Annotated in this window: 42 protein-coding genes and 2 tRNA genes (1 of these 44 cut by a window edge); 33 read left to right on the top strand and 11 right to left on the bottom strand. The window is 68.7% G+C overall.

Annotated features, from left to right (window positions below; all coding sequences use genetic code 11):
* Positions 1 to 142: 142 nt before the first annotated feature.
* Positions 143 to 592 (bottom strand): GtrA family protein, encoded by a 450-nt coding sequence (locus LSF15_RS02550; RefSeq protein WP_232496943.1) that lies wholly within the window; start codon positions 590 to 592, stop codon positions 143 to 145.
* 61 nt (positions 593 to 653) lie between these two features.
* Between LSF15_RS02550 and LSF15_RS02545 the strand changes: the two genes are divergently transcribed.
* Both LSF15_RS02545 and LSF15_RS02540 read left to right on the top strand, forming a co-directional pair.
* Positions 654 to 1,433: a glycosyltransferase family 2 protein gene (locus LSF15_RS02545; RefSeq protein ID WP_232496942.1), complete on the top strand. Its 780-nt coding sequence runs from the start codon at positions 654 to 656 to the stop codon at positions 1,431 to 1,433.
* Positions 1,430 to 3,016 (top strand): glycosyltransferase family 39 protein, encoded by a 1,587-nt coding sequence (locus LSF15_RS02540; protein WP_232496941.1) that lies wholly within the window; start codon positions 1,430 to 1,432, stop codon positions 3,014 to 3,016. Before LSF15_RS02545 ends, LSF15_RS02540 begins: the two co-directional genes overlap by 4 nt.
* Positions 3,017 to 3,032: 16 nt before the next feature.
* Here the strand turns inward: LSF15_RS02540 and LSF15_RS02535 are convergent, their stop codons facing one another.
* Positions 3,033 to 6,218 carry a hypothetical protein gene (locus tag LSF15_RS02535; protein WP_232496940.1) on the bottom strand — a complete coding sequence of 1,062 codons (3,186 nt, stop codon included), beginning with the start codon at positions 6,216 to 6,218 and terminating at the stop codon, positions 3,033 to 3,035.
* A gap of 190 nt (positions 6,219 to 6,408) precedes the next feature.
* Between LSF15_RS02535 and LSF15_RS02530 the strand changes: the two genes are divergently transcribed.
* The 3 genes from LSF15_RS02530 (at position 6,409) to LSF15_RS02520 (ending at position 9,849) form a co-directional block, all read left to right on the top strand.
* A complete protein-coding gene (locus LSF15_RS02530; protein WP_232496939.1) occupies positions 6,409 to 7,260 on the top strand; it encodes a universal stress protein in 852 nt (283 codons plus the stop codon).
* A gap of 65 nt (positions 7,261 to 7,325) precedes the next feature.
* A complete protein-coding gene (locus tag LSF15_RS02525) occupies positions 7,326 to 8,441 on the top strand; it encodes a heparan-alpha-glucosaminide N-acetyltransferase domain-containing protein (RefSeq protein ID WP_232496938.1) in 1,116 nt (371 codons plus the stop codon).
* 106 nt (positions 8,442 to 8,547) lie between these two features.
* Positions 8,548 to 9,849 carry a UDP-glucose dehydrogenase family protein gene (locus LSF15_RS02520; protein WP_232496937.1) on the top strand — a complete coding sequence of 434 codons (1,302 nt, stop codon included), beginning with the start codon at positions 8,548 to 8,550 and terminating at the stop codon, positions 9,847 to 9,849.
* An 18-nt stretch (positions 9,850 to 9,867) separates the two neighbouring features.
* Here the strand turns inward: LSF15_RS02520 and LSF15_RS02515 are convergent, their stop codons facing one another.
* From LSF15_RS02515 to LSF15_RS02500, 4 genes are all read right to left on the bottom strand, one after another.
* The gene (locus LSF15_RS02515) at positions 9,868 to 10,341 is read right to left on the bottom strand and encodes a VanZ family protein (protein ID WP_232496936.1); all 474 of its coding nucleotides are present in this window, start codon (positions 10,339 to 10,341) and stop codon (positions 9,868 to 9,870) included.
* Positions 10,342 to 10,540: 199 nt separating this feature from the next.
* Positions 10,541 to 10,614 (bottom strand) — tRNA-Pro (locus LSF15_RS02510).
* 58 nt (positions 10,615 to 10,672) lie between these two features.
* Positions 10,673 to 11,647 carry a metallophosphoesterase gene (locus LSF15_RS02505; protein ID WP_232496935.1) on the bottom strand — a complete coding sequence of 325 codons (975 nt, stop codon included), beginning with the start codon at positions 11,645 to 11,647 and terminating at the stop codon, positions 10,673 to 10,675.
* 8 nt (positions 11,648 to 11,655) lie between these two features.
* Positions 11,656 to 14,289 carry a transglycosylase domain-containing protein gene (locus tag LSF15_RS02500; protein WP_232496934.1) on the bottom strand — a complete coding sequence of 878 codons (2,634 nt, stop codon included), beginning with the start codon at positions 14,287 to 14,289 and terminating at the stop codon, positions 11,656 to 11,658.
* A 189-nt stretch (positions 14,290 to 14,478) separates the two neighbouring features.
* Here LSF15_RS02500 and sp36 point away from each other — a divergent pair, with 189 nt between their 5' ends.
* The 3 genes from sp36 to LSF15_RS02485 all read left to right on the top strand — a co-directional run bounded on the left by sp36 (position 14,479) and on the right by LSF15_RS02485 (position 16,300).
* Entirely contained in the window at positions 14,479 to 14,712 is a 234-nt protein-coding gene (sp36, locus tag LSF15_RS02495; protein WP_232496933.1) for a Sp36 family protein, read from the top strand.
* Complete coding sequence (locus tag LSF15_RS02490; protein ID WP_232496932.1) at positions 14,712 to 15,182, top strand: RidA family protein; 471 nt, start codon at positions 14,712 to 14,714, stop codon at positions 15,180 to 15,182. The genes sp36 and LSF15_RS02490 overlap by 1 nt, the downstream gene beginning before the upstream one ends.
* A gap of 251 nt (positions 15,183 to 15,433) precedes the next feature.
* Positions 15,434 to 16,300, top strand: coding sequence for a DUF559 domain-containing protein (locus LSF15_RS02485; protein WP_232496931.1), 867 nt, complete (start codon positions 15,434 to 15,436; stop codon positions 16,298 to 16,300).
* Between the two features lie 461 nt (positions 16,301 to 16,761).
* Here the strand turns inward: LSF15_RS02485 and acs are convergent, their stop codons facing one another.
* Entirely contained in the window at positions 16,762 to 18,714 is a 1,953-nt protein-coding gene (gene acs / locus LSF15_RS02480; protein WP_232496930.1) for an acetate--CoA ligase, read from the bottom strand.
* Positions 18,715 to 19,168: 454 nt separating this feature from the next.
* Here acs and LSF15_RS02475 point away from each other — a divergent pair, with 454 nt between their 5' ends.
* The 6 genes from LSF15_RS02475 to LSF15_RS02450 all read left to right on the top strand — a co-directional run bounded on the left by LSF15_RS02475 (position 19,169) and on the right by LSF15_RS02450 (position 23,442).
* On the top strand, positions 19,169 to 20,212 hold the full coding sequence (locus tag LSF15_RS02475; RefSeq protein ID WP_232496929.1) for a TadA family conjugal transfer-associated ATPase: 1,044 nt from the start codon (positions 19,169 to 19,171) through the stop codon (positions 20,210 to 20,212).
* Positions 20,209 to 21,315: a type II secretion system F family protein gene (locus LSF15_RS02470; protein ID WP_232496928.1), complete on the top strand. Its 1,107-nt coding sequence runs from the start codon at positions 20,209 to 20,211 to the stop codon at positions 21,313 to 21,315. The genes LSF15_RS02475 and LSF15_RS02470 overlap by 4 nt, the downstream gene beginning before the upstream one ends.
* 61 nt (positions 21,316 to 21,376) lie before the next feature.
* Positions 21,377 to 21,607, top strand: coding sequence for a DUF4244 domain-containing protein (locus tag LSF15_RS02465; protein ID WP_232496927.1), 231 nt, complete (start codon positions 21,377 to 21,379; stop codon positions 21,605 to 21,607).
* A 16-nt stretch (positions 21,608 to 21,623) separates the two neighbouring features.
* Positions 21,624 to 21,932, top strand: a complete 309-nt coding sequence (locus LSF15_RS02460; RefSeq protein ID WP_232496926.1) for a TadE family type IV pilus minor pilin — start codon at positions 21,624 to 21,626, stop codon at positions 21,930 to 21,932.
* A complete protein-coding gene (locus tag LSF15_RS02455; RefSeq protein ID WP_232496925.1) occupies positions 21,932 to 22,342 on the top strand; it encodes an Rv3654c family TadE-like protein in 411 nt (136 codons plus the stop codon). Before LSF15_RS02460 ends, LSF15_RS02455 begins: the two co-directional genes overlap by 1 nt.
* A 62-nt stretch (positions 22,343 to 22,404) precedes the next feature.
* Positions 22,405 to 23,442 (top strand): LacI family DNA-binding transcriptional regulator, encoded by a 1,038-nt coding sequence (locus LSF15_RS02450; protein WP_232496924.1) that lies wholly within the window; start codon positions 22,405 to 22,407, stop codon positions 23,440 to 23,442.
* A 206-nt stretch (positions 23,443 to 23,648) separates the two neighbouring features.
* Here the strand turns inward: LSF15_RS02450 and LSF15_RS02445 are convergent, their stop codons facing one another.
* Positions 23,649 to 23,885, bottom strand: coding sequence for a hypothetical protein (locus LSF15_RS02445; RefSeq protein WP_232496923.1), 237 nt, complete (start codon positions 23,883 to 23,885; stop codon positions 23,649 to 23,651).
* 206 nt (positions 23,886 to 24,091) lie between these two features.
* On the opposite strand from LSF15_RS02445, the gene topA reads away from it, so the two are divergent.
* From topA to LSF15_RS18970, 7 genes are all read left to right on the top strand, one after another.
* Positions 24,092 to 26,887: a type I DNA topoisomerase gene (topA, locus tag LSF15_RS02440; protein ID WP_232496922.1), complete on the top strand. Its 2,796-nt coding sequence runs from the start codon at positions 24,092 to 24,094 to the stop codon at positions 26,885 to 26,887.
* On the top strand, positions 26,884 to 27,507 hold the full coding sequence (gene tmk / locus LSF15_RS02435; RefSeq protein ID WP_232496921.1) for a dTMP kinase: 624 nt from the start codon (positions 26,884 to 26,886) through the stop codon (positions 27,505 to 27,507). Before topA ends, tmk begins: the two co-directional genes overlap by 4 nt.
* 86 nt (positions 27,508 to 27,593) lie before the next feature.
* A complete protein-coding gene (locus tag LSF15_RS02430) occupies positions 27,594 to 28,790 on the top strand; it encodes a DNA polymerase III subunit delta' (protein WP_232496920.1) in 1,197 nt (398 codons plus the stop codon).
* On the top strand, positions 28,787 to 30,355 hold the full coding sequence (locus LSF15_RS02425; RefSeq protein ID WP_232496919.1) for an alpha/beta hydrolase: 1,569 nt from the start codon (positions 28,787 to 28,789) through the stop codon (positions 30,353 to 30,355). The genes LSF15_RS02430 and LSF15_RS02425 overlap by 4 nt, the downstream gene beginning before the upstream one ends.
* 76 nt (positions 30,356 to 30,431) lie before the next feature.
* Positions 30,432 to 30,507, top strand: a tRNA-Thr gene (locus tag LSF15_RS02420).
* 179 nt (positions 30,508 to 30,686) lie between these two features.
* Entirely contained in the window at positions 30,687 to 30,944 is a 258-nt protein-coding gene (locus LSF15_RS02415) for a helix-turn-helix transcriptional regulator (protein WP_232496918.1), read from the top strand.
* Positions 30,944 to 32,152: a tyrosine-type recombinase/integrase gene (locus LSF15_RS18970; protein WP_232496917.1), complete on the top strand. Its 1,209-nt coding sequence runs from the start codon at positions 30,944 to 30,946 to the stop codon at positions 32,150 to 32,152. Before LSF15_RS02415 ends, LSF15_RS18970 begins: the two co-directional genes overlap by 1 nt.
* Before the next feature lie 49 nt (positions 32,153 to 32,201).
* On the opposite strand, the gene LSF15_RS19145 is transcribed toward LSF15_RS18970, so the two are convergent.
* On the bottom strand, positions 32,202 to 33,425 hold the full coding sequence (locus LSF15_RS19145; protein WP_372459882.1) for a Fic family protein: 1,224 nt from the start codon (positions 33,423 to 33,425) through the stop codon (positions 32,202 to 32,204).
* A gap of 92 nt (positions 33,426 to 33,517) precedes the next feature.
* On the opposite strand from LSF15_RS19145, the gene LSF15_RS02400 reads away from it, so the two are divergent.
* The 5 genes from LSF15_RS02400 to LSF15_RS02380 all read left to right on the top strand — a co-directional run bounded on the left by LSF15_RS02400 (position 33,518) and on the right by LSF15_RS02380 (position 49,376).
* Entirely contained in the window at positions 33,518 to 34,159 is a 642-nt protein-coding gene (locus LSF15_RS02400; protein ID WP_232496916.1) for a type IV toxin-antitoxin system AbiEi family antitoxin domain-containing protein, read from the top strand.
* Positions 34,156 to 35,061, top strand: coding sequence for a nucleotidyl transferase AbiEii/AbiGii toxin family protein (locus LSF15_RS02395; RefSeq protein WP_232496915.1), 906 nt, complete (start codon positions 34,156 to 34,158; stop codon positions 35,059 to 35,061). Before LSF15_RS02400 ends, LSF15_RS02395 begins: the two co-directional genes overlap by 4 nt.
* Before the next feature lie 105 nt (positions 35,062 to 35,166).
* Positions 35,167 to 38,625, top strand: a complete 3,459-nt coding sequence (gene mobF, locus LSF15_RS02390) for a MobF family relaxase (protein ID WP_232496975.1) — start codon at positions 35,167 to 35,169, stop codon at positions 38,623 to 38,625.
* 792 nt (positions 38,626 to 39,417) lie between these two features.
* Positions 39,418 to 42,411, top strand: coding sequence for a LamG-like jellyroll fold domain-containing protein (locus LSF15_RS18965; protein WP_232496914.1), 2,994 nt, complete (start codon positions 39,418 to 39,420; stop codon positions 42,409 to 42,411).
* Positions 42,330 to 49,376, top strand: coding sequence for a polymorphic toxin-type HINT domain-containing protein (locus LSF15_RS02380; protein ID WP_232496913.1), 7,047 nt, complete (start codon positions 42,330 to 42,332; stop codon positions 49,374 to 49,376). The genes LSF15_RS18965 and LSF15_RS02380 overlap by 82 nt, the downstream gene beginning before the upstream one ends.
* Positions 49,377 to 49,467: 91 nt before the next feature.
* Here the strand turns inward: LSF15_RS02380 and LSF15_RS02375 are convergent, their stop codons facing one another.
* Complete coding sequence (locus tag LSF15_RS02375; protein ID WP_232496912.1) at positions 49,468 to 49,788, bottom strand: hypothetical protein; 321 nt, start codon at positions 49,786 to 49,788, stop codon at positions 49,468 to 49,470.
* Positions 49,789 to 49,938: 150 nt separating this feature from the next.
* Between LSF15_RS02375 and LSF15_RS02370 the strand changes: the two genes are divergently transcribed.
* The 3 genes from LSF15_RS02370 (at position 49,939) to LSF15_RS02360 (ending at position 52,069) form a co-directional block, all read left to right on the top strand.
* Complete coding sequence (locus LSF15_RS02370; RefSeq protein WP_232496911.1) at positions 49,939 to 50,250, top strand: hypothetical protein; 312 nt, start codon at positions 49,939 to 49,941, stop codon at positions 50,248 to 50,250.
* A gap of 130 nt (positions 50,251 to 50,380) precedes the next feature.
* A complete protein-coding gene (locus LSF15_RS02365; RefSeq protein ID WP_232496910.1) occupies positions 50,381 to 51,451 on the top strand; it encodes a polymorphic toxin-type HINT domain-containing protein in 1,071 nt (356 codons plus the stop codon).
* Positions 51,452 to 52,069, top strand: coding sequence for a hypothetical protein (locus LSF15_RS02360; protein WP_232496909.1), 618 nt, complete (start codon positions 51,452 to 51,454; stop codon positions 52,067 to 52,069).
* Positions 52,070 to 52,649: 580 nt separating this feature from the next.
* Here LSF15_RS02360 and LSF15_RS02355 read toward each other — a convergent pair.
* Positions 52,650 to 53,444 (bottom strand): SGNH/GDSL hydrolase family protein, encoded by a 795-nt coding sequence (locus tag LSF15_RS02355; RefSeq protein ID WP_232496908.1) that lies wholly within the window; start codon positions 53,442 to 53,444, stop codon positions 52,650 to 52,652.
* Between the two features lie 80 nt (positions 53,445 to 53,524).
* Between LSF15_RS02355 and LSF15_RS02350 the strand changes: the two genes are divergently transcribed.
* From LSF15_RS02350 to LSF15_RS02335, 4 genes are all read left to right on the top strand, one after another.
* The gene (locus LSF15_RS02350; protein ID WP_232496907.1) at positions 53,525 to 54,511 is read left to right on the top strand and encodes a Gfo/Idh/MocA family protein; all 987 of its coding nucleotides are present in this window, start codon (positions 53,525 to 53,527) and stop codon (positions 54,509 to 54,511) included.
* Between the two features lie 165 nt (positions 54,512 to 54,676).
* The gene (locus LSF15_RS02345) at positions 54,677 to 55,651 is read left to right on the top strand and encodes a hypothetical protein (protein ID WP_232496906.1); all 975 of its coding nucleotides are present in this window, start codon (positions 54,677 to 54,679) and stop codon (positions 55,649 to 55,651) included.
* A 2-nt stretch (positions 55,652 to 55,653) separates the two neighbouring features.
* Complete coding sequence (locus LSF15_RS02340) at positions 55,654 to 57,180, top strand: RND family efflux transporter (RefSeq protein ID WP_232496905.1); 1,527 nt, start codon at positions 55,654 to 55,656, stop codon at positions 57,178 to 57,180.
* Positions 57,177 to 57,671: the 5' portion of an ABC transporter ATP-binding protein gene (locus LSF15_RS02335; protein WP_232496904.1), read on the top strand. 186 nt of this gene lie beyond the right edge of the window; only the first 495 of its 681 coding nucleotides appear in the window; the start codon lies at positions 57,177 to 57,179; its stop codon lies beyond the right edge, outside the window. Before LSF15_RS02340 ends, LSF15_RS02335 begins: the two co-directional genes overlap by 4 nt.

Here is a 57,671-nt window from a genome sequence, read left to right as displayed (position 1 = left end):
TGACGCGGTGGTGCGGTGACGCCGTGACTCGGTGACGCGGTGGTGCGGTGGTGCGGTGGTGCAGTGGGGCGGTGGTGCGGTGGTGCGGTGGTGCGGTGGGGCCGGGGGCGACAGCGCGTCGGACGGTCAGGTGGTCAGGTGGTCAGGGAGTCTTCGGGGGTGCAGTGCGGAACACGACGCTGTGGTACAGCCAGAAGCGCACGAGCACCACGATGACGATGCTCACCAGGTTGATGCCGTTCACGATGAAGGGACCGACCTCGCGACCGAGCACGGCACTCGCGGCTTCGACACCGGCCCACACGAGCAGCGCGCCCAGCGCGGTGCACGCGGCGTTCACGAGCACGAAGAGCACGATCTCCTGCGTGCGGCCACGGCGGTCGCGGTGGCGGAACGTCCACTCGCGGTTGCCGAAGTACGCGTTCACCAGAGCAACGAGCGACGCGACGACCTTCGCCGACACCGGATCCCACCCGAACACGAGGTACAGCAGGTTGAACACGCCGATCTCGATGAGCGTACTGATCGCGCCCACGGTGAGGAACCGGGCACCGAGCCCGGCAATTCGGCGCCATCGGGCTCGTTGCGACATCTCGACTACGCTACTACCCAGACTCGTGCAACCCCTGCACGTCAGCTGCTTGGGAGACGGCGTGCGCCTGAATCACCTCGCCGTGGTCATGCCGGCGTACAACGAAGCCGACGGCATCCCCGGCTTCGTGCGCGAACTGCACGCCGACCTCGCTCCGCTCGCCGAACGGCTCGACATCGTCGTCGTGAACGATCGATCGACGGATGCCACTGCCGAGGTGCTCACCGACGTCACGGCCGAGCTGCCCGGCCTGCACGTCATCACCGCCGAGCAGAACCGCGGCCACGGACCCACCGCGCTCGCCGCCTACCGTGCCGGCCTCGAGCTCGACCCCGACCTGCTCGTGCACGTCGACGGCGACGGCCAGTTCCACGGCGCCGATCTCGCACGACTCGTGACCGCCGCCGTCGACACCGGCGCCGACGTCGTGCACGGCGTGCGCACTGGCCGCACCGACCCGTGGTTCCGCCGAGTGCTGACGGCCTCGGTCGGCATGCTCGTCACGGTCGCGGCGGGTCGGCGCATCCCCGACGTGAACACGCCGCTGCGGGCCTACCGTCCGGCCACCCTGCGCGGGCTCCTGGCCGCGGTGCCCGAAGGCGCCCACGTGCCGCACGTGCACTTCTCGATCGCTGAAGCCCGCAGCGGCGCCACGGTGCGCTACCTGCGGGTGGCGAGCCTGCCGCGCCGCGGCGGAGACGCCCAGGGCACGATGTGGAGTGAGGGCGATGCCGTGATCCAGGCGCAACCGATGCTGCCGCCGAAGCGACTGCGCGAGTTCGTGCGCGCGGCCGCGGTCGAGTTGTGGCATGTCTCCCTGAAGCCCGGAAAGCGCTCGTGACGGTCGAGGCCCCGCGCCGGGGCATCCGCTCAGTCGATCTGTCGTTCCGGCCGATCGACCTGGTCTTCTGGATCGCCGTCATCGGCGTCGTGATCGCGAACCTCGCGGTGCTCGGGCCCGCACTGACGAGCGTGCGCCTCTGGGAGGACGAGGCCTTCAACCTCACGGTGCCGCTCAACCTGCTGCGGGGGCTCGGCTACTCGAGTGACGGCACGCTCTCGGGCAGCACGATCACGCCGTTCGACGTGCGCATCTCGACGGGGCCGGTGGTGATGCTGCCGATCGCCGCGCTCATGGCGCTCGGCATCGAGCCGGTGCTCGCCGGCAGGCTCGTCGGGCTGCTGGGCTGGAGCCTGCTGCTCGGCAGCCTGTGGTTCATCGGCCGACGCCTCGGTGGCCGCTGGGTCGGGCTCGTGGCCGCCGCGGTGCCGCTCGCGTACGCGGCCGATCCGCTGCCGTCGCCGATCCAGACGCCCGTCGACGTGCTCGGCGAGGTGACCGCGGCGGGGCTGCTCGCTGCGGCGCTCGTGGTGCTGCACCGGCGGCCGTGGCTCGCGGGGCTGCTCGTGGGCCTCGCCATCCAGACGAAATTCATCGCCCTGCTCGCGGTGCCCGCGTTCGCCATCGCCGCGCTGCTCGACGCGCCCGGCTCGAGCATCTGGCAGCGCGTGCGCGCGACCCTGCCGCGGGTGCTCGCCGCCGCCGGCCTCGCGGCCGCGCCGACATTCGTCTACGAGGTCGTGAAGTTCTTCTCGCTCGGGCCCGAGGCGGGCATCGAGAACCTGCGCAACTTCGGATGGTTCCTGCTCGGCGGCGGGCAGTTCGGCTACAAGGTGCCGCCGATCGACAAGCTGACCGTGTTCATCGGTGCGTGGCACCTGCCCGCGTCGGTCGTCTTCGGGCTCGTCGCGCTCGGCGTCGTGCTCGCCGTGATCGGGGCGATCGCCGTGGTGAAGCGGCCGAAGCTGCTCGCCGACGCGGCAGCGTCGCGCGCCGGACTCCGTGAGTTCGCCGTGGTCGCCGGGGTAGCCGTCCTGGGGCTGGTGACGTACCTCGTGTGGTGGCTGATGTCGTCGCACACGCCGCCGTGGTTGCGGCATCCGGCGCCCGGGGTGCTGGCGTTCCTGCCGGTCGCGATCGCGGCGGTGGTGGTGCTCGCGCGGGTGGCGCTGAGCTCGAAGACGTGGGGGCTGACGAAGCCCGAAGGCGGTGCGCGCACCACGGCGCGCGTGGTGGCGTTGCGGGTCGTCGCCGGGGTGCTCGCGGTCGCGGGTGTCGCGGTGATCTCGGTGTCGCTCGTCGGACGCATCGTCGGCCACTCCTACGGCATCTGGGAGACCCTCGACGACCAGCGCGCCGCCGCCGCCGACATCGCCGAGTTCGGCTACGACAGCCTCGCCAGCCCGTGGGGCGGCGGCGTCAGCGTGATCGTCATGTCGGGCGCCCACGCCGGACTCATCGACGCCGGACGCGCCGTCGCCGGCGACCCGCGCGTGTGGCCCGGAGAGCCGGCCGAGGCGTGCGAGCTGATGCTGCAGAGTGGCGACTACCGGCTCTGCGAGCCGCCGGTGCCGGCCGGCTGAAGCCACCCGCCGTCGGCTAGGCAGACGGCACGTCGACCGATTCGGTCGGGTCGACCGGGTCGACCGGGTCGACCGGGTCGACCGGAGGCGGAGTCGTGGGTCGGGGCGGTGGTGCGCCGCCGCTGTAGCCCAGCGCTTCCAGCAGTCTGTTGCGGGCCTCGACGTACTGCAACGAGCCCTGATAGCCGTTGTGACGCGCGACGGTCCACAGGTACGGGCGGGGCGCTCGCTCGCTTGCTCCGCGGTCGACGAGGTTCCCGTCACTGCGGTAACCGCTGACCGGGAATCCGAGGTAGTCAGTGCGACGCCAGAGATTGATCCACCGGGGAGGCGTACGCTTCGCGACATTCCCGCCGAGCAGCGTGAACAGGGTCGTGCCGGTCGGCTCGGGGGTACTGCTCGCCTTCCGCGACGGTCGGGTCGGGTCACCACGCTTCGGCAGAACCGCCCACTCCCGCCTGACCTCTTGGCCCCAGGGATCGCGAGCGAAGAGCAATGGAGCGCCGATTCCCTGGGTGCCGAGCACCTCCGGCCCGAACACGGCGGGGAAGAACCGGCCGAAGTAGGCGCGCAGTTGCACCCCATACGTGAGCAGCGCGATGCGCTCGATCGGAACCGCGTTGGTTTCGGTGGGCGCGTATGGGGCCTCGATGTCGTCGAAGTCGTCGAGCGGCGTGCCGCCGGCGCCGACCGCGAACGCCACGGCGACGACGATCGGGGCACCCATCGAGTGGGCCGACAGGATTGCGCCGCGTTCGCTCTCGGACGGGCGACGGAACCAGTCCTCGAGACGCTCCACGAGTTCGGGCACCGTGCGCTCGGCGTAGCAGGGCGGCGTGAACGGATGTCCGGCCCGGGGGAAGAAGCAGATGATGTCCCAGACCAGTCCGAGCGGGCGCTCCGTCGAGGTGATGGCGTTCGTCACGACCCACGCCACAGCGGCGAGGGCGAACAGCCCGAGTGCCCAGCCGGCGATGGTGGTCAGTTGGGCCCAGACAACGTTCCAAATGGCGATCGCCTCTGGTTGGGCCCACCCATTCAGCCAAGCGCCGATCGACCCTGGGGTGAGCAGCGGCACCGTCAGCGGTACGAGCGCGACCGCGGTGAGGATGGCGAGCACGGTCAGCATCTTCTCGCCGCGATGGGCGACCGCAGAGAGCCGGCGGGCCGACGCCACGATTCGATCCTTGTCGCGAAGGTGCTTCTCGACGATGGGGTAGTCCCGATTGAGGGGTTCGGTTGCGCCGCCTCGGTTGCGGTCGGCGATCAGGCGGCGGGTATCAGACCCGGTGGGGTATTGCAGTTTCGGCACGGTCAGACGCGGCACCCGCGAGAAGGCGGTGACGCAGACGATGGCGGCCAGCACGAACATGATCACGAGGATGAAGAGCAGCGAAACTGCGAACTGTTCGTAGAAGATGGGCGGAACGAGTTCCGGCCCTCCGCCGTCGGTCAGGCGCCTCCAGATGCGATCTTGGGTTTTCGCGGGCTCGCTCGATGTCGAGAGCCACGCGTGGGCACCGATCACCATCAGGCTCGTGATCACGAGCGACGAGAACAGCGCGACGAGCATGGCCACCGCCGCCCCGTTGCCGTGCCAACCGAGCAATCTGCGCAGATTCCGCTCGTCTCGGGAGTGACCGAGGTAGCCGAGCGCGAGCGCCACCAGTGCGAGACCGAAGGCCGCGATGGAGAGCCACGTGCGGGCAACAACGACCTCTGACGTGATCGGGGATTCAGCGACCAGCACGCAGTACTCAGCGACCAGTACGCAGAGGAAGGCCACGATGAGCGCGGCACCGCTCAGTCTCCTCCTCCAGCGGTAGGCCCAGGTGAGGCTCCACAGCGCGATCAGTGCGCAGATGATCGAGATCGCCACCGGTGCGACGCTGAGCCCCAGGAACGTCTCGTCGCCAGAACCGTCGCCGAAGCGGGGGAGTCCGAAGATCGACCAAATCGTCCACGCGACGTACGACAGCGCCGATGCCGACAGAACCAGTGTCGCGAAGCCACGGGTGGCGCGCACCGAGAGCCCGCCGACGTCGTTGACGGCGAGGCTGGCGACGACGATCGTCGCCAGCATCAGCACCGCGGCCACGACGAACCCGGTGAATGTGACCGGCGCTGTCTGTGCGGCGGAGACCACCCAGGCCCACGGGTCTGCAGCGGTGAACTCGTCGGCCATCTCGAACAGCGCGTCGATGGTCAGCAGGAGGAGCACGAAGCTCATGACGCCGGCGAAGTGCGCTCGCTCCGAGGTCTGCGACACGCGCGCGCGACGCCAGAATCCCGGCGTTGCGAGCAGCGGCTTTCCGGCCGACGCGCTCGTATCTTCGCGTTCTGCGGCGTCGATCGCGGTCGAGCTCCCCGCAGAATCGGCACTCGATGGGGAACTCGCCGCAGCCTTCGAAGCGAGCTTCGCGGCGGCTTTCGCGCTTCGCTTGTCTTCTCGACTGCTGGTGGTGGCGAGTTCGTCGGTTTCGAGGCTCTCGAAGTCGCGGTTCGGCTCGAACGCCCCACGTACCCGCAGCCCGATCAGATAGATCAGGAGCATCGCGAGCACCGGGACCACAGCGAACAGCGCGGACCGCGACACGCGGCTCCAGTCCTCGAAGATGTCGAACCATCCGGGCAGTGCGGCGCAGACCAACTCGACCTCGCCGGACGGCTCTCCGTTGGGATTCTCTCTGGGGCGATAACACTGCACGGCGATGAGGTCGACCATCACCGACATGAACCCCGTCGTGTAGAAGAGGGTCTGAAGCAGTGCGAACCACCTGATCGCCATTGCACCCGTGCCGCCGTGCCAGCGGTGGCGATCGCGTCGCACGACCGGGAGTGCGCCGGCGGGAGGTTCTCCTTGCGCGCTCGGTGGCAGCTTGTCGCCCGGGATGTCGCGGCGAGCCCAGTACGCGAGATTGCAGAGACCGAACGGCAGCACGAACAGCCAACTGAGGTGCACGATCGCACGACCGATCAGCGCGAGTGCGTTTCCGCCGGCGCGCGCCTGATTGCCCCACGAGTATGCTTCGACGCGCACGTTCGGGTCGGCATCGGGGTCGGGGCTGACCCGCTGCCAGAACGAACCCAGCTCGTCGCCCTCGACCTTGAAGACGTCGTCGGGCGTGGTGCTCAGCATGTCGTGGGGTGGCGAGTTGGCGATGCCATGCACGCGAAGCTCGAGCACCCGTTCATCACTCATCATCGAGTCCCCCCGCAGACTCCACTGGCGACGATGGGCTGAGTCTAGGGCAGATGAGCAATGCTCGGTTACCCCAGGTCGGGGGGAATCCTCACGGAGCGCGGCAGGCGCGAACCGCGAGCGGATGCCCCGCCGCACGGCTCTGGCTTCGCCGCGACATCCGCGGGATCATGGGTACGAGGGGGTCATCATGAGCGAGACCATCGTTGGTGTGAGCACTGCCGTGGAGGCCGGCCTGCAGGCCGTACGGTGGGCGGCCCGTCGAGCTTCGAAGCGGGGCGCGCGGCTGCACATCGTGCACGTCATCGACCTGGCCGTCGAGGTCACACGCGACGCCGACCTGATGGCCGCAGCCAAGGCCGAGGCACAGGGAGCCATCGACGCGGCCGTCGCCGCGGCCATCGAGATCGACCCGAACCTCGAAGTCGTGACGACGTTCGAGCACGGCCCCGCCACTGAGGTGTTCGACGAACTGTCGCGCAACGCCGAACTGCTCGTGGTCGGCAGCGACTGGCACGGCGGCAAGCGCCCCAGCCGGCGCGGGGTGCACAGTCTGCGCATCGCCGCCGGAAGCCACGTGCCCGTCGCCGTGATCCCCGACATCGACGTCACCGGGCGGCGCGGGGTCGTCGTCGGGGTCGACGGATCCGAGTCATCCGCCTCCACGCTCGAATTCGCGGCATCCGAAGCCGAACGCCTCGGCGAGCCGCTCATCGCCGTGCACGCGTGGGACATCGGCGTGATCGTCGGCGCCGAGTACGGCTACGGAGTGTCGATGGTCGACGACGGCGACCTCAGCACGGCCGCACGCGAACTGCTCGACACCGCCCTGCAACCCGTCGTGGCCGCGCACCCGCGGCTCGAGATCGACCGGCGCGTGGTCGTGGGCGATCCGGTCGTCGCCCTGTCGGATGCGGCCGACGAGGCCTCGCTGCTCGTCGTCGGCAGCCACGGACGCGGAGCGCTCGCGCGGTTCCTGCTCGGATCGGTCAGCCACGGCATGCTCGCGCATCTCGAGGGGCCCACCGTCGTCGTGCGCTGACGGTCGTCGGGCGCTGACGGGCGTCGGGCGCAACTCGACCGACGCGGTGTGCGAGGCTGTGACTCATGGCCGACCGCGCACCCGCAGCGACGCCTGCCGCGCGCGTCGACGGTGTCGATGCCGCCCGTGGCCTCGCGCTGATCGGCATGTTCATCGCGCACGTGTCGCCGGCTGCGGCATCCGCTGATCTCACGTCGCTCATCGCGCTGGCCGACGAACGCCCGCGCCTGCTGTTCGCGCTCACGGCGGGCATGGGCCTCGGGTTCATCACCGGCGCCACCCGGCCGCTCGTCGAAGGCCGCGGCCGGCTGCGCAGTCAGATCGCGATCCGCGCGGTCATCCTGATCATCCTCGGACTCGGCATCGCGCTCACGCTGCACCCGCTCGTGTTCATCATCCTCGACGTCTACGGCGTCGCGTTCCTGCTGCTGCTGCCGCTGCTGTTCCTTCCGCGGGGCGTGGTGCTCGGGGCGGGCATCGTGGCGCTCGCCGTCGCGCCGGCGCTCGCCGAGCTCGCCAAGCGAACCGCGTTCGTCGCCGAGCTCGACGCGTCATCGCTCGGGTTCGTCGCCGACTGGTTCGTGAGCGGCGCGTACCCGGTGCTCGTGTGGGTCGCCGTGATGCTCATCGGCCTGGCACTCGTGCGCTACGACCTGGGATCGCCGCGAGTCGTCGCGGTCGCGGCGCTCATCGGCACCTACGCCGCCGCGACCCTGCTGCCGGTCGCGGCGCTCATGCCGGGCGGCAACGCCGCGGCGGCCATCGACGCGCTCGGCGCCGACGCGCCCGTGTCGGCGACCACCACCGAGGCCGTGAGGCTCTCGATCGAGGCCGTCGGCAACGTCGGATTCGGCGTGCTCGTCGTCGCGGCCATGCTGTTGCTGCTGCAGTTCGCGGTGCCCCCCGTGCGGCGCGTGGCGCGGCTGCTGCTGTCGCCGATCACCGCCATGGGCGCGATGCCGCTCAGCGTCTACACCGTGCACCTCCTCGTCATCACCGCGGCGGTGCGCACCGAGAACGGCGTGCGCACCGACGATTCGTGGGAGCTGCTCATCGCCCTCATCGTCGGCTCGATGCTCTTCGCCTGGCTCTGGCGGCGGTACATCGGTCGCGGACCGCTCGAGCAGCTGCTGCGGTGGGCGAGCGGGCGAAGGCGAGCGGATGTCACGTCACGCACGTAGCCGCAATCGTCGAGGATGTCCCCTCACTCGCGTCGTCGCAACAGCCGCGGATGCCGCGTCACCCGCGTAGGGCAGAATAGTCAGGGTTTGTGACGAAGGAGAAGCTGTGCGTATTTCGGTGATCGGTTGCGGGTATCTCGGTGCCGTGCACGCTTCGGCCATGGCCGAGCTCGGGCACGAGGTCGTCGGCATCGACGTCGACGCGGCGAAGATCGCCGAACTCGCGGCAGGGCGTCCGCCGTTCTTCGAGCCAGGATTGCCCGAGATCCTCGCCTCGGCGACCGCGACCGGCCGGCTGCGCTTCAGCACCGACATCGCCGACGCGGCCGGCGCCGAGGTGCACTTCGTCGCCGTGGGCACACCCCAGGCCGCCGGAACGCACGCTGCAGACCTGACCTACGTCGACGCCGCGGTCGAGTCGCTGTTGCCGCACCTCGCCGAAGGGGCGCTCGTCGTCGGCAAGAGCACCGTGCCCGTCGGCACGGCCGCGCGCCTCGCCGCACGCATCGCCGAGGCTGCGCCGCACGCGACGCTGGCGTGGAACCCCGAATTCCTGCGCGAGGGATTCGCCGTGAAAGACACGCTCGAGCCCGACCGGCTCGTGTACGGCGTGGCCGACGACCACGCAGCATCCGTGCTCGACCAGATCTATCGCGCCGCGATCGAGGCCGGAACGCCGCGCGTCGTCACCGACTACGCCACCGCCGAGCTCGTGAAGGTCGCCGCCAACGCGTTCCTCGCCACCAAGATCAGCTTCATCAACGCCATGAGCGAGATCGCCGACGCGACCGGCGCCGACGTCACCGCGCTGGCCGATGCCATCGGGCACGACGCGCGCATCGGCCGACGGTTCCTCAACGCGGGCGTCGGGTTCGGTGGCGGCTGCCTGCCGAAAGACATCCGCGCGTTCACCGCTCGGGCTGAAGAGCTCGGCCGCGCCGACTCGCTCGCGTTCCTGCGCGAGGTCGACGAGATCAACCTCAGGCAGCGTCAGCGGGTCGTCGACCTCGCCGTCGAGGCGCTCGACGGCAGCGTGCACCAGAAGCGCATCGCGGTGCTCGGGGTGACGTTCAAGCCCGAGTCCGATGACGTGCGCGACTCGCCCGCGCTCGACGTGGCCGTGCAGCTCAAGGGCCTCGGTGCCGAGGTCATCGCCACCGACCCCGAGGGCATCGAGAACGCCCGGCTTCGACACCCCCAGCTCGACTACACGACCTCGACCCGCGAGGCGCTGCGCGGCGCCGACCTCGTCGTGCTCGTCACCGAGTGGCGCGAGTACCGCGGCCTCGACCCCGTCGAGACGGGGCAGCTCGTGGGTGCCCAGCACGTCATCGACGGGCGCAACGTGCTCGACGCCGCCGCGTGGCGCGCCGCCGGGTGGACGTACCGCGGGCTCGGGCGGCCGTAAGGGCGGTCCGCGCCGCGACTACCGCGTCGGCGCTGCGCCGCTGCGAACGCGCGCGACGCGCCGAGCTCGGGTGACGAGCACGGGCACGAGCGCCCCGATCGCCGCACCTGCGGTGTTGGCGACCACGTCGCGCGGATCCACCGTGCGGTCGGGAAGGAACAGTCCCTGCGCCGTCTCGGCGGCGATGCTGAACCCCAGCGCGAGCCCTGCGGCCGTGGCGACACGCAGCACCGGATGCCAACGCTCGGCGGCGAGGGCGACGAGCAGGCCGAACGGGAGGAACAGCACCCCGTTGGCGACCGACTCGACGAGCGGATACCCCGCCTCTGGGCTCACGCCGAGACCGCCCAGCCAGCCGAGCACGCCGTCGAAGCGGATCAGCCCGCCATCGCCGTCGACGTGCACCGGCCAGAACAGCACGATCGACAGTGCGAACGCGTACAGCACGGCAGCTGCAGCGAGCAGGCCGTGGCTTCGTGCGGTCGAGGTCACCGGCACAGGCTACCGGCCGGGCCTGAGCGTGCCGTCTGTGCGTGCCGTCTGTGCGTGCCGTCTGTGCGTGCCGTCCGAGCGTGACGTCTGAGCGTGCCGTCTGAGCGTCTCGTCGGCGCCGGCGGCCGACGCGTGACGTGCGAGTCGGGTGCGGGAACGACGAAGGCCCCCTTCGCCAGAAGAGGGCCTTCACCAAGTGTCGGGGTGACAGGATTTGAACCTGCGACCTCGTCGTCCCGAACGACGCGCGCTACCAAGCTGCGCCACACCCCGGTGCCCTTGCGGGCCTCAACAAGGATAGCCGATAAATCGAGGCCGCCCGACCAGCTCGCTACTCGGTCGGAACCAGTGTGAGCAGCGTCGCCTCGGGCGGGCACGCGAAGCGCACCGGCGCGTAGATCGACGTGCCGAGGCCCGCCGACACGTTGAGGAACGCCGAGCGCAGACCGTGCCGCCAGACGCTGAGGCCCTTCACCTGCGAGCGCGGGATGTCGCAGTTGGTGACGAGCGCGCCGAAGCCGGGCACGCACACCTGGCCGCCATGCGTGTGGCCCGCGAAGATGAGTTGCGCCCCATGGTTCACGAACGAGTTCAGGACCCGCTGGTAGGGCGCGTGCGCCACGCCGACCGTGACGGTCGGGCGTCGTTCAGCGGCGGATGCCTCGTCGGGCCAGGTCTCGTCGCCGAGCGGGTCTTCGGCGCGCAGGTCGTCGATGGCCGCGGTGATGAGGTCGAGGCGGTCGTAGCCCTTGTGCGGGTCGTCGACCCCGAAGAACTCGAAATGCGTGCCGCGGACATCGAGGCTCGCCGCGGTGTTGTCGAGGTCCTGCCAGCCGAGATCGGCGAAGTACCCGTGCAACTCGTCGATGTCGAGGGGCTTGGACCTCGCCATGTGCTTCGACGGGCCGACGAAGTAGGTGAACGGGTTCTTCAGGGCCGGCCCGAAGTAGTCGTTCGAACCGTTGACGAACACGCCCGGCACACCCCGGAACGGCTCGAATGCCCGCCGGATGCCCTCGATGCCGCGCTCATGGCCGAGGTTGTCGCCCGTGTCGACGATGAGGTCGGGCTCGAGGCCGGCGAGGCCGCGCACCCAGTCCTGCTTGTCGCGCTGCCACGGCGCCATGTGCAGGTCGGTGAGGTGCAGCACCTTGATCGGCTTCGAGCCGGGCGGCAGCACCGCGACATCCGCTCGGCGAAGCGTGAATCGGGTGCGCTCGACGAGCGATCCGTACGCGAATGCGGCGGCGCCCGCCGCGCCGATCGCAAGTGCGATCCGCGCGACGGGCGTCAGACGGGTTGCCAATCGGGGGCTCAACCCTCCTCAGGGGCGTTGCCGTCGCCGGGGCCGCCGCCATCGCCGTTGCCGTTGCCGGCGCCCAGTCGGCCGACGGTGATGGTCACCTTGTCGCCGCGCTTGGCGTTCTCGCCGGCGCCGGGCGACTGCGAGATCACCACGCCGACCTGAGCCGGATCGGTGGTGTCTTCCTCACGGCGATCGACGCGGAAGCCCGCAGCGGTGAGCGCGGCCTCTGCCTGGTCGGCCGGCTGACCGGTCACGTCGGGGACGCTGGCCCCGTTGCCGCGGCTGACCTGCAGCGAGATCACCGCACCCCTGCTGGCGGTGCCAGACGGGTTCTGCGCACCGATCGTGCCCTTCGGCTGCGCCGAGTCGACGTCGCCGTCCATGGTCCAGCCGAAGCCGGCGTCTTCGAGCGCCTTCTGCGCAGCCTCGGGGGAGAGGCCGAGCACATCGGGCACCGACACCTGCGGGGCGAAGAGCAGGTTCTGAGGCGGTTCGGGGAACGATTCGCCGGGGTACTTGCTGTTCGCGACGTCCATGACGCGCGGCCAGATGTTGTGGCGCAGCACCGCGGCCTCGCCCGCGTCGAAGTACGTGTCGCGCAGGTTCACGTGGCCGGTGACGTTGTAGACGCCGACGACGGTCGCGACGCGCGTCGAGGCACCGCTCATCCACGTGGCCTCGGCGTTGTCGGTCGTACCGGTCTTGCCGATCATCGGAGTGCCCTGCGTGTCCATCTTGTAGAGCGACGACGAACCCGTGCCACTCGTCATGACGCGCTGCATCGCGTAGTCCATGCCGGCCGCGACCTCGGCGGTGACGGCCTGCGTGCACTCGGAAGCGGGCGCAGCGATCGGCTCGCCCTCGGCATCGGTGATCTTGTCGATGGCGATCGGCGTGCACGAGACGCCCTTGCCGGCGATCGCCGCGAAGGCCGTGGCCATGGCGAGGGGGGCGACCTCTTCGGTGCCGAGCACGGCAGAAGGCTGGAAGGTCCACGAGGGCTCGCTCGAGGGCGTGCCGAGTTCGCCGCCGTCGGCGCGACCGTCGCTCATGAGCGCCGTCGCGGTCTTCTTGATGCCGCAGAGGTCGAGCTGCTTCGCCATGGCGACGAAGCCCGTGTTGTAGGAGTTCACCGTGTTCTGCAGCGCGCTCCAGTAGCCGCCCTGTTCACCGCCGTCGTTGCGGGGGTCCCAGCCGTCGACGTTCACCGGGCCGTTGCAGCTGTCGTTGAACGTGCCCCAGTTCGAGCGCTTGCGCGAGTCGACGCTCTCGTTGACCGAGTGGCCCTCGTTGAGCCATTCGCCGAGCGTGAAGACCTTGAACGTCGAACCGGGCTGGAAGCCGCTCGAACCGCCGTAGTTGTGGCGAGCGTTGTAGTTGACGGCGCTGTAGTTGTTGCCCGTGTCGAGCACGGTCGGGTCGCTGCTGTAGTCCTTGTTCTGCGCCATCGCGAGGATGCGGCCGGTGGCGACCTCGACCGACACGACCGAGCCGCCGATGTCGATGCCCTCAGCCGTCTTCGGCACGTTCTCGTTGAGCGCCGTCGTCGCCTCGTTCTGCAGGTCCATGTCGATGGTCGTGTAGATGTCGAGCCCGCCCTGCTTGAGCATCTTGGCGCCCTCGTCGACATCTTCGGTCGCGGGGTCGTCGAACTTGTTCTTGATCTCCCACGTGACGTAGTCGCAGAAGAACGCGTACACCGGTGCCGCCTGGCAGCCGGTGACGGGCTCGGTGATCACGGGCTGCACGGGCGTCGCGACAGCGGCGTCGTGCTCTTCCTGGGTGATCTTCTTCTCTCTGAGCATCTCGCCGAGGATGTAGTCGCGGCGGTCCTTGTTGGCCGCGTACGGCACGGTCTCGCCGTCGATGACGGTTGCCGCGCCGTTCTTCTCGCTCTCGGGGTAGTCGAGGCGGAACTTCTCGGGGTTGTTCACGATCGCGATGAGGCTCGCAGCCTGCGGCAGCGTGATGTCTTTCGCGTTCGTCTGGAAGTAGTACTGCGCGGCGGTCTGCACGCCGTAGACGGTGCCGCCGAACGCGGCGATGTTCAGGTAGCCCTGGAGGATCTCGTCTTTCGAGACCTCCTTCTCGAGGGTGATCGCGTACCGCATCTCTTTGAGCTTGCGGTCGACCGTGGTCTCGGTGTGCTGCTCCCAGGCGGCGATGCGCTCTTCTTCGGTCTTCGCCTTCGCCATGTCGTTGTTCACGAGCACGTTCTTCACGTACTGCTGCGTGATCGACGAACCACCCTGCGTGTCGCCCGCGACGACGGTGTTCAGCGCGCCGCGCACGGTGCCGGCGATGTCGACGCCGCCGTGGTCGTAGAAGCGGGGGTCTTCGCCGGCGATTGCGGCGTCCTTCAGGTACTGCGAGACGTACTCGAGTGCGACCTCTTCGCGGTTCTCGTCGTAGAACGAGGCCATCGGCGACGCGTTGCCGTCGGACTTGACGGCGTAGATGGTCGACTTCTGCGCGAGTTCACCTGGCTCGAGGTAACCGGGAAGGTTCTCGAACATCGTGATGCTGTTGTTGGCGGCCATTCCGGTCACCGCGAGTGCCGGGGTCACCGCGGCGGTGACGAGAACGCCGGCGAGAGCGCTCATGCCGACGAAGCCGAGGATTCCGGCGCCGACGTCGCTCATCGTACGTTTTTGGGCAGACATATAGTGGAGCGTAACGGAGAAATCTGGCAAAACCCGCTACGCGCCCAGTGCGCCGCGATGCTCGCCCGACACACCGTGATGCACCGAATCTCTGCGTACCCATCGTACGCGCCGAACCGCACCGATCCACAGAACCGCCCACCGAACCGCACCGTCAAGGAGTCGCACATGCCGACCTGGGAGTACATCACCACTCCGCTGCTCATCCACAACACCGCCGCGATCCTCAACAACTGGGGTTCCGAGGGCTGGGAGCTCGTGCAGATCGTGCAGGGGCCCGAGGGCGGTCTCGTCGCGTACCTCAAGCGCCCGATCGGCGGCGAGACCTCGGCCGCGGCATCCGCCGGCGCTGCAGCCGCCGCCCAGGCGGCCAAGCAGTTCGAGGGCGAGGGCCACGCCTGATGGCCGCGTTCGAGTCGCGACTGGCCGAGCTCGGCATCGCGCTGCCCGAGGTCGCGCCGCCCGTTGCCGCGTACGTGCCCGCGGTCGTCACCGGCAACCACGTGTACACCTCGGGACAGCTGCCGTTCACGGCGGGCGCGCTGCCCGCGACGGGCAAGGTCGGCGACGGCCGGGGGCTCGTGCCCGCCGACGACGCCAAGGGTTACGCCCGCACCTGCGTGCTCAACGCGCTCGCGGCGGTGCGCGCCGAGCTCGGCTCGCTCGACCGCGTCACCCGCGTCGTGAAGCTCGTGGGCTTCGTCGCGAGCGACCCCGCCTTCACCGGGCAGCCCGGCGTGATCAACGGGGCCTCCGAGCTGCTCGGCGAGATCTTCGGCGATGCGGGCCGGCACGCACGCTCGGCCGTCGGCGTGGCCGTGCTGCCCCTCGACTCGCCCGTCGAGCTCGAGCTGATCGTCGAGTTCGCCTAGCCCCGCCCCCGCCCCGGGCCCCGCCGCGCCCCGCGCCGGGTTTACAGGACAAGTTGGAGTGAACAGGACGACCGGGTCGAACGGTCGTCCTGTAGAACCCAAAATGTCCTGTCTGCCACGGCGTGTCGAAGCTGCGATCTGCAGCGCGCGCGCCGCCGAACTCCTCCTCCACAGGTGAACGGCACGAGCGCCGGTACACACTGATGCTGCGCCGACCTCCTAGTGACGCGCTCGTGCCGCAGGCTGGTCGAATGGGATCGGTCGTCAAGGCGCTTGGGGCCAGCAAGGCCGCGCATCGGCGCGTGCTTCGCGATGCCGGCATCGGCGCGCTCGAGCTTCGAGAGGCCATCGGCAGGGGTGACGTCAAGGCGGTGAGGCGCGACTGGATCGTCGGAAGGAAATGCGATCCGATGCTCGAGCGCGCGCTCTACTCGGGGGCGACGTTGGCGTGCGTGTCGGCAGCGGCGGTTCATGGACTGTGGTCGGTCGACAGCGAACACGTGCACGTCAGCGCGGGGCGGCACGCGTCACGACTCACATTGACGGCACCCGAGACGATGAGCGAGCAGCGCGACCTCGCCGTGCATTGGACGCGCAATCCGACGGCGGGCGCCGCAATCGGCATTCGCGCGAGTATTGACGGGCTGCCCCGCGTGCTGGTCCAGATCGCGCGGTGTCAACCGGTCGAGCAGGCTGTTGCGGTGTGCGATTCCGCGCTCGTGCGGTGCAAGGTCTCGTTGCCCGAATTGCGCGCGCTCGCGGCATCCGACCCGGTGCTTCGCCGTGTCGTCGAACACGTGCACCCCCGTGCCGACTCGGGCGTCGAATCGATCGCGCGCGTCAGGCTCGCACGTCGTGGAGTGCTGATGGTGCCGCAGATCGAGGTTGACGGGCATCGGGTCGACGGAATGATCGGTCAACGGCTCCTGCTGCAGTTCGACGGCTTCGGGCCGCACAGCTCGCGGGCACAACGCAACAAGGACTTGCGCGAGGATCAGCGCTTGGTTCGCAAAGGGTACCTTGTCGTGCGCTTCAGCCGCGATCAGGTGATGTACGAGTGGGCGATGATCGAATCGACCGTGCTCAGCCTGATGGCCCAGGGGCGCCACAACTGGTGAAGGTGGGCGCCTGGGGTTGACCGCCATGCGGTTGACAGGACTTCTGGCGCTTTGCAGGACACCTGACCGGTCGAGTCGTCCTGTAATTCCGCTAACGTCCTGTACACACCGGAGAGCCTGGCTCAGGGGTGGGCCTGGCGCAGGGGAGAGCATGGCTCAGGGCGGGCCTGGCTCAGGGGTGGGCCTGGTTCAGGGGTGGGCGTGGCGCAGGGGAGAACATGGCTCAGGGTGGGCCTGGCTCAGGGGTGGGCCTGGCTCAGGGGTGGGCCTGGCTCAGGGGTGGGCCTGGTTCAGGGGTGGGCGTGGCGCAGGGGAGAACATGGCTCAGGGGTGAGCCTGGCTCGGGGAGGGCCTGGCGCAGGGGCGGGCCTGGCTCAGCACCTCGGACGAATGAGGGATGCCCCGGCGGGAACGATCCCGCCGGGGCATCCATTCATCCCGCAGTTCGTGGTCGCAGGCCGCTACTTCACCTGCTCGCTGATGATCTGCATGATCGACGTGTCGGCGAGGGTCGTGGTGTCGCCGATCTGCCGGCCCTCGGCGAGATCGCGCAGCAGGCGGCGCATGATCTTGCCCGAGCGCGTCTTCGGCAGCTCGTTGACGATGAACACCTGGCGAGGCCGGGCGATCGCGCCGATCTGCATGGCGACGTGCTTGCGCAGCTCTTCGGATGCGTCGGCCGGGTCGGTGGCGTGCGAGACCTGGCTCGCCTTCAAAATGACGAAGGCGACGACCGCCTGACCGGTGGTCTCGTCGGATGCCCCGACCACGGCGGCCTCGGCCGTCCACGGGTGGGCGACGAGCGACGACTCGATCTCGGCGGTCGAGAGACGGTGACCCGACACGTTCATGACGTCGTCGACCCGGCCCAGCAGCCAGATGTCGCCGTCTTCGTCGTGGCGGGCGCCGTCGCCGGCGAAGTACTTGTCGCCGAACTTCTCCCAGTAGGTCTCTTTGAACCGTTCGGGGTCGCCCCAGATGCCGCGCAGCATCGACGGCCACGGTTCACTGACGACGAGCAGGCCGCCGCTCTCGCCCTCGACGGGCGTGCCGTCGTCGCTGAGGATGTCGATCGAGATGCCGGGGATCGGCACTTGCGCCGACCCGGGCTTCAGGTCGGTGATGCCGGGCAGCGCCGAGATCATGATCGCGCCGGTCTCGGTCTGCCACCACGTGTCGACCACGGGGATCGAGCCGCCGCCGATGACGTGGCGGTACCAGATCCACGCTTCGGGGTTGATGGGTTCGCCGACCGAGCCGAGCAGGCGGAGTGAGCGCAGGTTGAACTCGTGCGGGATCTGCCGGCCGAGCTTCATGAACGAGCGGATCGCGGTGGGCGCGGTGTAGAGGATCGAGACCTTGTACTTCTCGACGATCTCCCACCAGCGGCCCGGGTGCGGGGTGTCGGGCGTGCCCTCGTAGAGCACCTGGGTCGCGCCGTTCGCGAGCGGGCCGTAGACCACGTAGGAGTGCCCGGTGACCCAGCCGACGTCGGCGGTGCACCAGTACACGTCGGTCTCGGGGTGCAGGTCGAAGACGTACTTGTGCGTGAACGCGGTCTGGGTGAGGTAGCCGCCGCTCGAGTGCACGACGCCCTTGGGCTTGCCGGTGGTGCCCGACGTGTACAGGATGAACAGCGGATGCTCGGCGTTGAAGGCCGTCGCTTCGTGCTCGGCCGGCGCCGTGCCGACGGTCTCGTGCCACCACTGGTCGCGGCCCGGCTCGAGCGCGACGTCGTTCTCGGCGCGCCGGACGACGAGCACGTTCTCGACGCTGCCGGCGGTCTTCGCGATCGCCTCGTCGACGGTGGGCTTCAGCGGGAACACCCGCCCCTTGCGGTAGCCGCCGTCGGCGGTGATGACGAGCTTCGCCTCGGCGTCGTCGATGCGCGACGCGAGGCTGTCGGAGCTGAAGCCGCCGAACACGACCGAGTGGATCGCGCCGATGCGCGCGACCGCGAGCATCGAGATGACGGCCTCGGGAATCATCGGCAGGTAGATGGCGACACGGTCGCCCTCACCCACGCCGAGGCCCTCGAGCACGTTCGCGGCGCGCTTGACCTCGTCGGTGAGCTCGGCGTAGGTGATGTCGCGGCTGTCGCCGGGCTCGCCCTCGAAGTGGATGGCGACGCGGTCGCCGAGGCCGGCCTCGACGTGACGGTCGAGGCAGTTGACGGCGACGTTGAGCTCACCGTCGTCGAACCACTTCGCGAAGGGCGGGTTCGACCAGTCGAGCGTGCGGGTGAATGGTTTGTGCCAGGTGAGCAGTTCACGGGCCTGGTCGGCCCAGAAGGCGAGGCGATCGGCCTTGGCGGCCTCGTAGAGGGCCGGGTCGGCGACGGACTGGGCGGCGAACTCGGGGCTCGGGCGGAAGCGCCGGATCTCCTCGAGCGCGTGATCGATCTGAACGGTCATGGTTCTGCGGTCGCTCCTTCGCGATTGGTTCCACGGATGGGTCGCCTGCCCCACCAGCAGATTACCGCCCGCCCGCGACCCGGCTGCACACGCGGCGAAACACGACCGTAATCCGCTCTTCCGCGCACGACCGCAAGGGGTTACTGTGCCTTTGCGCAGAGAAAACTGCATGTCCGCACAAATGCGGACAAATAATGCTTGCGCATCGTTCTGCAAGCCGTATGCTGGGTTGCGCCCGAACACTCGTTTCGAGGCCTGCAGCACTCGTGATTCCCCCCAATCCTTGTGCTGCCGAGGCGGCACCTGTTCCCCCCAATGGGTGCCGCCCCCTTTCGTTAACAGCGCGTGAGCGCAGCGGGTTGAGTCCTCCTCCACAACGGCGTGGTGGAGGCTCTTTCCCTATGTGCGGGCGATCGGATGACCCGGGGCCGAGCTGATTTCCTACGCTCACGGCATGAGCATCCCCTTCGTGGCACGCCCGTCATGGGGCACGGTTCGGTCAGATCCGGCCGTCGCCCCGAGTGACGGCGATGCGGCGGCCGAGACGCCCGTCGTCGAGCCGCCCGCCGCGATACCGGTCGACCTCTCGGTGCTCGGGCCGCTCGAGCCGTTCGCCGCGGCCGGGCCTGTCACCGACTTGTTCGTCAACGGCGAGCACGGACTCTGGGTCGATCGCGGCGCCGGCGCCCGCCACGAACCGGGCTGGTTCGCCGACGAAGCCGAGGTGCGCGCGCTCGCGGTGCGGCTCATCGCACGCGGCGGCCGGCACGTCGACGAGGCGACCCCCGCCGTCGATGTGCGCCTGGGCCGGGGCATCCGCGTGCATGTGGTGCTGCCGCCGGTCTCGGCGACCGGAACCCTCATCTCGGTGCGCATTCCGCGCACAGCCGGATTCTCGCTCGCCGCGCTCGCGCGCGCCGGCATGCTCGCGGCGACGCAGCAGCAACGCCTCGGCGAGGCGGTCGCCGCACGCGAGAACGTGCTCGTCACGGGGGCCGGCGGCACCGGCAAGACCACCCTGCTCGCCGCCTTGCTCGGCGAGGCGCCCGAGCGCGAGCGCATCGTCGTCATCGAAGACGTCGCCGAGCTGCAGATCGCGCATCCGCACGTCGTCGCCCTCGAGGCGCGGCAGGCGAACCTCGAGGGCACGGGTCGCGTCGGGCTCGACGCGCTGCTGCGCGAGGCGTTGCGCATGCGGCCCGACCGGCTCGTCGTGGGCGAGTGCCGCGGGGCCGAGCTGCGCGAACTGCTCGCCGCGCTGAACACGGGTCACGACGGCGGCGCCGGCACCCTGCACGCGAATTCGCTGGCGGATGTCCCGGCCAGGCTCGAGGCGCTCGGGGCCACGGCCGGGCTCTCGCCCGACGCGGTCGCCCGTCAGACGGTGAGCGCGTTCGACCTCGTGCTGCATCTCGAGCGGGTCGCGGGCACGCGGCGGCTCGCGCAGCTCGGCCGGTTCGAGCAGCGCGGCGACCGACTCGGCATCGAGGCGCTGTGAACCGGCGGCAGGCGGGTGGGGGAGTGGCGGCGCTCGTCGAACGGCTTCGCGCGTGGCGACGGCGGCCCGACCCTGCCGCCGAGGTCGACGCGATCGCGAGCATCACCGAGCGCGTGGCCGTGCTGCTCGCCGCCGGGGTGCCCGCATCGAACGTGTGGCGGCACCTGCAACCCGCCGGCGAACCGGGTTCGGAGGACATCCTGGCTCTGGGAGGACAACCAGACCCTCGCGCGTCCTCCGATTCCCCAGAAGTCCGCCGAACCCGGGTTGGTGCCCACACGGGCCAGACTGCAGCGTCGGCCGATGCGGCCGTGCTCGCTGCGGCGGCTCAGGCGGCCGCGATCGGCGAACCGGTCGGCGCCGTCATCGTCGCCACGAGCCGCGGCCAGGCCGACGCCTCCTCGGCGTGGCCGGTGCTCGCAGCAGCATGGACGGTCGCAGCCGAGTCGGGCGCCCCGCTCGCCGTGAGCCTCAGGAGCCTCGCCACCGTGCTGCGCGACGAGGCACAGCTGCGCCGCGAGGTCGGTGCCGCGCTCGCCGGGCCGGCGGCGAGCGCGCGACTCGTCATGGCACTCCCGGCGATCGCCGTGCTGTTCGGCGCCGCGCTCGGCTTCGACACCGTCGGGGTGCTGTTCGGCAACCCGCTCGGCCTTGCATGCCTCGCGGTGGGCGCCCTGTTCCTCTGGGGCGGGCAGCGCTGGAACCGGCGGCTGGCCCGCACGGCGTCGCAGTCGAGGGCCGACGCCGGGCTCGAGCTCGAACTGCTCGCGATCGCGATGTCGAGCGGAACCTCGATCGAGCGGGCGCGCGACCTCGCCCGTCGCGTCATGCGCGAGTACCTGCCGCACGTCGGCGACGGCGGGCAGGTCGAGGCGGTGATCGAGCTCTCGGCGCGGGCGGGCGCGCCGGTGGCCGAGCTGCTGAAGGCCGAGGCGTTCCGCGTGCGTCGCGCCGCCCGTGCCGACGGCGCCGCCCGTGCTGCGGCGCTCGGCGTGCGGCTGATGCTTCCGCTCGGCGTCTGCGTGCTGCCGGCGTTCGTCCTGCTCGGCGTCGCCCCGCTCATGATCTCCGTCATCTCGGGCACACTCGGTGGTGCCGTGTGACGAACTCAGGCTCGTGCCATCCTCCTGCCGGCTCGCCGGCACCACACGAAAGCAGGTCACCATGCACGACACCTCCACCGCCCAGCGCACCTCCGGCCGCGGGCGGCTCGCCGTCGTCACCCGCGCGGTCTCGCGCCGACTCGCCGGCGAACGCGGCGCGGCGACCGCCGAGTACGCCGTCGCGACCATGGCCGCCGTCGGATTCGCCGGGCTCCTCGTCATCATCCTGCGCGGCGACGAGGTGCGCGAGATCCTCACCGAGCTCGTGCGGAATGCGCTCACGGTCGGCTGACGGCGAACGGGGCAGCGTGACCGCGGAGTTCGCGGTCGCGCTGCCCGCGATCGCCCTCGTGCTGGCGGCCTGCCTGGGGTCGGTGCAGCTCGCCGCCCAGCAGGTTCGGCTGACGGATGCCGCTGCCGACGCCGCGCGCGCCCTCGGCCGCGGCGAGTCGGCGGGTGAGGCTGCGGCGATCGCCGATCGGGTGGCTGGTGGGGCGGTGCTGCAGGTCTCGGTCGACGAGCCGTTCGTCTGCGCCACGCTCACTGCTTCGGGATCGGGCGTGCTCGCGGCGGTGCCGCTGCGAGCGGAGTCGTGCGCCGTCTCGGGCGGCCGCTGATGCGCCGCCCGGCGGGGCGGTGCCGGCTCGCGTGGCGCGACCGCGCCTCGGCGTGGCGGCGGCGTGCGATCGGCGACGACTCGGGTGCGGCGACGGTCGTGGCGCTCGGGCTCGTGGGAGCGATCGTGGCCCTGGCAGCATTGCTCGCGCCCACGCTCGGCGTGCTCGTCGCGACGCAACGCGTCGCGAACGCCGCAGACGCCGCCGCGCTCGCCGCGGCGGATGCCACCTCGGGTGCGGTGCCCGGGGTTCCGTGCGACCTCGCCGCGAGCGTCGCCGCCCGCAACGGTGCGACCCTCACGGGTTGCGAGGTCGACGGGCCCGTGGCATCCGTCACCGCACAGTCGACGATCTTCGGCTTCGCCGTCGTCGCCCGCGCTCGAGCCGGGCCACCCGGATGGGAGGGTTGACATCCGGTGGGAATCCGTTGCAACCGATTGCCGGAGGGGTGCCGGCTGGCTATCGTTCAGCTATGAGTCACGACGAGGTACTCGGTGATTCCGACGCACGTCGCCCGACGATCTACGACGTCGCGAAGGCCAGCAAGGTGTCGCCCTCGACGGTGTCGCGTACCTTCTCGAAGCCCGGGCGGGTCAGTGCGGCGACCGCCGATCGCATCCGCCGGGTTGCCGACGAACTCGAGTACCACCATGTGCCCCACCCGCGGTTCACACCGACGACGAAGACCGGGATGCTCGCCGTCGTCGTCGCCGATCTCACGAACCCGTTCTTCCTCGACATCGTCCAGGGCGCGCGCCACGAGGCGAGCATGCACCGCAACACCGTGCTCGTCATCGACGCCCAGGAGTCGCTCGACGACGAACGCGAGGCGGTCGGGCGGGTGGTGCCGTTCGTCGACGGCATCGTGCTCGCAGCGTCGCGCATGCGCGAGGGTTCGATCCGCGCGGTCGCACGCCAGCGCGCCCTCGTCGTGCTCAATCGCCCGATGCCCGACGTGCCGAGTGCCGTCACCGACAACGCGCGCGGCATGCACCTCGCGGTCGAGCACCTCTCGCGGCTGGGCCATCGCACGCTCACGTACCTGGCAGGGCCCGAAGCGTCGTGGGCCGACAGCATGCGCTGGCGGTCGATCGCCGAGGCCGCAACCGATCACGGGCTGCGCGTGCGTCGACTCGGACCGTTCGCACCGACCGCCGAGGGCGGTGGCAGCGCTGTGGAGCACTACCTGGCCCGACCGACGACCGGCGTGGTCGCCTACAACGACCCGATGGCGATGGGATTCATCGAGGAACTCGCGGCACGGGGCATCCGGGCGCCCGACGATGTCAGCGTCATCGGGTTCGACGACAGCTTCGACCCGCGCTTCGGCGATCCCGTGCTCACGACGGTCGCGGTGCCGCACCGCATCCTCGGCCGGTTCGCCGTGCAGATGCTGCTCGGCACGCGGGTCGCGCCGGCCGGCCGGCCGGCGATGCTGCCCGCGGAACTCGTCGTGCGCAGGTCGACCGGGAAGCCGGTCGACGGCGCCCCGCACCGCCTGGCGAGCTGAGCCGCGCGCTGAGCCGGCGCCTGCGCGACCTCATGCGCGCGGTCACGACGTGCGGCGCCAACACTCGGCAGCCGATCGACGCGCACCTCGCCGTCCGGGGCGTGCCGGCGTGGGTGAAGGTCTCGTTCCGCGCGCTTCGCGTGCTGCTCGACCGGCGCTTCGCGTGCTGCTCGACCGGCGCTTCGCGTGCTGCTCGACGACGAGGTTCAGTCGAAGACGGTCTCGATGAATCGGTAGGAGACCGCCGAGGGGCGGTCGTCGCCGGGGGAGTCGAACTCGAGACCCGCGGCACGTGCGTAGACGTAGCGCTTGCCGGCGTCGGCGTTCAGCTCGAGTCGCGGACGGGGGTCGCCCGAGTCGAGGAACGCCGTCGCGACGGTCTTCCCCTCGAGCGGTCCGTCGATCAGCTTGGCCGTGTACGAGGCAGTCGATGACGTTTCCATAGGGCCAATCTTCCTCCGCCGTGCGCGAAGTGCAAGGGGTCTTCAGTGCCGGTGCGCCGTCCCCATCCGGGGGTCGGCGTGGGTGCACTCCCCGCAATGGTGTGTATCGTGTGGCTGTCGGCCGAGTGTTCCGCCGACAATGGCACACCGCTGGGGGCGCGGCTACAATGTGCGTTCTCATCTCATGAAGTACTACAAGGAGTCTGGTGGCAGACGTGAAGAAGCTGGTCATCGTCGAGTCGCCGACCAAGATGAAGTCGATCGCCCAATACCTGGGCGACGGCTACGAGGTGCTGTCGTCGGTCGGCCACATCCGTGACCTGATCGAGCCGAAGAACCTGCCCGCAGAGCTCAAGAAGGGCCCGCTCGGCAAGTTCTCGGTCGACGTCGACAACGGCTTCGAGCCGTACTACGTGGTCTCGGACTCCAAGAAGAAGACCGTCGCCGAACTCAAGCGCGCGCTGAAGAACGCCGACGAACTCCTGCTCGCCACCGATGAGGACCGCGAGGGCGAGGCCATCGCGTGGCACCTGCTGCAGGAGCTGAAGCCCAAGGTCCCCGTGCGCCGCATGGTCTTCCACGAGATCACGAAAGACGCGATCCAGGCCGCCAAAGACAACACACGCGAGCTCGACACCGCGCTCGTCGATGCGCAGGAGACCCGCCGCATCCTCGACCGCCTCTACGGCTACGAGGTCTCGCCGGTGCTCTGGCGCAAGGTCGGCCCGGGCCTCTCGGCCGGTCGCGTGCAGTCGGCGGCGACGCGCCTCGTGGTCGACCGCGAGCGTGAGCGACTCGCGTTCGTCTCGGCCGGGTACTGGGACCTCCTGGGCAGGTTCGCGCCCGAGGCATCCGGTTCGTCGTTCCAGGCGAAGCTCGTGCGCGTCGGCGGCGAGAAGGTCGCCAACGGCAGCAACTTCGACGACCTCGGCAGGCTGAAGGGCAAGGCGGTCGTGCTCGACGAGCCGACCGTGCGCGCGCTCGCCGACGCGCTGCGGGCCGACAACGTGCGCCGCACCGTCACGAAGCTCGAGACGAAGCCGTGGTCGCGCAAGCCCTCGGCGCCGTTCACGACGTCGACGCTGCAGCAGGAGGCCGGGCGCAAGCTGCGTCTCTCGGCCCGCGACACCATGCGCGTCGCCCAGTCGCTCTACGAGAACGGCTACATCACCTATATGCGCACCGACTCGGTGGCGCTGTCGCAACAGGCGGTCAACGCCGCCCGCACCCAGGCGACCAAGCTCTACGGCGCCGACTCGGTGCCCGACAAGCCCCGCGTGTACGTGGGCAAGTCGAAGAACGCGCAGGAGGCGCACGAGGCCATCCGCCCGTCGGGCGAGGTGTTCCGCACTCCCTCCGAGCTGCAGAGCGCCCTGCGCGGCAGCGAGCACGCCCTCTACGACCTCATCTGGAAGCGCACGGTCGCGTCGCAGATGGCCGACGCGAAGGGCCAGACCGCGACGGTCACGATCGAGGTCGGTCCGACGCGAGCGGATGCCCCGGCGCCCGAGGGCGCCACCGCGCCCGTCGCGAACACGATCGCCGAGTTCACGGCGAGCGGCACCGTGATCACGTTCCCCGGCTATCGCTCGGCCTATGAAGAGGGACGCGACGAGGAGCGCAACGCCGACGACGCTTCGGGTGAGGCGAAGCTGCCTCCGCTCAAGGAGGGCGAGCAGATCGGGCTCGACGAGCTCGAGGTGAAGGGCCACCAGACGAGCCCGCTGCCGCGGTACACCGAGGCGAGCCTCGTGAAGCGGCTCGAAGAGCTCGGCATCGGCCGGCCTTCGACGTTCGCGTCGATCATCTCCACGATCATCGACCGCGGATACGTCACCCGCCGCGGCCAGGCGCTCGTGCCCAGCTGGATCGCGTTCTCGGTGGTGCGGCTGCTCGAAGAGCACTTCGGCGACCTCGTGGAGTACGACTTCACCGCAGAGATGGAGGACGACCTCGACCGCATCGCGGCGGGCGAAGCCGACCGTGTCGACTGGCTGAACGGCTTCTACTTCGGCTCAGACCAGCACCGTGGCCTCCGCCAGGTGGTCGACAACCTCGGCGACATCGACGCTCGCGAGATCAACTCGGTCGTGATCGCCCCCGACATCACGCTGCGCATCGGCAAGTACGGGCCCTACCTCGAGACCGTCGACACCGCTGCCGCTGCCGGTGCAGCCGACGGAACCGAGGCGCCCCCGCGCCGGGTGAACCTGCCCGAAGACCTCGCTCCCGACGAGCTCACCGAGGCGAAGGCCCGTGAGCTCATCGAGGCACCCGTGCAGGGCGACCGCGTGCTCGGCGAGAACCCCGCCAACGGCAAGCAGATCGTCGTGAAGGACGGCCGGTTCGGACCGTACGTCACCGAGCTCGAGCCCGAGCCCGAAGCGGATGCCGCGACATCCGTCGACCCGTCGACCGGTGAGGTGACCGACGCGCCCGCGAAGCCCAAGCGCGGCGCGAAGAAGCCCGCGGCCGTGAAGCCGCGCACCGCATCGCTCTTCAAGAGCATGGTGATCGAAGAGGTCGACCTCGACACCGCGCTGAAGCTGCTCGACCTGCCGCGCACCGTGGGCGCCGACCCCGAGTCGGGCGTCGAGATCACCGCGCAGAACGGCCGTTACGGGCCCTACCTGAAGAAGGACGCCGACACGCGCACGCTGCCCAGCGAAGACGCGATCTTCGATATCGACCTGGCCGGAGCGCTCGAGTTGTTCGCGCAGCCGAAGTACGGCGCGCGACGTGCGTCGAGCGCCCTCAAGGAGTTCGACAACGACCCCGTGAGCGGCAAGCCGATCACGGTGAAGGACGGCCGTTTCGGGCCGTACGTCACCGACGGCACGACGAACGCGACCATTCCCCGCGCCGAGTCGGTCGAGGAGATCACGTTCGAGCGCGCCGTCGAGCTGCTGCAGATCAAGCGCGACAAGGGACCCGCGGCCCCGCGCGCCAAGAAGGCGCCGGCCAAGAAGACCACGACCCGCAAGACGGCGACGAAGAAGTGAGCGCGACGGGCCTCTTCATCACCCTCGAGGGCGGTGACGGCTCGGGCAAGACGACGCAGGCGTCGCTGCTCGGCGAATGGCTCGCCGGGCAGGGCCGTGAGGTCGTGCGCACCCGCGAGCCGGGCGGCACCGACGTCGGCGTCGAGGTGCGCGAGATCGTCCTGCACCACCGCGGCGACATCGCGCCGCGCGCCGAGGCCCTGCTCTACGCCGCCGACCGCGCCCACCATGTGGCGACCGTCGTGCGGCCCGCGCTCGAGCGCGGCGACGTCGTCATCCAGGACCGCTACATCGATTCGTCGGTGGCCTACCAGGGCGCGGGGCGCGTGCTCGACCCCGCCGAGGTGCGGGGCATCTCGGAATGGGCGACGGGCGCGCTGGCGCCCGACCTCACGATCCTGCTCGACCTCGATGCCGAGGCCGCCCGTGAGCGTCTCGACGGGGCACGCACCCGCTACGACCGGCTCGAGGCCGAGGCATCCGAGTTCCACGATCGCGTGCGCAGCGCCTATCTCGCGCTCGCCGAGGCCGAGCCCGAGCGGTTCCTGGTCGTCGACGCGGCCGCGCCGGTCGATGAGATCGCCGCGGTCGTCCGTGCGCGCGTCGCCGGGTTGCTCTGAGTGCCGGGGATCGGGTGCGCATGATCGCCATGTGCCGGGCGCAGGATTCTCGGTTGCCTGTCGGGAGCGGAAGGTAGCGTTCTCACGTGAGCGTATGGAGTGAGCTGACCGGGCAAGACACCGCCATCGCGGTGTTCCGCGCGGCGGCCGAGGCCGCGAGCGCGGCGCGAGGCGGGTCATCCGGCTCGGCATCGGCATCGGGCGCCCAGCAGATGACGCACTCGTGGCTCATCACCGGCCCGCCCGGGTCGGGGCGATCGAACCTCGCCTACGCGTTCGCGACCGCGCTCATCTCGGGCCGGCCCGACGGCGACGAGCCGACCCGCATCCAGGTCGAGGCCCGCAGCCACCCCGACCTGCAGGTGCTCGCCACCGAGGGCGTCATCATCAAGGTCGCCGACGTGCGCGACATCGTCAAGCGCTCGCACTACTCGCCGTCGGTCGGCCGGCACCGGGTCATCGTCGTCGAAGACGCCGACCGCATGACCGAGCAGACCTCGAACGTGCTGCTGAAAGAACTCGAAGAGCCGCCCGAGCGCACGGTGTGGCTGCTGTGCGCGCCGAGCGAGGCCGACCTGATCCCGACCATTCGTTCGCGCGTGCGTTCGGTGCGGCTGCAGGTACCGAGCATCGCCGACGTCGCGGGGCTGCTCGAGCGCCGTGACGGGGTCGACGCCGACCTCGCCGAGCGTGCCGCGCGTCAGGCGCAGAGCCATATCGGCATGGCGCACCGGCTCGCCACCAACGACGAGGCGCGGGCACGGCGTGCCGAGACCCTCGAACTCGCGCTGCGCGTGCGCTCGGCCGCGACCGCGGTGTCGACCGCGGCCCGGTTCCTCGAGATCGCCGGCGATGACGCCAAGGCGATCACCGAACTCCGCGACGCCGAAGAGCGCGAGCACGCGCTGCACTCGCTCGGCATCGCTCCCGGGCAGGCCGTCCCCCCGGCGCTGCGGCCCCAGCTCAAGGCGCTCGAAGACGACCAGAAGCGGCGTGCCACGCGCAGCCTGCGCGACGGCATCGACCGCATCCTCGTCGACCTCGCGTCGCTCTACCGCGACATCCTGCTCGTCCAGCTCGACGCCGACGTGCCGCTCATCAACCGCGAGCTGCTCGCCGACCTGCGGCGGGCCGCAGCCGTCACCACGTCGGCACGCACGCTCGCGACGCTCGACGCCATCCAGACCGCACGCACCCGCATCGAGGGCAACGTGCAACCCGCACTCGCGCTCGAGGCGATGCTCGTCTCCGCGATCCGCACCACCGAACGAGGGGCAGCATGAGCGCACCGCACACCCGAGCGCGAACGACCAGGCGGGGCCGGCGCGGCGCCACGCTGACCGCGGCGCTCGCCGCAGCGGTCGTCGCACTGCTCGCCCTGAGCGGGTGCGTGCCGTCGCTGCTCGCGCAAGAGAACACCGTCTCGACACCCACCGGCGAAGAGGTCGCGCCCGAACTCGAGCCGTTCTACGCGCAGGTGCTCGAGTGGAGCCCGTGCGGCGAAGGCATGAACTGCGCCACCGCGAAGGCGCCGCTCGACTGGAGCGACCCCGAGGCCGGCGAGATCGAACTGGCGCTCTCGCGCCACTCGGCGACGGGCGACAAGATCGGCTCGCTGCTCGTCAACCCCGGCGGACCCGGCGGTTCGGGCTATGACTTCGTGATCGACTCCCTCGATTTCGCCGTCGGCGAGCCGCTCAAGCAGCGTTTCGACGTCGTCGGGTTCGACCCGCGCGGCGTCAACAGGTCGACGGCCGTCGCCTGCTACGACGCCGCCGCCATGGACGAGTTCATCTACGGCACCAACCCCGCCGATCGGGGCAGCGACGAGTGGATCGAGCACCGCGCCGCCGCGAATGCGGCCTTCGGCGAGGCGTGCCTCGACGAGACCGGCGACCTGCTCGCCAACGTCGACACCGAGAGCGCCGCACGCGACCTCGACCTGCTGCGAGCCGTCCTCGGCGACGACGAGCTGAACTACCTCGGGTTCTCGTACGGCACGTTCCTCGGGGCGACCTACGCCGAGCAGTTCCCCGAGAAGGTCGGCCGGCTCGTGCTCGACGGAGCACTCGACCCGACGGCGAGCTCGTTCGAGGTCAACAAGGCGCAGGCCGTCGGTTTCGAGGGCGCGTTCGAGGCATACCTCGAGGACTGCCTCGCGGGCAGTGAATGCCCGTTCAGCGGCACGGTCGACGAATCGGTCGACGAGCTCGGCCGACTGCTGGCATCGGTCGACGCCAGTCCGCTGCGCGGCAGCGACGGCCGCAGGGTCGACGCCGACACGCTGTTCACGGCGATCATCTACCCGCTCTACAGCCCCGACTCGTGGCCGTACCTCAGCGAGATGCTCGCCGCCACCATGTTCGGCGACGCAGATGCGGCGCTCGCCTTCGCCGACGGCTACCACGGGCGCGAGGCCGACGGCACCTACCTCGACAACTCGACCGAGGCGTTCCGGTCGATCAACTGCCTCGACTACCCCGCCCAGTCCGACGTCGAGGTCATGCGCGAGGAGGCAGCCGAGATCACTGCCGCCGCACCGACCTTCGGCCCGTACATGAGCTACGACGACCTCACGTGCACCGGCTGGCCGCACGAGTCCGCACGCGAGCCCGCCGAGATCCACGCCGAGGGGGCCGCGCCGATCATGGTCGTCGGCACCACGGGCGACCCGGCGACCCCATACGAGTGGTCGGTCACGCTCGCCGACCAGCTCGAGAGCGGCGTGCTCGTCACGTTCGACGGCGAGGGCCACACCGCCTACAACAAGTCGAACGCGTGCGTCAGCGACACCGTCGAGTCGTACCTCATCGACGGCACCGTGCCCACGTCCGACGTGAAGTGCTGACGTGGTCATCTCCGCTCGATTTCTTCGCTACTATTGATTCTCGTGCCAGCCGGTGCGCCCCGCGCGCCGCAGTCACGCCGCCTTAGCTCAGTCGGCAGAGCGTCTCACTCGTAATGAGAAGGTCGTGGGTTCGATTCCCACAGGCGGCTCCATATTTTGATCTGACCAGGTATTTCTCGCCTCAACACGAGGGAGATTTGCCATGGATTCGGCGTTTATTCGGCGTTTATCAATGCGAAACGGCGCGTCGCGCGGGTGCCCGCGAGAGGTGTTCGGGCCGTCTCGATCGGCCTCGTCATTCACCAGGTGCGCCTCGGTGCACCTGTCGTGCATGGACACCGAACGAACTGCAGCGCTCGGACTCGAGCCACTGCTGACCACGAGTGAACTCGCCGACTACCTCGGCGTCAACGTGCAGGCGATCTACGACCTGCGTTGCGACCGGCGCGGGCCCGCCGGCATCCGCGTCGGACGGGAGCTTCGGTACCGCGCCACCGACGTTCGGCACTGGCTCGAGGCGCTGCAGGAGATTCAACCCGCTGCCGGGGCTTCAGCTGCGTCTCCGGCTGCTCGAGGGGGTGAGCGGTAGTGGCCGGCCGCCCGCGCCTCGAAATCGGCACTTACGGGGCGATCACGACCACGCACGTTTCGGCAGGCGTGTACCGGGCGCAGACGCGGTTCCGCGACGACGACGGGCGGGTGCGCAAGGTGTTGGCCACCGGCACGAGCGTGAACGACGCGACCGCGGAGCTCAAGCGCCGGCTGCGCGGTCGGGAGAGCGTCGGCTCGAGCGGCGCAGGGTCGACCGCCGATTCTCCGTTCGGCGAACTGGCGCGCCGCTGGCTGGAGAGCGTGAAGGCCGATCCCGACCTGTCGATCGGCACGAAGAACACCTACGAGCGCGAGTTGCGCACGCTGGTCATGCCGGCGTGGCAGGAGTTCACGGTGCGCGAGGTGACCGCGACCCGCGTGGACCGGTTCCTCGCCGAGCAGCGAGCGAAGTCGTACTCGCGGGCGAAGCACTCCAAGACCCTCCTAAACCTCGTGATGGCCTTCGCCGTGCGGCACGGCGCCGCCGAGCGGAACCCGGTCGACGCGGCGACGAAGCTGAAGAAGCCGTCGCAGCCGCCGAAGGCGCTCACGTTCGAGGAGATCGAGCGGATCAGGGTCGCTGCCCGCCAGTGGCGCTCGGAGCCCGGGCCCGGGCCGAAGCCCGACGGTCAGGTGCGCGACCTCATCGAGGTGATGCTCGGAAGCGCGACCCGAATCGGCGAGGTACTCGCGCTGCGCCGCTGCGATGTCGACCTGACCGCGGACCCGCCAACCGTGACGGTGAGCGGCACGATCGTCACACACAAGGGCCAGGGTGTCTACCGTCAGGAGTCGCCGAAGACCGCAGAGTCGAACCGGCTGATCGCCATCCCGGCGTTCGCCGCAGAGGTGATCCGCCGTCGGCTCGCGCTGACCGCGGGCGAGAATGACGATCACCTGCTGTTCTTCACGCGGCGCGGAACCCCGTTCTACCCGCACAACGTGCGCCGCACCTTCCGCGAGATCCTCGTACTCGCGGGCCTCGAGGGGCGGGCCATCCGCCCGCACTCGTTCCGCAAGACCGGCGCGACGCTCATCAGCACCTCGCTCGGCGAGCAGGCGGCCGCCGAGGCGCTCGGGCACACGAGCGCAGCGACGACGAGGGCGCATTACATCGAGCGCACCAAGGAGGCGAATCCGGTGACCGCGGAGGTGCTGGAGCGGCTGGCGCCGCGCACGGGCACTGAATCCCTCGACGAGCTCTGATCCGCTGACCGATGCACCGAGCCTGGCGATCGGGCACGGTGCCGCGGAATCAGCGGCACCGTGTGATCAGGGGTTTCCCGTCGAGGCGTCCCGCCCAGGGTTGGGGTTGAAGTGCGCCGTTGCGTCGGCGGTGGGGCCGATTCGGCCCCACCGTGTGATCAGGGTTTCCGTTTCGCGCGGGGTTGGGTGAGGCGCGGGTCGAGTCATCGGTGGGGGCGATTCGCCCCCGCCGCTTGATCAGGGGATTCTCCTGTTGGGTTCCCGTCTGTCGGGCGATCTTCGGATCGTGCCCCGGGCGAGTCGAGCCACAACGACACTGCCCGGTGCTTTCCGTCGCTCGTACGCAAGTCGATCTCATGCTCAACAGGTGCGCACCCGCTCCCAGGAGCAGGCGGCTGCGCACGTGTTGCTGCTCACGCCGTGTCACACCTGCATCCGGATCAGGCGACACCGGGAGCACCGGGCGGATGTCGCATCCGTCACGCGAGGCTGTGTCCGTCGTCTGGGGCGGCTTCAACCGGCCGAACTGGCCGATCTCGGGCAGCGGCGGACCCTGCTTCGGCCTGCGTCGGTCCGTATCTCCGGTCCCCACGCGGTTGCTGCGCTCGGTGAGGGCGACGAGCGCAAGGTGCCGGCGCGCTCCAGCAGTTGAGCCGCCCGCGCCGGTCCTTCGTGCGGCCGAGGATCCGGCATCGGCCAGTTCGACCAGGGCCTTGTGCGCCGCGGTCTTCGAGACGCGGTGCTTCTGGGCGGCTGACTCGACCGTGAGCACGGGATCGGTCGCGAGCCCGTCGAGGATGCGTCCGATGACGGCGCCGCGTCGCGGCACCGCGGGGTCTTGGCCTCGGGCTCGGCGGTAGGCGATGAGTTCGGCGCGCATGCGTTCATCGAGTGCCGCGACGTCGGCGGACAGCCGCACCGCGTTGTCTGCAGCACGCTCGGTGGCGTGCGCGAAGGCGATGACCCAATCGTCGAGTTGTGGCGGGTCGGCGCGGAACGCGGTGAGGCCGGCGATGTAGGCGTTAGTGTCGCCGGCGAAGACCATGCTGATGGGGATGAGGATGTTGCGCAACGCGTCGGCCCGGTGCAGCACCGTGTGGATGAGTGCGCGCCCGGTGCGGCCGTTGCCGTCGATGAATGGGTGGATCGTCTCGAACTGTGCATGGGCGATCGCGGCGCGGACAACTGGGCGATGCTTGCCAAACCGTACCGAAGTCGGTACGCGTTTGGCTGACAAGGGGCGCCGTAGGCGGTGCCGCACCGGGTGCGGCACCGGGCACTTCGCGAGAAGGCTGCACGGTGCAGGGTCGTCGCGACGCCGTCGGTCTTGCTTTCGAATGCTCCCCACGTGCAATAGGTGCGCACGTGCTCCCTTGCCTTGCCATATGTATACAGATAACCTGCATGTGTGATCGGTTAGGAGGAGATCTGATGGTCATCGAACTTGCACCAGCGTTCACCCTCGGCGATGCGCGCGAGGCGGGCCTGCGCAAGGACCAGGTCTACGATCTGCTCAACCGGGGTGAGATCGAGCGGGTGGGTCGCGGTGCATTCGTGCGCCCAGACGAGATCGACCCGCTGCATGCGACGCTGGCGGCTGCGTCCGCGGTGCAGCCCACAGCGACGCTGTGTCTCACGAGCGCGCTCGTGCACCATGAGTTGAGCGACGCTATCCCGTTCGCCACAGACATCGCGCTGCCGCGGGGCACTCGTCACCCGGCAGGCTTCACGCACGTGGCTTGGCACAGCTTCGACGCCACGACCTTCGAGCTCGGCCGCGAGCACGCCGACGCAGGCAGTGGACTACAGGTGGCGATCTACTCGCCGGAGCGCACCATCATCGACGCGTTCCGGCTCGTACACCAGGAAGGCAGCGATGTGGCACACGAAGCTCTGCGACGCTGGCTTCGACGCCGTGGCACGTCGCCGGCGCGGTTGCTGAAGATGGCTGACTCATTCCCGAAAGCGCGGCCGAGACTTCGGCTCGCGCTGGAAGCGCTGCTGTGACCCCGCCGGTACCCTCCCGTGACAGCGCTGAGGGGCGCGCCTACACCGATCTGCGCAACCTGGCCAGACGCCACGGCCGCGAGGCGGTCGAATACTTCACGCTCTACGCACTCGAGGGATTTCTCGCCCGGCTCGCGGCGTCGACCTACGCCGAGGACTTCGTGCTCAAGGGTGACGTGCTCATGGCAGCGTTCGCTGCGCGCCGCCCGACACGTGACATCGATCTCGCCGCGTCGGGCTTCGCGAACGAGGTCGCAGACGTCGAGCAGCGCGTGCGGGAGATCGTCGAAGCGCGTCTCGACGATGGCCTCGCCTTCGACGTCGGGTCGATGACTGGTGAGGAGATCCGGGAGGACGCGGCCTATGTCGGCGTACGAGTGCGCGTCGTCGCATCGCTGGCGTCGGCGCGCATCGCGCTCCACGTCGATGTCAACTTCGGCGACCCGATCTGGCCAAAGCCTGCGCAGACCGAACTCCCGAAGCTGCTCGGCGGCATGCTGCGACTCCGCGGGTACCCCGATCACATGGTGCTCGCCGAGAAGATCGTCACCGCCATCGACCGAGGCGACCAGAACACTCGATGGCGTGACTTCGTCGACATCGTCGCGATCATCCGGAGTCGCCAGTTCGCGCTCCACGACTTGCGCCAGGCGCTCGAGGTCGTGGCGAACTACCGTGGCGTCGAGCTCGAGCCGCTCGAGCCGCTGCTCGCGCAGATGCCGGATCTCGCTCAGGCCAAGTGGGCGATCTGGCGGCGCAACCAACGTCTCACAGACACCGCGCCCGAGCGGTTCGAAGACCTCCTCGCTGCCTGCCTGGCCTTCACCGAACCAGCGCTCGGCTCAACCGAGCATGCGGGTTCCTGGCAGCCTGCCACCCACTCGTGGAGCTTCACGAACTGACGAACCTCCACCGTCATCTCCTTCGCTATCCGAAGTGCCACGCCTCTTGCACAACGAGGTGCGCACCTTCTCTGCGACGACGGGAGTGGCGCGGTGACGGTGTCGATGCGGGTCATGAGTGCCGGCGACGGCTTCCGGTACCTTCTCCGCACGGTCGCGGCCGGCGATGGGGAGCGGTCGATGTCGACGCCGTTGACGCGTTACTACGGCGCGAGGGGCACGCCGCCGGGGCGTTGGATGGGCTGCGGGCTCTCCGGCCTGGGCGCCGGCCGTATTCTCGACGGCGCCGAGGTGACCGAGGAGCAGCTGCAGTTGCTCCTCGGGATGGGTCGCGATCCGGTCACCGGGGAACCGCTCGGACGCGCGTACCCGACGTACGAGCCCGGGGCCAGTCGGCGTCGCGCGGTGGCCGGGTACGACTTCACGTTCTCGATTCCGAAGTCGGCGAGCGTGCTCTGGGGCGTTGCGGATGCAACGACGCAGGAACGCATCGTGCGCGCGCACCACGCTGCGGTTGCGCAGGCGCTCGCGTTCCTCGAGCGGGAGGTTGCGGCGACCCGCGCCGGTGCAACGTCCCGCGACGGCGCTGTTGCGCAGGTCGATGTCACCGGCGTGATTGCCACGGCGTTCGATCACTTCGATAGCCGGGCGGGCGATCCGCACTTGCACACGCACGTCGTGATCAGCAACAAGGTACAGACCGTGCTCGACGGCAAGTGGCGCTCACTCGACGGCCGGCCGATGCACGCCGCGGTCGTCGCGCTCTCCGAGTTGCACGAGGCCCTATTTGCCGACGCCCTCACCCGCGAGCTCGGTGTGCAGTGGGAGCAGCGGGAGCGCGGCCGGGACCGGCATCCGGCGTGGGCAGTCGCGTCGGTGCCGGAGCCGCTGGTCCGGGAGTTCTCGACACGGTCACGCTATATCGACGCGGAGACCGACCGTCTGATCGACGCATTCGTGCAGGTGCACGGTCGCCGTCCGAGTCCGGCGACGATCATGAAGCTCCGTGCTCAGGCCACGCTTGCCACACGACCGGCGAAGGAAGTGCGCTCCCTCGCGGACCTCACCGCGGAGTGGCGCGTCCGCGCGGCGCGGGTGCTCGGTGTGGATGCCTCGAGCTGGGCCCCCACCGCATCCGCGAACCGTGCACAGCGAGCGCTGCGCGCGGATGACGTGCCCCTCGACGAGATCGCTGCACTCGGTGCGAGCGTCGTTGCAGCGGTGAGCGAGAAGCGCGCAACCTGGCGGCACTGGAACCTCGCCGCCGAAGCGGCCCGCCAAACCATGCGCTACCGGTTCGCCACGGCATCCGATCGCGAAGCGATCGTCGGGCTCATCACCGATGCCGCCGAGCACGCATCGTTGCAACTCACACCCCCGGAACTTGCGTTGAGCCCGGCAGCGTTCTGGCGGGAGGACGGGGCATCCGTGTTCCGCCCGAAGCACTCGACCGTTTTCACCTCGACCGACCTCCTCGACGCCGAGACCCGCCTGCTCGACCACGCCGCCGACACGACGGGCCCGCGCCTGGTGCCGAGCGCATTGCGCGAGGTCGCCCGCAAACGTCTGCCCGGCGGGGGAGTACGCGCCGACGACCAACTCGACGCCCTCGAGCGGATCGCCGGCTCCGGCCGCATCGTCGACGTCCTCGTCGGCCCGGCCGGCGCGGGCAAGACCACCGCGATGAACGCCCTCCGCCACGCCTGGGAACGGGTTCATGGCGGAGCATCCGTCATCGGCCTTGCACCATCTGCCGCAGCCGCGCATGTTCTCGCGGAGGATCTCGGGATTGCGACCGAGAACCTCGCGAAATGGTGGCATGACCACCAGGCACACGGTGAGACGTTCCGGCCCGGACAGCTCGTGATCATCGACGAAGCATCTCTGGCCGGCACCCTTCCGCTGGACCGCGTCGCCACGCTCGCCGCACAGGCGGGAGCGAAGGCGCTGCTCGTCGGTGACCCGGCTCAGCTGCAGTCGGTCGACGCGGGCGGCGCGTTCGCCCTGCTTGTCCACGACCGGCTGGATGCCCCGGAACTCGTCGATGTGCACCGGTTCGTGAACGAGTGGGAGAAGGCGGCCTCACTCGGGCTGCGTGCCGGCGATCCTGAGTCGGTGGACCGGTACCTTGCGCACGGCCGGGTGCGCGAGGGCGACACCGATGCGATGGCGGATGCAGCGTACCTCGCCTGGCGGGCAGATGCCCGCGCCGGCCGGGCGACCGTGCTGATCAGCGACTCGAACGACGCGGTCGCCACGCTGAACCAGCGTGCTCGCACCGAACTCATCCTCGACGGCCACATCGACGCGCTCCGCGAGATCGACCTGCACGACGGCACCCGCGCCGCAGCCGGCGACACGATCATCACCCGGCGCAACGACCGCCGGCTGCGCGCGGGGCGACGGTGGGTGCGCAACGGCGACCGGTGGACGGTCTTCGCAGTACATCGCAACGGGTCGATCGAAGTCCGGCGGCCCGAGCACCGATGGGGAAGCACGGTGGTCCTTCCCGCCGCGTACGTCCGGCAGCACGTCGAGCTCGGATACGCCGTCACCTCCTACCGCGCCCAGGGCATCACGACCGACACCGCGCACGTCGTCGCCGCCGCCGGGATGACCAGGGAGAACTTCTACGTCGCGATGACTCGTGGCCGGGAAGCGAACACCGCCTACGTCGCCATCGACCGCCCGGACATCGCACACGTCGGCCCGCGACCCGGCGACGCCGGCGAAGCGACCGCGCGCAGCATCCTGTTCGGTGTCCTGCAGCATGTCGGCGCCGAGCTCTCCGCGCACGAGACGCTCACGGCCGAACAGGACGCGTGGGACTCGATAGCGCAACTCGCGGCCGAGTACGAGACCATCGCGGCCGCCGCGCAGCACGACCGATGGGTCGCGGTCGTACGCGCGTCTGGACTCACACCGGCGCAGGCGGATGCGGCAATCGGATCGGATGCGTTCGGGCCGTTGGCCGCGGAGCTGCGGCGGGCCGAGTCGCATCACTTCGAGGTCGAGCGACTGCTCGCGAGCGTAGTTCGCTTGCGTGGGTTCGAGGACGCGGCGGATGTCGCGGCTGTACTCCGCGCGAGAATGGCAGCAGCCGTCGCACAGGGTACCGGCGCGCAAGCCGCGGCCGGCCGGGCACGGCGGAGGCCTCGACTGATCGCCGGACTCATCCCACAGGCAGTCGGTCCGATGGATGCCGGCATGCGGCGGGCCCTGCACGAACGCGCCGAGCTCATCGAGACCCGTGCCCGAGCCGTCCTCGACCAGTCGTTGGTTGCGGGGGAGGCGTGGACGCGGACCCTCGGTCAGCCCCCGCGACCGGACGCTCCTACCGCAGTAGCGTGGCGTCGTCATGGGCGCACGGTCGCGGCATACCGCGACCGGTACTGCGTCGTCGGCGCGTCGGCGCTCGGACCCGCACCTGAGACGACCGCGCAGAAACTGAACGCCGCACGCGCTCACACTGCACTCGTGGCGAGTCGACAGCTGTCGGACCGTTACGCCGCACCTGGCGAGCGCGGTACGGTCAGGAAAACGGTGGATCTGGGACTCGCCTGACCGAAGGGAATGGCAGTGACCCAGGCAGTCGAGACAGATCGATTCTGTGATGAGAGAGATCATTGATAGCAACAGATCGCCGAGCAGCTGCTCGTGCAGGCGCTAAAGGTTAGGGCGTCAGCCTCGTCGGCCCCGGAGACGTGCTCGGTGGGCTGACGAAGACCGCGCTCGAGGCGGAGATGATCGAGCACCTCGGCTACGTGAAGCACGGATCATCGAGCAGCGAGAACGGGCAACGGCATTCGCTCGGTGCCGACTGAGATTGGGCGTGTCGAGATCGATGTCCCGATTTACCGCCAACATTCACATCCGCTGTTCTCGGGTGGATCGCGGTCGGCCGTCGTGACGCCTCGTATCCATGGGGTTGTAAGGCACCTACGGTGTTGCAGATAACGCCCCCGCGCGGGCAGGTGGTGCCGTCCCGCTCGCGCGAGCCTCTCGGGTTTCCGTTCGGCAGACTGCTGCGCCGGTGGGGGAGTCATGAGCGGCCCGTTCTCGCAACTGTGATCTGTTTGTTATGAGTCCTTACGAGGGTAACGGGCCGGCGAGAGCCTCGGCGCTGGAGCTGGAACTTGCTGGCCACGGGCCAAATCGGAGGACGAGTGAGCTCCCGTGGAGGCCTTTAACCCCTGTTCGAGGGTGATTTCTTACCTGTCAATTGCCTGTTAGTCTCCTCGCGGTCACGTGTCATCGACCCGAACATTTCCGCGGTATCCCTATGTGCCGAGTTCATGACGCTGCGTGGGTTGTGCGCGTCGTGGAGGCGCTGTCGTGTGCGTTCGGAGGTCAACGGTGAGTTCATGGTTCTTGGCGCGGTGGCGCGTCGTCGCTCTGGTCGCGGCCACGGCGGTTGTCGCGTTGGTCGCGGCGGTCCTGGTGGTTCCTGCCCTCGTGTCGCAGAACTCTGCTGCGGAGCAGTTCGATTGCACCGATCGTGAGGATGTGTCGTTCGATCAGGCAGGTCCGAAGGCGCGCGCCTGCGGGGTCGAGGTCGAGGTCACGGGCGCGCGTACACCGTGGGAGACGTCGTGGGCGTTGCCGAACGGGAACACGCGGCTTGTCGTTTCGGCGATGCCCTCGCGGACCAATGTCACCGGTGAGTGGACCGAGATTGATACGTCGATCACGGGTACTCCGGGTGAGGGTGTGCTCGAGGTTGCTGCGCCGGTTGATCCGATCGAGTTGAACGCCGGTGGTACGGCGGGTGAGGGCCGGCCTCTCGGTTCGATCATCGATGGTGACAAGCGACTTGACGTGTGGTTCCCGACGGAGTTGCCGGTGCCGAGTGTCGAAGGTTCCCACGCGTACTATCAGCTTGCCGAAGGCGTCCGGTTGGTGGTTTCGGTTTCCGCGGGCGGGACGGGATTCCTGCCGGTGGTGGAGCTTGCGGATCCGGCCGCGGCGGCGCGTTTCCGCGGACTGCTGGATGGCGCTCGGCCTGCTGAGTTCCCTGGGGCCCCGGGCGATCTGGTGTTCACCACGGCGCTGTCTGATGGGCTTCGATTGGTTGCTGAGCAGGAAGGCCTCGTCAACGTCGTCGACGCCGACGACAAGGTGCACTTTGTCGCCGCCCCACCGGTGATGTGGGACTCGGCGGGCGGGAATGAAGAGCTCCCGGCTTCCGTGACCGAGGTGACGATCGGCGACCGCGTCGACGCGCCACGTGAAGGTGACGCGCTGGTCCCGATGCGCACGGTCGTGGATGGGACGCAGATCGTGATCACTCCTGACCAGGAGATGTTGTCAGGCCCGGACACGGTCTGGCCGGTCTACATCGATCCGGGATTCGACGAGCACGGGCCAGCCGAGTGGGTCGCCGTGAGAACGGGCGGCTACACGGGCACGTTGTACAAGTGGACGACGTCCGGTGGCGAGGGCACCGGGTACTGCACTGATGTGGCCACGTGCAACACGGTGTTCCGGCAGCGGCTGTCGTGGGAGTTCAACGGCATGGACGTGGTTCGCAATCTTGACCGGGTCAATGTGATCAAGGCGGAGTTCCGGGTGAACGGCATTCACGCGGCGTCGTGCACGGCGACGCGGACGAACCTGGTGTTGACGAATTCGGTGACGACGAGCACGACGTGGGCGACGATCGGTGATTGGTCGGCCTACGTCAGCCAGCGGACCGAGACGCACCGGAGCGATTGTGGTGCGCGCGGTTATCGCAACTGGGACGCCACGGAAGGGCTTCGACGGTTCGCGGAGAATGATTGGCCGACGGTCACGATGGGGCTGAAACCGCATGATGACAGCACGATGACGTCATGGAAGCGGTTCGGTCACGACGCCGAGTTGAGCGTGGAGTACAACCAGCCGCCGAACAAACCGAAGAGCATGAGATTCCTCGATCAGGAGAATTACACCTGCACGACGGGGACGGGGCGTCCGCTCATCAACTCACTCGAGCCGCATCTGTCGGCGATCGTGAGTGATCCCGACGGCGGGAACGTGCGGCCGTATTTCCAGATTTACACGAAATCGGGCACGACCGAGACGGAGGTGTGGAAGAGCGGCACCCTCGACGGGGTAAAGTCCGGGACGTACGCCGACGTGATTGTGCCGGACAAGGAGCTCGTTGCGAACACGACGTACTTCTGGCGGGTCACGTCGACGGACGACATCTTCTGGTCTGGCTGGGGGGACTCGTGCGAGTTCCGCATCGATGCCACGCCGCCGGTTGCGCCAAAGGTGATTCCGGTAAAGACGGGGGTCGCCGCGGTGTACGAGACGGACTTCGAACGGGGCGGGATCGGGCTTGGTGGGAAGTTCACGTTCGATCGTTTGGCTTCGGCCGACGTGGTCTACTTCGAGTACGGGTTCGATGACCCATTGAACAGTTTGGACTCTCCCGCGGCGAACTCTCTCGGTCAGGCAACGGTTGTCTATCCTCCGCCGACCGACGCGAACAAGCATGTATTGACGGTGCAATCGGTCGATGCGGCCGGGAACAGGTCGCCGAAGACGACGTACACGTTCGATGTGGCGGCGCCATTGGAGGATGTGATCTGGAAGCTCGACGAGAACACCGGTCAGCTCGCGCAAAACACTGGTCCGAAGGCGGTCGGCCCGCTCAAGATCACCGGCGCGGACCCGGTGGCTGGGCCGCACCAGTTGTTCAAGTCGCGCGACAACGACTGGGCGCTGCACTTCAATGGCACCAGCGATGTTGCGGCCGGCGACACCGTCTTGAAGACGAACGAGTCGTTCACGGTGACCGCGCACGTCAGCCTGGACGATGGGAAACGCGGGGCCGGCGACTATGTCGCGTTGTCGCAGGACGGCATCACGCAGTCCGGGTTCCGCCTCGGCTACCGCGAGGACTGCGGCGGCGGCAGGGAGTGCTGGTCGTTCGGCATGCCGGACTCGAGCACGGGCACGACGATGACGTCGGCGAACGTGTTCTTCGACCAGATTCCCCAGGTCATGGATCAGTGGGTACACCTCGTCGGCGAACACAACGTGTCGACGGACAAGATTCGGCTCTGGGCGTGCCCGGTCGGCGAACCAGATCAACCGACGGTCGGTGCGCCGGTGGCCAGCGACCCGGTGGCGCGTCCTGGGACGGCGTGGCAGGCACCTGGCGGGTTCATGCTTGGCCGGGCGCAGTCGGCCGGGGCTGGTGCGAACTGGTGGCCGGGTGAGATCGACAACGTGCGCATCTTCTCGGACCAGATCGTCGACGTTGCGAAGCTTCGCCGCCTGTGTCAGGGCGCGGAGGCCGAGAGTTTTGGAACTGGACCTGCAGGTTTCAACGCAGTCGACCCCACGATCAAGGAAGGCTGATGCGGCGCATGAATGATGCAGGGTTGCGTCGGAGCGGTTGGTTGCGTCGAAGCGAACGGGGGCCGATCCGTGAGCGCGGGATGGTCACGATTGCGGCGGCGCTGGCGTTGATCCTTGCAGCGAACCTCGGGATGCTCGGATCCGCGCAGGCGGACACCCCAGACGTTATCGAGGAGACGCGTGAGGAGAATCTCGATGTCGCGGCCGAGGCGTTGCCGGTCGAGACTCCGGAAGCTTCTGCGGAGCTCACGAACTCCGCGCCCGAGGAAGAGTCGCTCAAACGGATCACACTGCCGGACGATCTGCCGACCGGAGCCACGATCGAGGTCGATGTCGCCGACACCGAGGAGGCGGGCGCTCCCGCGCCGATTGATCTTGGTGGCATGGATGTCACAGTCGCCGCTGTCGCCGACGATGTATCACCTGAGCGGGTCGGGCTGACGGTCCTGGACCAGGCGGCGACCGAGGAACTGGGGCTTACGGGCGTGCTGATCGAGGTGGCCGATGCCTCGCCGACCCCCGCGACTGGTGATCAGTCGGTGGCGTTGACGGTCTCATACGCTGACTTCGCTGGCGCCGCCGGCGGTGACTGGGCGACCCGGCTGCAGACCACGTGGGTCCCCGACTGTGGTGAAGAGTCCGAACCCGGTACCGAATGCGCGCCGAGTCCGTTGGCCAGCACGGTCAACGAAGAGCAGCAGACGATCACCGTGGACGTGCCGGTCGCTGCGGGTGAGACCGGTGCAGCCCCCGCGATGCTAGGCGCGACGGTGTCGTCCGGTGGCGCTCCCAGTGGCGGAGTGGCGATCGGGGCCGGAGTTGCCGGGAAGCTCGGTAACTGGTCGGCCACCTCGATGGCGTTGTCTTCGACATGGGGGACAAGCGGGGCGACCGGCGCGTTCACCTGGGCGTACCCGATGCGGGCTCCCCAGGTTCCTGCTGGCCCCGCACCTGAATTGTCGTTGTCGTATAACTCTGCCGTGTCGGATGGGCGGATTCCCTCGACCAACAACCAGTCCGGACTCATCGGCGAGGGGTTCGACATCGGCGCGAGCTACATCGAACGCAGCTACGAGTCCTGCGCCGACGACGAGAGCGCTGGGGCGAACAACAAGAAGCCCTCGTCACCCGACCTTTGTTGGGGCAAGGAGAACGCGACGCTCTCCTTGAACGGTGCCGGTTCCGAACTCATCAAGGACAAGGGCGACGAGACATGGCACCCCCGAAAGGATGACGGCACTCGCGTCGAACACCTCACCAGCGGCGGTGCCGAAGGTGAGTACTGGAAGGTCACCACGACCGACGGTACTCAGTACCTCTTCGGCAGTGACGCGGCCGCGAAGTCGGCCTGGACGGTCCCGGTCTATGGCAACCATGACGGAGAGCCCGGCTACGAGACAGAGTTTGTGGATTCGGATCGGCCGCAGGTGTGGCGGTGGAACCTCGATCGCGTCATCGACCCGTCCGGAAACACGGCGTCGTACTTCTACACGACCGAGTCGAATCGGTACACGCCGTACTACGAGACGGCGGCCCCGGCCACCTATACCGCCGGCGGCTACCTGAAGCGGGTCGAGTACGGCATGCACCCTGATGATGGTGTCCTCGACGCGCCCGCCAAGGTCGAGTTCAACCACGCACCCCGGTGCATTCATGACTTGGCGGCACCGAATTCATGGTGCGCAGAGGATGAGACGTCGACCAAGGCGAACGCATGGCCGGACACCCCGATCGACCTGGTCTGCACGGCAGGCGCGACGTGCAAGTCGAACGCGCCGACCTTCTTCAACCGCACACGCCTCGCATCGGTGACCACCTCGGTCAACGACGGGAGCGCGTACCAGCCCGTTGACACGTGGACGCTGTCGCAGCGCTTCGTCCCGCCCGGCACCGGTACCGGGTTGACGACCGCCGGCGGCATCATGCTCCGACTCGACGCGGTGACCCACAGCGGCAACGGCGGCACACGAGAAAAAGTGACCCTGCCCGCTGTCCGTTTCGACTACTACCCGGCGAAGAACCGTGTCGAAGCCCCCGACACCGGAGCGACCGCGCTCTGGCGGCAACGGGTGAACGCGATCGGCACTGAGTCCGGTGGCGTGATCAGCGTGAACTACACCACCAGCTGCACCAAAGGCCCGACCGATTCGCCCGACAACCATTCCCTCTGCTTCCCGGTGAAGTGGCAGGATCCCAACGAACCCGCACCCCGCACGGACTGGTTCTACAAGTACGTCGTCAGCTCCGTTATCGAGGGCATCAGCGGTGCGGACAAGCCCAGCGACCTGCTCGTCACCGGCTCCGGCACGGTCACCACGACGTACGACTACACAGTGGTGGACGCGGAGGGGGAAGCGAAGGCGGATTGGAAGTGGGTCAAGCCGGACACCCCCCTGATTGACGCCGCTGACAAGATGTACTCGGAGTTCCGGGGTGCATCGCAGGTCACCACGACCAAGGGCATCGAGTCGGCGAAGTCCAGCACCGTCACGACCTACTACCGTGGCAGCGGCGCTGAACTAGCGAACCCGATCGACCCGTCGACGCCGGTCACGGACTGGAACCGGCTCGCCGGTGAAGTCTTCACCACCACGACCTACAACGGCGCCCCGGGGCCAGACACGCCGAAGTTGTCGGAGACCGTCAACACCTTCGGCACCCCAGACGTGGTCGCTGAGAGTACTCTCGCCGAGTCGTACACCTCGACGCGGATTCCGTCACAGACGGTCGACATCGTCACCTACACGGGGACCGGGGCGAAGCAGCACCACACCCGGACGAGCACGAGCTACAACGAGTACAGCCAGCCAACCAAGGTTGACGACCAGGGCGACACTGCGACCGCTGATGATGACCTGTGCACGACGACCACCTACGCGCACGCGGCCAACCCGGCCCTCGAAGAAAAACATCTCGTCGCTCTGCCGAACGAGGCGAAGACCGTTTCGACGAAGTGCGCGAGTACGCCCGTACTGCCAGCTGACATGGTTGCCGCGTCGAAACTGACGTACGACGCGCTCGGTCGACCGACGAAGACGGACACGATCGACCCGACCGACGGCACCGGCTATGTCGACGTCTCGACGACGGAGTATGACTCGCGCGGCCGAGTCGTGAAGAGCACCGACGCGGCCGGCCAAGTGACCAGCACGAAATACGTCGAATCTGACGGCGGCGTCAACATCAAAACCGAGACGAAGAACCCGCTCACCCACACCATGACGACCGAGTTCGACCCGTTCCTTGGGGTGCCGCTCAAGTCGACTGATGCCAACACCAGGGTCACGAGTGCGAAATACGATGCGCTCGGCCGGCTCACGACAGTCATCTACCCGCAGCACACTGAGGACAAGCCGTCCGTCACCTATGCGTACACCGTCGAACCGAACGGACTGAACGCGGTCGTCACCAAGACCTTGTCCGCTGACGGGCTCCGGTACCACGCGAGCTCGGTCCTCTATGACGGGCTTCTCCGCCCGTTCCAGACTCAAGAGCCCGGCCGCGCCACCGGTCTCGGTTCCGCGGGGCAGGGCCGACTCGTGACGCAGACGAAATACGACTCCGCCGGCCGGGTGATCAAGCAGACCGAACCATGGTCGGTCACGGGTGACCCGTCCGCGAAACCAGAGGTCGCACCATCGGACACGTCAGGTCACACGACCTACGAGTACGACGCCGCCGGCCGTCAGACCGCGAAGGTCTTCTGGATCCACACCGACGCCAACGGCACACACGAGCAGTGGCGCACCACGACCGTCTACGACGGGGCCACGACGCTGCACATCCCGCCGCTAGGTACGACCCCGACCGCGACGACGGTCGATGCCCGTGGACGCACAACGTCGCTCACCCAGTACCACCGCGACCCAGAAACCGACACGCAGAAGCCGATCGATGAACTGACGCACACGACGACGAAGTACGAGTACTACCCGTCCGGGCAACTCAAGCAGATGACCGACCCGCGCACCAACAAGTGGTCGTATGGGTACGACTATGCGGGAAGGCAGACGAGCGCGTCCGACCCCGACGCCGGTGAGACGACCACGAGCTATGACCAGCTCGGTCGAGTCCTCACCCGCGAGAACGCGAACGGGCAGATCCTCGCATATACGTACGATGCGCTCGGCCGCACGACGAGTCTGCGTGACGGCTCAGCAACCGGGCCCATCCGTGCGACTTGGGAGTACGACACCAAGCTGAACGGCATGCTGACCTCGTCCACCCGATACAAGGACGGGCAGCCCTACATCACCCGTACCGACGTGTGGGATGCCGCATACCGGCCGACCCAGATGTCGATCGTGCTGCCGAACACCGGCGCATTCACGAAACTCCAGAACCGCACCCTCACCACGAAAGTCGAGTACACCTCCGACGGGCAGACCTCGGCAATCACCTACCCGGCCGTGACAGGCGCCGATGGCAGCACTGCGCTCGGGCAGGAGAAGGTCACGACGATCTACGACGCGCCGTCGTCGATGCCGTCATGGATGAGTGGTGGCTTCGGATGGGGCACCTATGTGGCCGCCTCGAAGTTCGCCTCCGACGGCCGGCCCCTCCTCGCCGACCTGGGGAACACGTACGGCGCGGTCGTGGCGTACCTCTATCAAGACGGCACGAAGCGCCTGTCCGGGATCAGCCTCGACCGGCAACTCATCAACGGCACCGAGCTGAACCTGAACTACGCGTACGACCCGGCCGGGAACGTCACCAGCATCAAGGACGCGCCGACGAGCGCGAACCTGAAGCCCGCCCAGTTCCAGGACAACCAGTGCTTCAACTACGACGGGCTAATCCGCGTGGAAAACGCCTGGACCCCTGCGAGCGGTGACTGCAAACAAACGCCGTCGGCAGGTGCGATGGGAGGCGCAGCACCGTACTGGACGAAGTACGCGCACGACGTTCTCGGCAACCGCACCACGCAGATCAACACTGCTGCGACCGGCACCGCAACGACGACCAGCTACACGCATGGTGAAGGCGCTGCCGGGCCGCACGCGGTCACCACTGCTACCACCGGTAGCGCGACCCCCACAACATACGGGTACGACGAGGCAGGCAACCGCACGAGCCGCAAGCTCAACAACGTGACCACGGGATACCTGTGGGACGCCGAGGGGGAGCTCACCACGGTCGGCGACACGTCGAACGTGTACGACGCATCCGGGAACCGGATCGTGCGAACCGACGCGAACGGGACGACCGTCTACGCAGGCGGCCAGGAGATCCAAATCGCGGCCACCACCAACAAGGTCACGGCGACCCGGTACTACTCCTTCGCCGGACAAACGGTCGCAGTCCGCACCGACCGCGGACTCGGCAACGGAGTCACCTCCCTCGTCAACGACCACCACGGCACCCCCGTGGCGGCAATCCCGAACGGCGGCCATCCCGCCAAAACCGCAGTCACCCGGCTGTACACCGACCCGTTCGGCGCGACCCGCGGTGCATCCAACGCGGCCACCGTGCCCGGTGACACGCAGTTCCTCGGCAAGACCCGCGACCAAAGCACCGGGCTCACCCTCCTCGGCGCGCGATACTACGACGAAGCGACCGGGCGATTCATCAGCGTCGACCCGGTCCTCGACCTCACCGACCCGCAACAGTGGAACGCGTACGCCTACTCGGGCAACAACCCGCTCACGTTCTCCGACGCATCCGGGCTGCTCCCGGTAGGCCCGACCGACAACAGCACCTACAACCCCCAGACCGGGCAGGTCACGTACGGCACGAACAACAGTTCCTCCGCCGACGCAATCGTGTCAGCGCCACCCCCGAAGACGGTTGACCCACCCGCGAGCCCGGACTTCTGGTCCGACCCATGGGGGTGGGTCGACCACAACCAGGCCGAGATCATTGGTGGGGTCAGCGGCGTCGTCGTCGGCACGCTCGTGACCGGTGCATGCCTGGCCGCGACGGCAGGTGCGGGATCCGTCGGCTGCCTGATAGCCGGTGGTGCAGCTGGTGGCGCCGTGGGCGGCGCGATCACCAACCTGTGGAAGACACAAGTCACCCGAACCCAGCAATTCGACTGGGGCACACTCGCCCTCGATACCGGCATGGGGCTCGTTCTCGGCGCCGCCGGTGGCGCCGCTGGTGGGGCGGTTGCGCAGGTGGCGGCGAAGGTTGCGGCGTCGACGGCGAGTCCGGCGGTGCGTGCCGGGGCGAACGCGGTGTCGTGTGCGGTGAACAGTTTCGTGCCCGGTACCGCGGTGCTTCTGGCGGACGGGTCCACGGTTCCGATCGAGAATGTCGAGCTCGGTGATGAGGTCCTCGCGACCGACCCCGAGACCGGGCAGACGGCGTCGAAGCCGGTGACCGCGTTGATCACCGGTGCCGGGGAGAAGGACCTCACCACGATCAGCATCGCCGCGCAGGGCGGGGATGGCGCGGGCACGGTGGTCGCGACCGATGGGCACCCGTTCTGGGTGCCAGAGATCGGTCGTTGGGTCGACGCGGGCGACCTGCTCCCCGGGGACTGGCTGTCGACGTCGGCTGGCACGCTGGTGCAGGTCACCGCGGTCGCGCATGACCACCGTGAACAGGCGGTGCACAACCTCACCGTCGCCGACACCCACACGTACTACGTCGCGGCGGGTGCTGACGCGGTTCTCGTGCATAACTGTGGCGGTGCTGGCGACACGATCGACTTGTTCAGAGCCGTCGGCGTCAAGGAGTACGACGGCGTCATGTCGACCGGTCGCTTTGAGCCCGGCGGGGTGAGTATGAACGCGCGTCAGTTCGCCCTCACCATCGACGAGGCGATCAGTTACGCGAATACCGATACCTCGAAGGTCGCCATCCTCCGAGCCACCGTTGACAGGTCCGCAGTCGAAGGGGTTGCAGACTTCTCAACCAGTATCGACCCATGGATCTTCAGAAACGGCGTCTACACGGTCCAGCCAGGCATACAAAGCGACATATTCCATGCCGGGCTTAAGGGGGTTGGCCATGCCTTCTGAGCAGGTCCCCGCCGAGTCGCGTAGGGCCCGCATTCGCTTTCTCACACCTGAGGAAGGAGGTCGACAGATCGCACCAGCGTCGGGGGTCCGATCACAGATCGAGGTCGGAGAGTTCCAGACATCTTGCGTTGTCGAGAGCGATGCCGGATTGGAGCTTCTCCCGTTGGGTGAGGAAATGGATGTAAGGATCCGGGTGATGTTCCCCGAGGCGGCTGGTCCGGCGTTCGCGAAGCTTGCCGTGGTCGAACTGTTCGAGGGCAACCGTCGTGTCGCGACCGGCCAGTTTCTTGACGAGCCACGGTCGAATGAATCGTCCGGGTGAGGCAACGCGGAGCGATTCGGATCGTTCGGCATGGTCGATGGCCGTGATGGCTATCACAAATGCAAATGGCGGGCCGATAAGCGCCTTCACAGGCCGACCGGTGCAGCCTCTATCAGGGCTGTCACGTGCCGACCGTTTGGAATACATCCGGCTCCGGACACATGTGGAGCTCGGACCGTGAGGCATGCGCTTGAGGATCTCGTAGCCCGCTCGCTCCCGCTGCGAATCGGTCGGGTCGATGTGAACGACCCCGTCGTGTCGCTGAGCGGCGAAGGTTGGTTCCTGTCGATCGCGTGCCCGTGGGATCTTGTTGGCCCCGACGTTGTGTTCGATTGGGAGACAGACCCATTTGATGAAGTGCTGCAAAAGTTGGTCGGAACCTCGTTGCAGTCCGTTACCGCTGAGGGCGAGCTCCTAGTAGATCCGGTTTTCCACTTCGATTCCGGAATTTCAATCGTGGTGCGCGCTGATTCCGATCTCGACCCGTGGGTGTTCAGGATCCAGGGGATTGTTCTGGTAGGACGCATGGCAGCCCCCGGAGACTCAGCATGAGTTTTCGCATGCGGGACTCGAGCATGTTCACCGTGATTCGGACGCAACTGAGAGACGAACTACTGATGCTCCTGATGTCATCGGGGCTGTGGCTTGCGGGCGACGACCTGCTGGGCGGGGCGGTGCCGGCGTGAGACGCGTCGTCGGGGTGCTGCTCGGTCTTGTCGTGGTGGTCGGGTCGGTGTTGTCGCCGGGTACCGGTGTTGGTGCATCCGCTTCGCCATCGATCGAGCAGGGGACGCAGGTCACCCGCACGCAGCAGTTCAGTTGGGGTGCCCTGGCTGTGGATACCGGGATGGGCGCCGTGTTCGGCGCGGCCGGTGGCGCCGCTGGTGGGGCGGTTGCGCAGGTGGCGGCGAAGGTTGCGGCGTCGACGGCGAGTCCGGCGGTGCGTGCCGGGGCGAACGCGGTGTCGTGTGCGGTGAACAGTTTCGTGCCCGGTACCGCGGTGCTTCTGGCGGACGGGTCCACGGTTCCGATCGAGGATGTCGAGCTCGGTGATGAGGTCCTCGCGACCGACCCCGAGACCGGGCAGACGGCGTCGAAGCCGGTGACCGCGTTGATCACCGGTGCCGGGGAGAAGGACCTCACCACGATCAGCATCGCCGCGCAGGGCGGGGATGGCGCGGGCACGGTGGTCGCGACCGATGGGCACCCGTTCTGGGTGCCAGCGATCGGTCGTTGGGTCGACGCGGGCGACCTGCTCCCCGGGGACTGGCTGTCGACGTCGGCTGGCACGCTGGTGCAGGTCACCGCGGTCGCGCATGACCACCGTGAACAGGCGGTGCACAACCTCACCGTCGCCGACACCCACACGTACTTCGTCGCGGCCGCCGGGGACGCCGTCCTCGTCCACAACTGTGGTGGCGCCGGGCCTGTCCTGAAGGGGCAGGCTGGCGTGAATCAGGTAGCGGCAGACATTGAGGCGGCCGGGGGCAAGGTTCTTGGGCGCGAGATCACGGTTGAGGCGAACGGTGTCCGTACGCGGCCGGACTTGTTCGTCGAAGACGTTTGCGGAAATCGATGTTTCGTCGAAGTGAAATCCGGACCGTCAGCGCGGTTGACCAAGAATCAATCTCAGGCGTTTCCCTCGATTCAGTCGCAGGGTTTCAAACCTCGGGGAGGGAATGCTGCCGCTGCTGGTTTCACTCCCGGGATGACTTATGGACCGATGCCGGTCTGGACGGTGCATATTCCGTAGATGGCTGCGCACACTGGAATCACGTTGCTCATCTCCGCCGCGGCGGAGATGGGACTCCGCAAGCGAGCGGGATTGGTATTCACGCTTGGCGACGGCCCGGAGATCGGGTGGCTCGGGCTCAACACGGCGTCCCGTGCCGGGGATGCTGGCGTCCTGCTGGTGAATCCGGTTGTGGGCGTTCGGGATCAGGCAATCGAGGAGTGGGTGGCGCGGGGGCGCGGTGAGAAGCCGCACGGCTACGTTCCGCCTACGTTCGCGGAGCCCTTGCGCTATCTCGTTCCGAGCGAACTGCGTCGAGATTGGATCCTCCATGGAGGCGCGGCCGACCACACGGTCGTAGCTGATCTCATGGAGGCGATGCAGACCGTCGGGATGGAGTTCATTTCTGTGCTGAGCGATCTCGACGCTCTTGGCCGGGCGTTGGGAGGAGCTGCCGTGAAGGATCAGCAGGCGGCCTACCGATGGCCCGTTGCTCTGTTCCTCGCTGGCAGGCGAGACGCGGCCTTGCGAGCGGCCGCGGATGTCCGGGCGGGGCTGGGTGGTAGGAGTGACCTCGCTGCGGATGAACTCCGCAGGTTCTTGTCGTGGTTCGAAGGTGAGGTCAGGGCCCGGGATTGATCGACGTGGTGTGAGCCGTGGATCCGTAAATTTCTGGAGTGTGAACCAGCGTGCGGGGGTCCCACGGAACCGGCGAGCGGCCCCCGAATCCCATCCGCCGTTTATTCGGCGTTTATTCACTCCAGACCACACGAATCGGCTCGATCCACTCCGAGACATCCGGTACGCTCGGCATCAGAAGCGCGAGCACGCTCGGCGAGAAGTCCCAGATCAGATCCAGATTCTTCGAGGCATACGTCTCGATCATGACGTCAGCCGCTACGACGGCCGAGATTCGACTCCACGAGAGAAGGTCGTGGGTTCGATTCCCACAGGCGGCTCGCACCAAGCCCGGCCTCTTCGAAGGCCGGGCTTTCGTCATCCCCGGGGGTACCACCCCGATCCGGCTTTGCAGGACAACCGGCGATTGACAGGACGCGCACGCACACGGGTGTCCTGTCAATCGCCGGATGTCCTGTGCACCCAAGGGAGCCATCGCCGTTGCAGAACGGCAAGCGTCCCGTACGTAACGAACGGCCCGGGATCACCGGGCCGTTCGCATCTCACGCGAGGAAGAAGCGCGTAAGTCAGGGGACGGGCGTCATCGCACCGCCTCGATCACCGCTGCGTAGGCCTGGTAGCCGGCGGCGTTCGGGTGCAGGAATGTCTCGACGTTGCCCGGGTCCTGCCCGAGCCACGGGTCGGGGCCGAAGGCGCCGTGGCCGAGGAACGCCAGGGTGACGTCGGCGAACACCACGTTCGCACCCTGCGCCTGCGCCGCCGCGACCGTGCCGTTGAGGACCGCGTTCAGCGTCGCAGCGCCGAGGTTCACCCCATCGGCGACGCCCGGGGCCAGCGGGAGCGGGTACCCGGTGACGACGATGCGGGCGTTCGGCGACCGGCTGCTGATCGCGGCGATCGCTGCGCCCGTCTCGGGGCCGAGCTCGGTCGAGAGGTACGTGTTGGCCGCGGCGAGCGCAGCGAGGCACGGCGTGGCGGTCGGATCGGGGACGCACGCCGCGAGCAGTCCCGGAAGGTTCACCCCGTTCGCACCCATCGTCAGCGTGACGAGCGTCGTGCCGCGGTTGATCTGCGCGAGCTGTGCGTCGAGATCCTCGAAGTCGGCTCCGGTGCACGACGCGTTGCGCAGCAGGTTGACACGGGGGACGGCGTCGAGCAGCGCCGGGTACCCGAGCGGGCTCTGCAGACACGCGTTGACATAGACGCCGGTGCCCTGGCCTGCGGCATACGAGTCGCCGAGCGCGACGTATTTCGCGACCGCGACGGCGGGCGGGGGCGCGGCCACCGCTGGGACCGCAACCCCGATGGGGACTGCGAACAATGCGATGATGGCCGCAACGACGATGGCGCGACCCTTGCTGAATGCAGTCGTCATGGGCCCACGCTAGACCCGAACGTGAGTGATCCACAGCATCCCCGAACGGGGGACACCCGGCAGCCAATAGGCTGTGCGGCATGAGCGAATCTCTGCGCTGGGGCATCCTGGCGACCGGCGGCATCGCCCGCCTCTTCACCGCCGACCTGAAGCGCAACGGCTTCGACGTACGGGCCGCCGGCTCGCGATCGCAGGCGAACGCCGATGCGTTCGCCGCCGAGTTCGAGATCCCGCATGCCTACGGCAGCTACGAAGCACTCGTCGCGAACCCCGACATCGACGTGATCTACATCGCGTCGCCGCATCCGCACCATGCCGCCCACGCGACCCTCGCGCTCGAGGCGGGCAAGCACGTGCTCATCGAGAAGCCGATCGCGCTGAACCAGGCACAGGCGAGGCAGGTCGCCGACCTCGCCGCCGCACGCGGGCTGCTGGCGCTCGAGGCCATGTGGACGAGGTACCTGCCGCACATGGCGCGCATCCACGAACTCATCGACTCGGGCGCGCTCGGCGAGGTGCGCACGGTCATCGCCGACCACACGCAGAAGCTGTCCGACGACCCTGCCCACCGCATCAACGCGCTCGAGCTCGGCGGCGGCGCGCTGCTCGACCTGGGCATCTACCCGGTGTCGTTCGCATGGGACGTGTTCGGCGCGCCGAAGACGGTGCAGGCCTCGGCCACGTTCAAGGCCACCGGTGCCGATGCGCAGGTCGCCACGATCTTCGGGTACGAGGGCAACCGCATGGCCTCGGCGATCTCGGCGAGCGACACGAAGGGCCCCAACACCGCCGCCGTGCTCGGCAGCGAGGCCCGCATCGAGATCGATGCGGTCTGGTACACGGCGACGTCGTTCCGTCTCGTCTCGAACGATGGCGTCGTGCTCGAGGAGTACACGTCCGACGTGAACGGGCGCGGCATGCACTACCAGGCGGCCGCCCTCGAACGGCTCGTCGCCGAGGGCCGGCTCGACGGCGGCGACGCCCTGTCGACCGCCGAGAGCGTCGCGATCATGGGCACGCTCGATGAGATCCGCTCACAGATCGGCCTGCGCTACCCCGGCGAATGAGCAGCCACAGTCAGGGACATCCCTGATTGTTTCCGAATCATCCCCACGACTGATGCGCCCGGCCTCGGCCGATCGATAGGCTCGGCCGAGGTGCCCGCCCTTCCCGCGCGCCGCCATCCCTGCGTTCGCGCGAGTTCTCGCGCGCTCCGACCCGAAGGAGAGATCGTGACCGCTCGCCGAACCGCTTCGACCCTCGCCGCCGCCGTCGCGGCGGCGACACTACTGCTCACCGGCTGCTCCGGCGGCCCCGGCGGTGCAAGCGACGGCGGCCTCACCTATGAAGACAGCCCGCTCACGAAGTACCTCGAGCCCGTCAACGGCACGTGGGACGAAGAGCGCGCGGTCGCCGAATCGAAGGAGGTCGAAGAGATCGTCGCGGCCTGCATGGCCGACGAGGGCTTCGACTACACGCCGGTCGACCAGTCGCAGAACATGTCGTTCGAGGACGACTGGGAGGAGCGCCAGACCGAGGAGTGGGTCGCGTCCAACGGCTGGGGCATGGTGCAGACGCCGGAAGAGATGGAGGCCCAGCAGGAGGATGCCGAGGAGTTCGTCGACCCGAACCAGCCCTACCTCGAGTCACTCTCCCCGAGCGAGCAAGAGGCGTACTACGCCACGCTCTACGGCCCGGGCCCCAGTGAAGAAGAGCTGAACGAAGACGGCTCGTACGAGTACAACTGGGAAGAGGCAGGGTGTCAGGGAGCCGCCCAGCACGAGGTGCAGGGCGACACGAACTACTGGGAGGACGACGAGTTCGCCGACCTCGTCGCGGCGATGACCTCACTGTGGGAGGAGCTCCCGAAGCAGCCCGAGGTCGCCGAACTGAACGAGAAGTGGTCGGCCTGCATGGCCGACGCCGAGTACCCCGACTTCGCCGAGCGCGCCGAGGCGCAGAACTCGATCATCGAGCAGCTGAATGCGTTCTGGGAGGGTGAGAACCCCACCGAGCCGAGCGCTGACGAGCTGAAGGCGCTCAAGCAGCAAGAGATCGACATCGCGCTCGCCGACTTCCGCTGCGCGAAGGAACTCGACTACGACAACGTGGAGTTCACCGCCCAGTTCGACCTCGAAGATCAGTTCATCGTCGATCACAAGTCCGAGCTCGACGCGCTGCTCGCGGCCTACGACAAGGGCGAGTGAGCGTGGTCGACCCGACGGCGGTGGAGGCGCCGCCCAGGGCCGACCCGGCCGTGCACGGGTGGCGCAGGGTGCTGCACGGCAACCGCGTGCTCTGGGTGCTCGCCGCGGTCGCGATCGCGTCGCTCGTGGCCGGCGTCGGCCTCAGCTTCGTCATCGTCTCGCCGGGGCAGGCGGCGGCAGAAGCCTCGGCGCCCGACGCGGGGCCGATCACGGTGCCGGTCGAGCTCCGCGCGCTCTCGAACGACGTGACGATCCGCGGCGACGCGGCGTTCGCCGACTCGGTCGAGGTCAAGCTCGAGACGGGCGACCTCGGGGGTCCGGCGGTGGTGACGGGTCGGGTACCCGAGGTCGGCACGACGCTCGGCGGTGCCGCGGTCGCCCTCGAGGTCACGGGCCGCCCGGTGATCGTCCTCCCCGGAGAGCTGCCCGCCTATCGCACGCTGCGAGCCGGGCTCGAGGGGCCCGACGTACGCCAGCTCAAGCAGTCGCTCTCGGCAGTCGGCATCGACCCGGGCGACGTCGGCTCCGACGTGTTCGACGCGGCGACCGCCGACGCCGTCGCTGCGCTGTACGACAAGGTCGGCTACCCGCTGCCCGAGTCGCCCGACGGCACCGCCGATGCGATGCGCTCAGCGCGCAGCGGTGTGACGGCCGCCGAAGACGGTGTCGCCGGCGCAGAGCGCGCGCTGCAGGCTGCCGGCGCCGGGCCGTCGGCCGTCGAGCGCGTGCAGCTCGACAACGCCGTGCGTGCGGCCGAGCGCGAGCTCGCGGCGGCGAAGGCCGGGGGCGACACGGCCGCCGTCGCGGCCGCCGAAGACGCGCTGCGGCTCGCGAAGGTCGAGCGCGACGCGGCGCTCGCCAGCCCCGACACGAGTGCCGAGCAGTCGGCGCTCGACGTCGCGCGCCAGCAGCTGAGCGAGGCCTACGAACTGCTCGAGGAAGCCGAGACCGGCACCCTCGCATTCCTGCCCGTGAGCGAGGTGCTCTACCTGGAAGACCTGCCGCGTCGCGTCGACGAGGTGATGGTCGAGCGCGGCACGGTCGTGAATTCGGCGGTGATGCTCGTCTCGGGTGCGACGCTCACGATCAAGGCCTCGGCTGCCGAGAGCGATGCGACGCTGTTGAAGGCCGGCGACGTGGCCATGCTCGAACTGCCCGACGGCTCCGAGTTGTCGGCGACGATCGGTTCGGTCGAGCCGCGCAAGGCCGAGGGCGGCGAGTCCGCCGAGACGGGGCCGCGCCACGACGTCGTGCTTTCGCCCGTCTCGCCGACCGACGCCCAGGTGCAGGCCCTTCGCGGCCAGAACGTCAAGGTGAAGATCTCGATCGGCGCGACCGACGGCGAGGTGCTCGCGGTGCCGCTCGCGGCGCTCACCGCCGGGCCCGGCGGCGAGTCCCGCGTCGAGGTCGTCGACGGCGACGGCGGCGAGACGAGGCTCGTCGAGGTCGAGACCGGCCTGGCGGCCGAGGGCTTCGTCGAGATCACGGGCGAGATCGCCGAGGGAGACCGGGTCGTGGTGGGGCGATGAACTCCGCTGCACCCGTCGTCGAACTCGTCGACGTGACCCGTTCGTTCCCGGGTCCGCCCGAGGTTCGCGCGCTGAAGAGCGTGAACCTCACGATCCGGCGGGGCGACTACCTCTCGATCGTCGGCCCGAGCGGGTCGGGCAAGTCCACGCTGCTCAACGTGCTGGGCCTGCTCGACCGGCCGACGGTCGGCGAGTACCGGCTCGGCGGCGTGCTGACCGGCGCGCTCGACGAGGCGCAGCGCGCGGGCCTGCGTGCGCGCACGATCGGGTTCGTCTTCCAGGCGTTCCACCTGCTGCCGCGCCGCACCGTGCTCGACAACGTACTGCTCGCCACGCTCTACAGCGGTGTGCCGAGGCACGAGCGGATGCCTCGCGCCAAGGCCGCACTCGAGCGGGTCGGGCTCGGGCATCGCATGCAATTCATGCCGACGACGCTGTCGGGCGGCGAGCGGCAGCGCGTGGCCGTGGCGCGCGCCGTGATGGCCTCGCCC

It is taken from the genome of Agromyces humatus, from assembly GCF_021228295.1.
GTDB classification, from domain to species: Bacteria; Actinomycetota; Actinomycetes; order Actinomycetales; family Microbacteriaceae; genus Agromyces; species Agromyces humatus.
The sequence above is the reverse complement of the archived record's forward strand: the minus strand, read 5'-3'. Positions and strand labels throughout refer to the sequence as shown.

Bases quoted from the DNA above. Each gene is read 5' to 3' on its own strand.
- LSF15_RS02360 (WP_232496909.1), top strand. From the start codon at position 51,452: ATGGCTGCGCACACTGGAATCACGTTGCTCATCTCCGCCGCGGCGGAG.
- LSF15_RS02415 (WP_232496918.1), top strand. From the start codon at position 30,687: ATGGACACCGAACGAACTGCAGCGCTCGGACTCGAGCCACTGCTGACC.
- LSF15_RS02490 (WP_232496932.1), top strand. From the start codon at position 14,712: ATGGCCGCGTTCGAGTCGCGACTGGCCGAGCTCGGCATCGCGCTGCCC.
- LSF15_RS02525 (WP_232496938.1), top strand. From the start codon at position 7,326: ATGGCCGACCGCGCACCCGCAGCGACGCCTGCCGCGCGCGTCGACGGT.
- LSF15_RS02465 (WP_232496927.1), top strand. From the start codon at position 21,377: ATGCACGACACCTCCACCGCCCAGCGCACCTCCGGCCGCGGGCGGCTC.
- LSF15_RS02355 (WP_232496908.1), bottom strand. From the start codon at position 53,444: ATGACGACTGCATTCAGCAAGGGTCGCGCCATCGTCGTTGCGGCCATC.
- LSF15_RS02425 (WP_232496919.1), top strand. From the start codon at position 28,787: ATGAGCGCACCGCACACCCGAGCGCGAACGACCAGGCGGGGCCGGCGC.
- LSF15_RS02530 (WP_232496939.1), top strand. From the start codon at position 6,409: ATGAGCGAGACCATCGTTGGTGTGAGCACTGCCGTGGAGGCCGGCCTG.
- LSF15_RS02475 (WP_232496929.1), top strand. From the start codon at position 19,169: ATGAGCATCCCCTTCGTGGCACGCCCGTCATGGGGCACGGTTCGGTCA.
- LSF15_RS02485 (WP_232496931.1), top strand. From the start codon at position 15,434: ATGGGATCGGTCGTCAAGGCGCTTGGGGCCAGCAAGGCCGCGCATCGG.
- LSF15_RS02500 (WP_232496934.1), bottom strand. From the start codon at position 14,289: ATGAGCGACGTCGGCGCCGGAATCCTCGGCTTCGTCGGCATGAGCGCT.
- acs (WP_232496930.1), bottom strand. From the start codon at position 18,714: ATGACCGTTCAGATCGATCACGCGCTCGAGGAGATCCGGCGCTTCCGC.
- LSF15_RS02445 (WP_232496923.1), bottom strand. From the start codon at position 23,885: ATGGAAACGTCATCGACTGCCTCGTACACGGCCAAGCTGATCGACGGA.
- LSF15_RS02450 (WP_232496924.1), top strand. From the start codon at position 22,405: ATGAGTCACGACGAGGTACTCGGTGATTCCGACGCACGTCGCCCGACG.
- LSF15_RS02350 (WP_232496907.1), top strand. From the start codon at position 53,525: ATGAGCGAATCTCTGCGCTGGGGCATCCTGGCGACCGGCGGCATCGCC.
- LSF15_RS02535 (WP_232496940.1), bottom strand. From the start codon at position 6,218: ATGAGTGATGAACGGGTGCTCGAGCTTCGCGTGCATGGCATCGCCAAC.
- LSF15_RS02550 (WP_232496943.1), bottom strand. From the start codon at position 592: ATGTCGCAACGAGCCCGATGGCGCCGAATTGCCGGGCTCGGTGCCCGG.
- mobF (WP_232496975.1), top strand. From the start codon at position 35,167: ATGCGGGTCATGAGTGCCGGCGACGGCTTCCGGTACCTTCTCCGCACG.
- LSF15_RS02455 (WP_232496925.1), top strand. From the start codon at position 21,932: ATGCGCCGCCCGGCGGGGCGGTGCCGGCTCGCGTGGCGCGACCGCGCC.
- sp36 (WP_232496933.1), top strand. From the start codon at position 14,479: ATGCCGACCTGGGAGTACATCACCACTCCGCTGCTCATCCACAACACC.